Raw genomic sequence first — 56787 nt, 5'->3', positions numbered from 1 at the left:
CATCCAGCCGCCCTATGCCGACACCGGGGGCATTGGGGGCACCCTGGCGGCCAACGCCCTCTCGCTGGCGGCCATGCGGGCCACCCTCGAGCACGTCCTGACCGAAGCCGCCTACGCCCGCATGATCGCCCTGGGGGAGCAGCTCGAGGCCGAGGTACGCGGGGTGATGGAACACTACCGCCTGCCCTGGCACGTTACCCGCGTGGGCTGCCGGGTAGAGTACCTCTTCCGCCCCAACCCCGCCCGCAACGGCTCCGAGGCCCTGGCCGGCCAGGACCCCGACCTCGACCCCTTCATCCACCTGTTCATGCTGAACCGGGGCATTCTGCTCACCCCCTTCCACAACATGACCCTCATCTCGCCCGAGACCACGCCCGAGCAGGTGCGGCGGCATACCGAGGTGTTCGAGGAAGCGGTGCAGGCGCTGCTGGGCTAGGACAATCCGCAAACGCCCATCAGCAAGGTTCGCCCTGACTTCACCTGAACACTTTGCACACGGTTGGAGCGGTAGGTTGAGTACAGGGGTTCGGGGGCAGGTGTCGCACACTGTTCTGTTCAGGAAAAGGTTTTCTTGAAGTCGGAATGGCTCAACCTGCGTGAAGAGCGCTCTAAGCCTGCCCTTCACGTGGCTGCATCCAGCCACCTTTTCACCGCGCTCACGATGGCTCCGGCCTGTGCCTGGGCAGTTTGGGCCTCTCGCCGGGTGTAAGCCTCGGCGGGCGTTAGGTTGGCCAGCGCATCCGGGTAACGGGTGGGGATGTAGAGCTTATCGAGGGCCAGGGCTTCTTCTAGCAGGGGGGCGAACACCTCTCTAGCCGTGTCTGGCATCTCCCAAACCAGCCGGCCCAGGGAGTGTCCCCAGGGGTCTGCGTCCAGGGCCAGCCAAACGGCCTTCAGGGCTTTCTCCCCCGCTTGTTGGGCGAAGAAAGCCGCCTGGGCATACTTGCCCGCAACTTCCAGGGCACGGGATGCCTCGAGGTCGTCGTCGGCCTGGCGAAGCCAGCGTCGGGCCTCAAGCTGCTGTTTTTCCACGCTCATACAGGAGTTGGGCCTCCCTCAGCACGCCCCGCAGGAAGGGCAGGTTGCGGCGTTCCTCGAATTCCGCAGGGGTCAGCACCACCGGCTCTACCACCCAGGGCAGTTCCCGCAATGCCCACAGCACCTGACCAATGCGATCCAGGGGCGGCAGCGCCGTCTCCCACAGCACCAGCAGATCGAGATCGGAGCGCTTTGTAGCGGTGCCTCGAGCATGGGAGCCAAACAAATACACCCGCTCGACACCCAGGGGGGCCAGGCTTTCCACGACCGCCGCGCGCCATTCCACTAAAGGCATTGTACATAAGACACACCCCTCCCGTACCACAGCACGAATAGAAAGAACCTGTCCACAACGCAATAAACAGCAAGCCAGGGTTTTGTTGTACGGCAGGGTATCGCTATGCCCTCTCGAGGGGTGCAGCTCGAGGAAGCGGTACGGGCGCTGCTGAACTGATTCGATGTTCAGCCTATGGCCTCCAACGATAGGCTGTTTCCGACACGACCCGTACCTAGATGTATACTGTATACATATTATGCCAGACAGTGCAGCCGAGGCCGTCATCTGTGGAGCCGGTATCGCCGGGGTCGCGGCGGCCTATTACCTGGCGAAAGGGGGCTTGAAGAACATCGTTGTGGTGGAGCAGGGCGACCCCCTTTCGCTCACCTCCGACAAGTCCACCGAGGCCTACCGCAACTGGTGGCCGGGGCCGGACGGCCACATGATCGCCTTCATGAACCGCAGCATCGAGCTGCTCGAGGCCATTGCCCAGGAGTCTGCCAACCGCATCCACCTGAACCGCCGGGGTTATCTCTACGCTACCGCCGATGCAAGCAAAATTCCCATGCTGGCCGAGGCCGCCCTGGACACCGCCCAAAAGGGCGCGGGGGCCCTGCGGGTTCACAGCCAAAGCCAAAGTTCCTACCAGCCCTCCCCTGCTCAGGGCTTCGACCCTGGGCTCGAGGGGGCCGACCTGATTACCAACCTAGCCCTCATCCGGCAGCACTTCCCTTACCTGACCCCAGGCACCCGCGCGGTGTTACACGTCCGGCGGGCGGGCTGGCTCTCGGCCCAGCAGTTGGGGATGTACCTGCTGGAACAAGCCCGCGAACACGGGGTTCGGCTGGTGCGGGGTGAGGTGGTGGGGGTAGAGACGATGGGCGGCGCGGTTCAATCGGTGGAGGTCAGGCGCGATGATGGTTCCACCGAAACCCTGGAAACCCCGATCTTCATTAACGCCGCCGGGCCCATGCAAAAACAGGTAGGCCGGATGCTGGGGGTGGAGCTGCCCGTCTTTGCCGAGCGGCACCTCAAGATGAGCTTCAGCGAGACCCTGGGCGTGGTACCGCGCGAGGCCCCCATGCTGATCTGGATGGACGAGGTCGAGCTGCCCTGGAGCCTCGAGGAGCGCCTCCTGTTGGCCGAAGACGAGTCCGCCCGCTGGCTCTTGCAGAAGTTCCCGGCGGGGGTGCATGGCCGGCCCGACGGGCTTGGGGATAGCACCACCCTGATTGTGCTGTACAACCGCCATACTGAACCCGCTGAACCCACCTTCCCCATTCCCCCAGACCCCCACTACGCCGACATCGCCCTGCGCGGCCTGTCGGTGATGATGCCGGGCCTGCAGCGGTACTTCGAGAAAGCCCCCAGGCCCTGGATAGACGGGGGCTATTACCTCAAAACCCAGGAAAACCGCCCCCTCATCGGCCCGCTGCCAGTGCGGGGCGCTTACCTGGTGGGGGCCTTGTCGGGCTTTGGCGTCATGGCCGCTTGCGCCGCAGGGGAGCTGCTGGCAGCCCACGTGACCGGCACCGCGCTGCCCGGCTATGCCTCGGCCTTTTTGCTCTCGCGTTACCAGAACCCGGCCTACCAGGCCCTGCTACAAAACTGGGGCGATACCGCGCAGCTTTAGAGCGCTCTTTACAAAAACCGAGCCAACCGGGATTCAAAATCCGTTGTCCCGGACAGAACAGTGGCCGTCTGGAAACTCAAAACCCAAGCACCCGTGGGCCGGATCCGGCCCGCGCTGGGGTGCGTAACCTGCGCCCTGGCCCAGACGCATTCTCGTTTTCGCGGGCGGCCAGGTCTGTGAAAAGCGCTGTGTGTGACTTTTAGCCCTCAGTCATCGGCTTTAGACTATCGTCTATTGACCATCCACTCTATTACACAGTCGTATAAATACCGGTACAAAGTGTCCATTGCGGCACGAACTATGCAGTACGCTCTAGAGCAGTAACCTTTTCGTTCCTCCCCTACCGTGTGGGGGAGGTTAGGTGGGGTTGCTGAGCAGCGACTTTGCGTAACCTGGTGGTTGGGGGCCTCACCCAATACCCTCCCCCACCCTCCCTACGTGGTAGGGAGGGGGCTCTATGTCAATCCCTCCCGGAAACCCGGAGGTGTACGGACATCTCTACGACGATGTACTATTCAGGCTTCCGGCTATCGGAGTACAGCCCTAAAAGGTCTGCACTTGGACAATTTCATTGTTGGGAGTAACGCCTTAGCAACATCTCCACTGCCTGCACATAGCCAGGTTGGAGGCCAGAGATCTCAGCTTGCGCTCCTGGAACGGCAAGTTCTGCAGGGGCGGTGGCCTGGAGCGCTTCCCTGAGCCCTTCGTATACCCCAGCCCCTACCAGGGCCAGGATTCCGGCCCCCCGCGCCGCCCCCTCATCGCCCGTTACTCGCACCACCGGCATCCCCAGCGCCCCGCTCAGAAGCGAAAGCCACAGGTCGGAGGCTGCGCCCCCACCGGTGGCCAGCAGCCGCTGGGCCTCTGCCAGGGGGCGCATCACCTGGTAGACCTCGCCCAGGCTCAAGGCCACCCCCTCCAGCACCGAACGCACCAGATGGCCCCGCTTGTGGGCCAGGGAGAGGCCTAAGAAAGCCCCCCGCAGGTAAGGATTTAGATAAGGGCTGCGCTCCCCGGCCAGGAAGGGCAGAAAGTAAAGCCCTTCGCTGCCCAGAGGAACCTGCTCGGCTTCCTTCAAGAGAGCCTCCAGGCCCACCTCAGGGAACAGGCCCCGCAGCCACTCCAGGCTGCCCGCCGCGCTCAGGGTCACCCCCAGCAAGTGGTAGCCCCCGTCGGCGTGGGCGAAGAGGTGGACGCGTCCCTGAGGCTCGGGGGTGGGTTCTTCCAGGGGAAGAAAGATGACCCCGCTGGTGCCCAACGAGACACTGCCCACCCCCTTTCGGTAGCGCGAGACCCCCAGCCCCAGGGCCGCCGCGGCGTTGTCTCCGGCCCCGGCCACCACCGGCAGGCCCGCCGGCAGGCCGGTCGCCTGGGCCCAGGCTGGGCTCAGGGTACCCACCACCCGCTCGCTGGGCCCGAGCTCGGGGAAAAGCCCTTCGGAAAGCCCCAGACTTTGCAGAATTTCGGGATCCCAGCGCCGGGTCGCCAGGTTCAGGGCCCCCACCCCGGAGGCGTCGGAGTACTCACTGGCCCAGGCCCCGGTCAGGGCGTGGGCCAGGTAATCCTTGGGCAGGAGCACCTTATAGACCCGTCGGAAGAGTTCGGGATGCTGGTTTCGGAGCCAGAGCAGCTTGGGTAGCTGGAAGCCGGTGACCGCCGGGTTGCCGGTGCGCCGGATCAGCTCCTCGCAGGGGATGGCCGCTTCTATCTCCGCTACCTCGCGGGCGGTGCGCTGGTCGTTCCAGAGGGGGGCTGGCGCTAAAGGTGCGCCGGCCTTATCCAGGAAGACCGCCCCGTGCATCTGCCCCGAGAGCCCCAGCCCCACCATCTCGGCCTGGCCCAGTTGCCCGCGCAAGGCCTTCAGGGCCTCCTGGGCGGCCCTGGCCCAGTCCAGCGGGTCTTGCTCGGTCCAGCCGGGGCGGGGGGTGTGCAGGGGGTAGACGGCCCGGGCTTCGGCCACCTTCTGGCCTTGCTCGTCCAGGGCCACCGCCTTGAGCCCGCTGGTGCCCAGATCCAGGCCCAGGACCAGCCTCATCCCCGCACCCCCAGGAGGTGCTCCACCGCGAGCTGGTCGAGGGCCTCGAGGGCGTAGCCGCGGGTGCGCCGGGCCTCGGGCAGGGTGAGCCCCTTGAGCTTCTCGGCCTTCTCCCGGCTGTAGCTGCCCAGGAGGGCCAGAGGCTCGGGGTCGGCCTGGTAGTACTCGTCCAGCAACGACCGCACCTCAGGATCGGCCCGGAAGGCCTGGGCCTTCTCCTTCAGGATCAGGTAGGTGCGCATGCAGCCCCTGGCGAAGGCCCAGACCCCGGCCTCGTCCTCGGTGCGCAGGGCATGGGCGTCGAAGTGGCGGGGGCCTGCGTAGCCGCTGTGCTCCAGCAGGTCTACCAGGAAGAAGGAGGCCTTCAAGTTCTCTGCGCCAAAGCGCAGATCCTGGTCGAAGCGACTCATGCGCTGGTCGTTGAGGTCGATGTGGAAGAGCTTGCCTGCGTCTAAGGCCTGGGCCACCGCGTGCACGAAGTTGAGCCCGGCCATGGTCTCGTGGGCGAACTCGGGGTTGAGGCCGAAGAGCTGGGGCTGTTCAAGGGTGTGGATGAGGGCCAGCATGCTCCCCACGGTGGGTAGGTAGATGTCGCCGCGGGGCTCGTTGGGCTTGGGCTCCAGGGCAAAGCGGTAGCCGTAGCCCTGATCCTCCGAGTAGGCGGCCAGAAAGTTCAGGGCCTCGCGGAACCAAGCCCAGGCTTTCTGCGCCTTGCCGGTCGCGTCCACCTCGGCCCCCTCCCGACCCGGCCAGACCACGTAGATCTGGGCCCCCAGCTCGGCCCCCAGATCGAGGGTCTCCAGGCTTTTCTTCAGGGCGTAGGCTCGCACCCAGGGGTCGGGGCTGGTCAGGGCGCCGTCTTTGAAGGCCGGGTCGGAGAAGAGGTTGGCGGTGACCATGGGCACCTTCAGGCCGGTTTCCTCCAGCGCCTTCTTGAAGCGGCGCAGGATGGTGGCTCGCTCGGCGGGCGGGGTGCCGCGGGGGATCAGGTCTTCGTCGTGCAGGTTGACCCCGTAGGCCCCCAGCTCGGCCAGCTTGTAGACCACGTAGTCGGGCTCGAGGCGGGCCCGCACCGCCTCGCCGAAGGGGTCGCGCCCCACGTTGCCCACCGTCCAGAGGCCAAAGGTAAACTTGTGCTCGGGTCTGGGTTCGTACATTAGCTCACCTCTTCGTAGGCCATTTGCTCCATAAAAAAGTCTGCTGCCAGCGCCCCCACCCCCAAAAGCGCCGCCTCCCGGCCCAGCGGCGAGAGCGCCACCTGCTCGGGGGCGTGCACCGAGAGGGCGTAGCGGGGGAGTTTGGCCTGCACCAACCGCAGGAGGGTCGCGCCGGTGGCCTCGACCAGCGGGCCCCCCAGCACCACGCGCTCGGGGTCGAGGGTGGCCAGCACCACCGCCGAAAGCTGGGCCAGCCGTTCGGCCATCTCATCCAGCCGGGCCTGGGTGGGGGCTTCCTGCCAGCGGCGAAAGCTGAGAAAGGCCTCGGCGCAGCCGCGCTTGCCGCAGCGGCAGGGGGGGCCCTGGGGGTCTAAGGGGATGTGCCCCACCTCCCCAGCGTGGAAGCGGGCCCCGTGGTAGACGCTCCGGTTCACCACCACCCCGCCCCCAACCCCCACCCCCAGGCTCAGGTAAACGCAGTGCTCCAGGGCCAGGCCCCCCAGGGCATAAAGGCCGTAGGCCGCAGCGTTGGCCTCGTTTTCCACCACCGCCAGGGTCTTGTTCAGCCCCAGCCCCGTAAGCGCCGCACGGAAGCGCTCCAGCAAGGGCAAATCGGCCCAGCCCAGGTTGGGGGCCAGGGTCAGGTGGCCCTGGGCGGGCTCCAGAAGCCCCGGGATGGAAAGGCCCGCAGCCAGCACCCGCACCCCCGAAAGGTGGGGCGCGGTAGCCGCCTTCAGCTGCTTTAGCGCTGCCGAGAGGCTGGCGGGAGCCGGGGGCAGCACGGCTCGAGCCCGCACCTCCCCCCGCAGGTTTAGGAGGGCCACCGCCATCCGGTCAAGGTCAATCTCCCAGGCCAGCACCCCGTGCCGCTCACCCTCGAGGTCGAGGGCTACCGAAGGACGGCCCTGGCCTGTGGGGGGCAGGGGACTTTCGGTGAGCAACCCCTCGGAGAGAAGCTCAGCCACCGCCTCGGTGACGGCAGAAGGCGAGAGATCCAGCTTGCGGGCCAGCCTGAGCCGGGAAATGCCCGCCTCGGCCCGGATGGCCTGGAGGATGCGCGCACGGTGCCAGCGCCGCAGCTGCCGGGTGCCGCCAAGGGAGTTAGATCTCATCGCTTTGGACATAGGGCTTTTGGGAGCGGGGCATTTATTTCTAGTTACGAAATAATAAGAGATTGCCCTATCTGTAGTCAATTGGCTTCAGGCGGTTTTTCGGCTTTGATGAAGGCTACTCCAAAGCCACCCACTCTTGTTGTTGGTTGCTCTGCACCACCGCCTCGATTACCCTCTGAGCGGCTAGACCATCCTCCAGGCTGGGCGAGGGCTGCCGGTGGGTGCGCACGCCTTCGAGAAAGCGTCGAGCCAGCTCGAGGAACTGAAAGTAGCCCCAAGGGCTTTCGGGGTTGCGCCCCCGGAGCAGGCCGGGATCCGGCGCGACCTCCTGATAGAAGCCGGGGCGGCGGGCCAGAAGAAGCTGAAAGCTGTTGCCCCGACCCCACAGGGCCGGCGAAAGTTTAAGGGCCCCCTTGCTGCCCTGGATTTCCAGCTCGAGCCGCTGGTCTGCGCCGATGTGTACCCTCGAGAGCGAAAAAGCCCCGCTAGCCTCACCCAGCCGGGCCAGCACCGCCCCTTCGTCGAAATTGGTGACCGGGTCAGGGCGCTTTAGGTGAATGTGGGCCTGGGCCATCACCTGGGTAAACTCGAGGCCGGTCACCATACGCACCAGGTCGAACAGGTGCGCTCCCAGGTCGGCCAGCACACCCCCGGCTCCGCCGATCTCTGCTTTGGCCCGCCAGGTGGTGGGGCCTTGCGGGTCGCCCATGAAGCCCCCGTGGAAGTAGCCACGCACGTACAGGATTTCGCCCACTTCGCCCGACTGCACCAGCCCCTGCGCGGTCTCGGCGGCCAGGTCACCCCGGCTGGTGAAGGCGGTCAGGCCGATGCGCCGATGGGCCCTGGCAGCGTCCACAATGGCCTGCCCCTCCTGCACGGTGCGGGCCAGCGGCTTGTCCATGAACAGGTGCTTGCCCGCCTGTAAGGCCCGGATGCCCAGGGGGGCGTGGGTGTCGTCGGTGGTGGAGATGGCCACGCCGTCGCAGGCTGCTAGCAGGTCTTCGTAGCTCTCAAAGGCTCGGACGCCAAACTGCTCGGCCAGTTTTTGGGCATGGGCTGGGGTGCGGCTATAGATGCCGGCAATTTCGGCCCCTGCGTCTTTGAAGGCAGGAAGGTGGGCAAAACCGGCCCACCAGCCTGCCCCCACGATACCGATTCGCATAAGGGTACTCCTTTCAGTCAAAACGGGCTACATACTCGGGCTGTAGCAAAAAGGGGAAGAAAATCCCCTGGATGTTGGACAAAGGCAACACGTCCTCGCTGAGTTGGTAGCCAAGCTGCTCCATCACCTGACGGCACTGGTTCACTCGCTCCATCAAAGCGGGGTCGAGGCGGCTCAACTCTCGGCGCAGGTCGGCGTCGGCCAGTACCAGGCCGTCCTCCATGTTCACAACTGTATGACCGTGCCGGGGGACAGGTATGATGTCTTGTTGGAGGGCCATACCGCTCTGGAGGGCTACCCCGGAGCCTTCTGCAAAGGGGCTGCCGAGCCACTCGTCCATGTGAATCAGGTGCCCAGGGTTGAGCGCGAAGTCCCAGGTGCTGTTTTTGGTCTGATGGGCTTTGGCGAACACCTCCCCCGCCAAGACCCCGACCTCTAGGGCGGCGTACCAGGCATGCACCACCTGCAAGTAGTTGGTGGCAAGTGCCAAATACCCATCGGCGTCCTCCCGATAGTCCGCGCGCACCAACCGCCCGGCCCGGCAGGTCAGCCCCCCCACCAGGCCAAAGGCGGCCTGGGCATAAAAGCCCGGCTGAACCCTGTGGTTGCGGGGGCTTTTCAGGCCGCTGGGAATTTGTGGGCCAAAGTTCACCATGGGGTGGCAGGAAAGCTCGAGGCCACAGGACACCAGGTGCTGGGCAGCTTCCCACTCGCTCTGGCCCTCGTACAAACCCCAGACCCAGTTGCGGATGCCTTCGCTGGAGAGGGCCGAGGCGTATTCGGCCCAGCGGATCTGCTCGGGCTCGAGGCGCGCCCGCAGACCTGTGGCCGGATGCATCAGCAGGTCGGCGGCGTTACGGGGAGCCAGGCCGGTTACTGACTCCACCGCCTCGACAATCCAGTGCGGCACGTCCAGGGCCTGCATGGGCTTCCAGCCCACCAGCCCCACCTCTAGCCCTTTGCCCAGCCCGGCCTTGCGCAACAGACCGGGCAGGTCGGTGCTCCGGCTGCGATCCTGGCCCGGCAGGCTGAAATCCTGGTAGAGCTCGAGGTTAGCCTCGAGCTTGCAAACCGCCCGGGCAAAGCTCAGGCACTCATTGCCCACCAGCAAGGTTGGGGTCTGCCCTCCCAGCTGGATCCAGAGGGCTTCTTCAAACCGGGGGGTGAAGTCGGTCAGCCAGCCCAGGTTGGCGGCGTGTTCCCGGTCGGCATAAATCAGGATGGCATCCAGACCGGCCTGTTGCCGCCTGGCCTCCAGGCGCTTGTAGCGCTCTGTAAACACTTTTGGCGGCAGAACCGGAACCTCGTCAGGTACCCGAATAAGCGCCAGCCGGTGCGGTACAAAGGTTACAGTTGGCACGGGCTTGTCTCCTGTTTCCTCAAGGCAGGCCTCTCAAGCCCGGGGCGCAGGCTGGTCGGCCTGCCGAACGTTTTTGGGCATCACCCCACCGATAATCATGCCCAGCACGTCGTCGTGGGTGACATCCTGGGTATAGACCGTGCCCACCACACGCCCGTTTTTCATCACCGTAATGCGATCCGCCAGGTCAAAGACATCGTGCAGGTCGTGGCTAATCAGGAATATCCCCACCCCCTCGGCCTTGAGGGCCTTAATGAGCTGGTGAACTTTCTGGGTTTCCTCCGGCCCCAAAGCTGCCGTTGGCTCGTCCATGATCAGGCAGCGAGCTTTGAAATAGATGGCCCGTCCAATGGCCACGGTCTGGCGCTGACCCCCCGACATCTGGGCTACCGGCAGGCGCAGGGAGGGGATTTTCACCCGCAGGCGATCCAGGGTCTTGCGGGCCTCGAGTTCCATGATGTCCTCGTCCAGCATCACCCCCCGTACCTTCTCCCGCCCCAGAAATACGTTGGCCACCGCGTCCAGGTTGTCGGCCAGGGCCAGGGTCTGGTAGATGGTCTCGATACCCTGGGCCTGGGCATCCTGGGGGGTGCGAATCTGCACCTCCTGCCCGTTTACCCAGATCTGGCCGGAGTCGGCCCGGTAAGCGCCGGAAAGCACCTTGATCAGGGTGGACTTGCCCGCTCCGTTGTGCCCCAGCAGCCCCACCACCTCGCCGGGGTACAGGTTGACCGATACGTTGTCCAGGGCCTGGTTCCCGCCAAAACGAAGGCTAATGCCGCGCATTTCAACCAATGGGGTCATGCTCACCTCCGGTTCCTCAGGTATACGGTGTTCCAGATCACGGCTGCCAGCAGCACCGCGCCCAGCACCACGTTCTGCCATTCGGTAGGCAGACCCATCAGCACCATGCCGCTACGCAAGGAAGACATCAGGAGGGCCCCCAGGGCCGCGCCCACGATGGTGCCGCTCCCCCCCGCCAGGGCCGTTCCCCCAATCACCGCTGCCGCGATCACGTCGAGCTCGAGAAGGTTCCCCATGCTGTTGGTCACGAAGTTTAAGCGGGCGGCCTGCACCGCCCCGGCCAGGGCGGCCAGCATCCCCATCAGGGCAAACACCGCTACCAGCATGCGCTTGACGTTGATACCGGCCAGCAAAGCGGCTTCGGGGTTTCCCCCAATGGCAAACACGTAGCGGCCAAAACGGGTATTGAGCGCCACCCAGTTCAACACAAACAGCACTATCAAGGTGATCAGCACCGGCACCGGCATGCCCCGGGGCACATTGGTACCCGGATAGGGAAAGGCATTCATCACCAGCACGAAGGCCAGGGTCAGGGCCAGTAGAGCCCCAATGACCACCACCTCGGCCCACATCGGACGCACGGGCAGGCCGTTTTTGATACGCCGGTTGCGGTTGGTAAGGGCCTGGTAGACGATGTAAGCCATCACCGCAAAGCCCACCACCCAGGTCCAGAACTCCCCTATCGAGCCGTTGAGGCCGCCGCCCAGCACCTTGAAGTTGTCGTTGAGGGGGCCAATGGTGCGCCCACTGGCCACGATAAAGGTGGCGTTGCGGAAAATTAGCAGGCCCGCTAAGGTAACCACAAAAGCCGGCACGCCCCAGTAGGCCACCCAGTACCCCTGAAAGGCCCCTATCAAGGCCCCGAGCAGTAAGCCAGCCAGCAGCGCCAGAAGCCAGTTCCCACCCCAGCCCAGGGGCGGAACCGTCTGAATCAGGGCCATAATCATGCCGCTGAAACCCAGGACTGAACCGACCGAAAGGTCAATCTGGCGGGTCACGATCACCATCACCATGCCGCCCACCATGATGCCCACCACGGCTGTCTGAACCGAAAGGTTCCAGAGGTTTTGCGGGCTTAGGAACTGCCCCGGCTGGCCCATGGTAAGAATCTGGAATACCGTCCAAACCACAGCCAGTACCACCAGCATGGTCAGGATACGTCCATCCACTCCCAGGCTGCTGACCAGGCTGGTGTGGGTCTTCGAAGCACTTTGCATCTGCATGCGCCGATCCTCCACCTGCTTTTGATCGTTGAATGGGATTATATCGCTATTGGAGCCCACAAAAAGGGTGGGCGGAGCCCACCCTATTCATCCGACCAAAGATCTAGCGGCAGGCAGCAGGCGCGGTCGAACCACTAACCCCCTGGCAGAGGGCCTGCTTGGTAATCCAGCCCGCCCGCAGCACCACGTCGAGGTTGTTCCGGGTGATGGGGATGGGTTTGAGCAATACCGCGTTCATCCGTACCTTATTGGGACCGTCAGCAAAAACGGTACGGCCCGGGATTTTGTCCATGGAGGTACCCCTGGCCAGCAACACCGCAATCTCGGCGGCCCGGCGACCCAGCTCGCGGGCATCCTTCCACACGCTCACAGTCTGAAGGCCGCGGGCTACGCGGTTGAGCGCAGCCTGGTCGCCGTCCTGACCCGAGACCGGCACCTTACCGGCCAGGCCCACCGCGGCCAGCGCAGCCACCACACCCCCGGCGGTGCCGTCGTTGGAGGCCACCACTGCGTCTACCTTGTTACCGTTGGCGGTCAGGATCTGCTCCATGTTGCGCTGGGCCACCTCGGGCTTCCAACCCTCGGTGTACTGCTTGCCCACTACCTTGATATCGCCCCGCTTGATGGCCGCATCGAGCACCTCGAGCTGGCCTTTATGCAGGAAGTCGGCGTTGGGGTCGGTGTTGGATCCCAGGATAAAGGCATAATTGCCTTTGGGACGAGCCTTGAACACCTCCCGGGCCTGCATCCGGCCCACTTCCACGTTGTCGAAGGTGATGTAAAAGGCGTAATCGTTCTCGATCAGGCGGTCATAGGCGATCACCGGAATACCCGCCGCTTTGGCCTTGTCAATTGCGGGCAAGATGGCGTCTTTGTCCCAGGCCAGGATAATCAGAGCTTTTGCGCCACGGGCAATCAGGGCGTCAATATCGTTAAGTTGCTTTTCCGAGGAGCTTTGCGCGTCGGCGCTGATGTAGGTTGCGCCCATGCGACCAAGCTGTTCGCGGATGGCCCGCTCGTCTATCTTCCAGCGCTCTTCCTGAAAGTTGGCCCAGCTCACACCCACAATAAGCGGCTGAGCAAAACTGGCTGCCAAAAGCACAAAGAGCAAAAACACCAACATCTTGGTGAGTGACTTCATGTCCTCCTCCTCTTCAGGTTGAGCCGAGACGACCAGAGGGCGTGCTTGAGAAGGCCTTGGTTTTTTCGACTCAAGAAAAAACTATCACTGCCTTGCTAAGCTGTCAACTACACCCTCCGGCGGAGGACACGCTGTGTTTTTCGATGCCGCGCCTACACCCTTGACCCCTTGACCAATCCTTTCTCCCTTCGGTTTGGAATATTGGAGCAATAGGGTTAGGTGGGAACCGCTCCGGCTGCCCTGTAGCTGAGAAAATCGAAGTCGGCGGGTAACCGGCTACCTGATAGATCCTGAGCGCAGAGGCCAATGAAGGTGCCGGTGAAGCCCAACCCTCGGCAGTAGTCGTCGGAGAGCTTGTAGGTCGGGAATTGCAGCGGGATGGGTTGCCAGTCCTGGCCATTGGCCGAGTAGGCAAAGCCGAAGGTTTCACACTCGAAGCGTACCCGCAGGTAAACCCGGTGCAGGCCTTCGATGGGAATCTCCCAGGTCAGGGGCTCGTCGTAGTGGCCATTGTCGCAGGTGAGGATATTGAGGGTCTTGCCAAGCTGCTCGTCCCGGCTTACCCGCAGGTAGACCCAGTTGCCGGTGTCGTAGAAGCAGACCAGCCCGGCCATCTGCTGGAAGTTCTGGGGCTCGAACTCGAGGGCGGTCTCGGCCTCGGCGTAGAAGTCCTGCAATCGGCGGGCCACCAAGCTCTGGCGGTGGCGCGAGCTGAGCGATTCACGGCCGTAAAGCCGCAGGTAGCCGGGGCGCTCGCTCAGGGAGAGCCAGGAGGGGTCTGGTGGATGTCGCAGGGTCTGGAAGTGCAGGCTCAGGGTGGGGGCGTCGAAGTCGTCGCGCTCGGGTTCTGGGGGCCAGGGGTGGGGGGGCAGGGCCGGGGCTTCTACCTCGAGGGCCGGGGCGTTGCCGCCCTGCCAGAGCCGGGGCCAGCCGTCGGGGGTCCAGCGAATCTTTTGCAGAGCGGTCTCGCGGCCTAAGGGGCAGTGCCGCCGGGGGGCCTGGGGGGGCTCGAGGGGCCGGCCCACCAGGTGGGCCATGTACCAATCCCCCCCAGGGGTTTCCACCAGCGAGGCGTGCCCAGCTTTCTGCAAGGGCAGCTCGGGGCGGCCCCGGGCGGTGAGGGTAGGGTAGCAGGGGTCTACCTCGTAAGGCCCTTCAATCCGGCGGGCCCTTGCTACCGTCACGGCGTGCTCGTAGACCGTGCCCCCTTCGGCCACCGCCAGGTAATACCAGCCATCTTTCTTGTACAGGTGGGGCCCTTCGGTTACGCCCAGGGGGGTGCCCCGGAAGATGTGGTGCACCGGGCCCACCAGCTTCTTCTGCACCGGGTCGTACTCCTGCAAGAGGATACCGGCGAAGGGGTTCTTGCCCTTGCGGTGATCCCACTGCATGTTGAGGAGCCACTTGCGCCCATCGGTGTCGTGAAAAAGGGAGGGGTCGAAACCCGAGGCGTTGAGGTAGACCGGTTCCGACCAGGGCCCCTCGATGTGCTCTGCCGTGACCAGGTAGTTGTGGGCGTCCTTGAAAGCCTCGCCGTTGCCCCAGGTTTTTACATCGGTGTAAACCAGGTAGAATCGCTCCCCATCGTGGCTCAGGCAGGGAGCCCAGATGCCCCCCGAGTCGGGGTTACCCAGCAGGTTGAGCTGCGAGGTGCAGGTCAGGGCGTAGCCAATGGGCCGCCAGTGCACCAGGTCGCGCGAGTGCGAGAGCCGCACCCCCGGCCACCACTCGAAGGTGGAGGTGGCAATGTAATAGTCCTCCCCCACCCGCAGGATCGAGGGGTCGGGATGGAAGCCTCTGAGCACCGGGTTCACGATCTTCATGGCCGGGCCACCGCCTCCCGCAAAAAGCGCCGGAACCAGCGCCCGCTGGCCTTGAGGCGGCGGGTCTGGGTGGCAAAGTCCACATAAACCAGGCCAAAGCGCTTGCTATAGCCTTCGGCCCACTCAAAGTTGTCCAGCAGGCTCCACACAAAATAGCCCTTCAAGGGCGCCCCTTCTTGTAGGGCAGCAAGACTCTGGGTGAGGTGGCGCTCGAGGTACCGGGTACGCCCTGGGTCATGCACCTCTCCATCTGCGCCTATTGCATCGGGGTAGGCTGCGCCGTTCTCGGTGATGTAGATGGCTCTGGGGCGGTACTCTCGGCTCAGGCGGCGCAACAGCTCCAGAAGACCTTCGGGATACACTTCCCAGTTCATGGCGGTGTGCTCTTGGCCTGCGGTTACGGTCTCGAAGCGGTAGGGGCCTAGAGGGCTGTTCCGTACCACCGCGCGGGTGTAGTAGTTGATGCCCAAGAAGTCGGTAGGCGTGGCGATAATCTCCAGATCGCCTACCTCCACCGGAGGGGTGACCTTGCCGTAAAGCTCGAGCAGGTCGAGGGGATACCCGAAGCCAAAAAGTGGATCCAGGTACCAGCGGTTCTGAAAACCGTCAAAGCGCTGGGCAGCGGCCACGTCGGCGGGGTCGGGCGAGGCCGGGTGGCCAGGGGCCAGGTTCAGGGTGATGCCTACATGGGCCCCAGGGGCGTTGCGGCGGATGAGGGGCACGGCCAGGCCGTGGGCCAGAAGCAGGTGATGTGAAGCCCGCACTGCCAGGCTCAAGTCCCGCTTGCCCGGGGCGTGTACCCCGGTCAGGTAGCCCAGATGTGCCGAGCACCAGGGCTCGTTCAGGGTAATCCAGTGCCGTACCCGGTCGCCCAGGTGGCGGGAGAGGAGGTCGGCATACTCAGCAAAGGCGTAGGCGGTCTCCCGCGCGGGCCAGCCGCCCTGGTCTTCCAGGGCCTGGGGCAAGTCCCAGTGGTAGAGGGTCAGCCAGGGGGTGATGCCCTGGGTCAGCAGGGCGTCTACCAGCCGGTCGTAAAAGTCCAGGCCCTTGGGGTTCGGAGCCCCCCGGCCCTCGGGTAAAATGCGGGGCCAGGCTACCGAAAAGCGGTAGGCGTTCACCCCCAACTCCTTCATCAGGGCAATGTCCTCCCGGTAGCGGTGGTAGTGTTCGCAGGCAAGGTCGCCGGTCTCACCGCCCGGGGTTTTGCCGGGGGTGCGGCTGAAGGTGTCCCAGATGCTTGGGCCACGCCCGTCTTCCTGGACAGCCCCCTCGATCTGGTAAGCCGAGGTGGCGGTACCCCAGGTGAAGTCAGGGGGAAAGTCGCTTCGTTTCATGCAGGTCTCCTCAAGGCTGTTGCAACGTGCGTTGTAGGGCAAAGTAGGCGGGCTTGGGCTGGTAGTCGGCATCAAAGATGAGGGGTTCGCTGGCGGCCCGCCAGGAGTAAGCATCGCTGACCCCCCAAAGGGTGAAGACCTTACAGCGAGGCTGACGCAGGCATACCTGCAGAACCTCTTGGTAGATCTGGGCCTGCTTTCGCAAGCGCTCGGCCCTGGAGCCGGGCCCACTCAACCGCACGTCCATCTCGGTAATGTGAATCTCGAGGCCCAGCCTAGCGAAGCGCTCGAGGTTCTCCGCCATCCGTGCGGCTTCGGGCGAGAAGTTCAGGTCTAGATGCGCCTGAAAGCCCACCCCGTCCAGCGGTACGCCTTTTTCCTTGAGCGACTTGAGCAGGGCGTAAATGGCGTCCGACTTCGGCCCAAGCCCTTCGGCCCCGTAGTCGTTGTAGAAAAGTTTGGCCTTTGGATCGGCGGCGCGGGCGTAGCGGAAGGCTTTTTCCAGATAATCGGGCAAAACGTCAAACGGGGTTGTGCGGGGCCTGGCATCGTCCCCGATCACCTCGTTGGCCACGTCCCAGTAGGCAATCTTCCCCCGGTAGCGCCCCACCACGGTCTGGATGTGCTGGTGCAGGATGGCCTCCATCTCGGCCGGGGTGAATCGGTCGTATATCCAGCGAGGAAGCTGCTGATGCCATACCAGGGTGTGACCCCGGATGGCCATTTGGTTTTTTTGGGCAAAGTCCACCAGCAGGTCGGCAGCGCCAAAGTTAAACTGGCCGCGGGCGGTTTGCAGAGCACCCCACTTCATAACGTTTTCCGCTACCAGCAGGTTGAACTCCCGGGCCAGCACCCGGGCATACTCGGGGTCTTGCAACAGCAGGTTGGGTTCGACCGCGGCCCCAATCTGAAGGCCGCGCTTCTCGGCCAGGGTGCGCAGGGGTGGGCCGGACTGGGCCAGGGCCAGAAGGCCCAACCCCAAGAGCAGCACGCTCCATAGGTGAAGTGGCATTAACCCTCCTTGGAAAATAGATGGTTTGGGGAACCTCGGGCTTCCTTCCGCAGAAAACCAGGTATTTTGGAGCAGAACAAGCCGGTTCAGTTCTTGACCGCCCCCGAGGTCAGCCCCTCCATGAGCTGTCGCGCAGCCAGGGCAAAGACCAGGAGCAGCGGAGCCACCAGGAGAGCGGTGCCGGCCATAATGGCTCCCCACTCCACATCGGTAGCGCCTTGCAGGGTACGCAACACCACCGGCAAGGTTTTGGTTTCCTGGGTGCGCATAATCACGTTCACATCGGCGAACTTGTTCCAGGCACCAATGAAAGTAACCAAGCCCAGCGTGCCCAGGGCGGGCCGGATCAGGGGCAGCACGATGCGCCAGTAAATCTGGAACTCGCTGCACCCATCTATCCGGGCGGCGTCTACCAGCTCCTTGGGGATGGCCGAGACGATGTACTGCCGCATCATGAAGATGCCAACTGCCCCAGCCATGGCCGGAACCCAGAGCGCTTTGGGCGTGTTGATCCAGCCGATTTGGTAGATGAGTAGATAAAAGGGAATCAGGTTAAGGATGGCCGGTATCAGCAAGGTAGCCAGCACCACCCCAAAAAGCTGTTCTCGCCAGCGGAAGTTATACATGGCAAAGCCAAAACCGGCCAAACTGCAAAAAAACAGGGTGGTGATGGTGATCATGAAGGCCAGGTAAAAGGTGTTCCAGTAGGCCCGCCAGAAAGGGATCTTCTGAAGCAAAATCTGGTAATTGCTCCAGAAATGTTCCCCAAACCATATGGGGGGTGGGAAGCCGAAAATCTCCGAGCGTTGGTGGGTAGCAAAAACAAACATGAAGTAGAAGGGTGCAATGGTCAGCAGACCCCCAAAAATCAAGAGCGCATAGCCCCCCATTCGCAATAAAAGGCTACTTGCGGAGGTTTTTTTAGGCTTAACCATATCAATCAACCCCCCTAGCTCCCCGCCCAAAAATCAAATTGTTCAAGTAAGTTAGGACGCCAATCAAGATAAAAAGTATCCAGGCAATTGAGGCCGCCGTACCCATCTCGAGCCACTCAAAGGCTGTGCGGTACATGTACATGGTTACGGTCTGCCCTCCAGGGGTAGCGGTGCTGGCGCCTCCATTCAGAAGCACAAAAGGCTGCTCAAAAAGCTGCATATTGCCGATGATGGTGAGGCTTACCGCGAAGAACATCATGGGGCGCAGTAGAGGTAGGGTGATGTAACGAAACTGCTGCCACCGGCTGGCCCCATCCACCGCTGCGGCCTCGTACAGGTCTTTAGGGATGGCCTGGATAGCCGAGAGGTAGAGCAGGGTGTTCCAGCCGGTAAACTGCCAGACCACCACCAAGGCCAGGGCATACTTGATGTTGGCGCTGGTAAACCAGTTGATATTCTGGTCGGGTAAAAGTGCACCCAGCAAAGGCCAGGTGTTGAGGTGAGCGATGACCAGATTGATTACCCCATTGTGGGTGGCGAATAGGGTGTTGAAGATCAGAGCAATCGCCACCGAGGAGGTGATGTAAGGCAAAAAATAGACGGCCGTTACGAAGGTCTTGAATCGGCTCAAGACCATGTGAATTACGAAGGCTAATGGGATGGCAATCAGGTGCTGGGGCACTCCGGAGAACACCCCCAACCAGACCGTGTTCCACAGCGAGCGCCAGAACATGGGGTCTGTAAAGGTAAAGGTGTAATTCTCGAGGCCCACAAACTTCCAGCGACCCCATCCATCGCTGGGCGTCCAGGCCTGGAAAGACATATACAGCGAGAACAGGCTGGGATAAAGTCCAAATACCAGAAACAGGATAAAGAAAGGGCTAATGAAGATGTACGGTGCGTAGCGCCGTTGGAAATTGCTCCAGCGCATCCCTACGCCGGGGCTCCCCCTAATCTCAAGTCGGCTGACGGTCTTTCGCACAGCTACTCCTTTCTGGTGGCCTTTATTCAAGTTAATTTTTTAGACCCCTTTCAAGCAGGCCACAGAAAGGGGGAGAAGGCATAGAGCCTTCTCCCCAGACTTGGCTAGCGCATCCGACGTTCAATGAGCCGCTTGGCCTCGGCCAGTGCCGCCGGGATGTCTTTGCCTTCGTCAAGAACCTGCGAAAGCGCCGTCCCCAAAATTTCGTAGGCTACCCGGTCATACTTGTTGGCCCTGAGGGGCTTAACCCGACGGGCCGCATCGCGCCAGAGCAGGCGAGCCTGCTGACCGCCCAAGAACTCAACCGGTTGGTTAAACGAGGCATCATTCTGAGCCGAGAGCAAGGCGGGGAAAGCGCCGATGGCCTTGAAGCCGGCAATCTGCGCCTCTTCGCTGGTCGTTACAAACTTAATGAACTCCCAGGCCAGAGCTTTGTTTTTAGAGGCCGTGGGAATTCCGTAAAAGCTACCCCCCCAAGATGCGTACATTCCCTCCGGAAGCTGCTGTACCCGCCATAGCCCTTTGGTTTCAGGGGCCATCCAGTTTTGCAAATGGCCCTGCAACCAGGCTCCAGAAAACTGCGTAGCAACCGTGCCTTTTTTGAAGGCATCGTACCATTCGTTGGTCCAGGCGCCAATACGTGCGTCGAGTCCGGCGGCTCGAATGTTCTTGGCCAGCTCAAAGGCTCGAACAAAACGCGGGCTGTCTACAATTACCTTACCTTGTTCATCAAAGTAAGGGCTGGTGTTGGCAGGAGTGGTCGCGAAGATATTGATCCAGGCCACATCAGCCGCATCGGCAATTAGAAAGGCTCCCGTGGTGGACTTGATTTTGCGGCCTGCGGCAATATAACCGGGCCAGGTCATCATGTTTTTGGGGTCTACCCCTGCCTTTTGCAGCACATCATTGCGATAGAAAAATGTACCAGGACCAATATCCACCGGCATACCGATAAAACGTCCGTCTGCGGCCGTAGCCTGGGCAATGGTATACGGGGTGAAGAGGCGTTTGAACTGTCCGGCATTGTAAGGAGCTTTATTCAAATCCTCAAAGCCTTGCCCCTCAGCAAAACGACCCACAAACCCGATTTCGATTGCCGCTACATCGGGCAGGCCCTGCCCGGTTGCCAGTGCGGTGGTGAGGGCGTTGTGGTGATCGGCATACTGCTGGATGACGAGCTTAACCTCGACATTGGGATACTTTTTGTTGAAAAGGGGAATCTGAGACTTTAGCGAGTCATCCAAATTGGGAAAAACCGCTACCGTAAGAGTAGTTTTCTGGGCGAGGCTCAGCCCCGCAACCACTAGCAACGCCAAAAGGATTAGGGTTCGCTTCATGAGTTCCTCCATCGGGTATAGGGCTTCCCGCCCCAAGGGTGCTTCAAACTTTTTTGAAAGCGCTTTCATTATTTTGTTGCCTCTTTTATACCTCCTTCCCAGAACAGCCCTTTTATAGCGAATGGTGCGGTATACGCACCCCCGGAGAACGTAAGAGTGCAGTGGACTCCCGTACTATCAGGCGGGTTGTGAGGGCCTTGGGTGTGTAAGAATTTCCCTCGAGCAAAGCCAGCACCAGCCGCGCCGCTTCCCAACCCATCTCCAGGCCGGGCTGGCGCACAGTTGTGAGGGGTGGAGTAAAGTAGCTGGAGCTAGGCAGGTCATCAAAACCCACCAGTGAAACATCGTGCGGAACTCGAACGCCCCGACGGTAAAGGGCCACATTGGCCCCGTAGGCCATCTGATCGTTAGCGGCAAAAATAGCTGTAAATAAAGAACCTCTAGCCAGCAAGGACTCCACGGCCAGCAGACCGGAAGGCTCGAGGTAATCGCCCTCCACTACCAGGCTCGGGTCAAAGGAAATACCCGCTTGTAGCAGGGCCTCTCGATAGCCATTCAAGCGTTCTATTGCGTCTGGGTGTGATTGCGGGCCGGCAATGTGTGCAATACGGCGGTGTCCCAGCTCAATTAGATGTTGAACACCCTCAAAAGCCCCTTGGAAATTATCAATACCTAAGCATGGTAGGCCGTCAATCCTGCGCCCAACCACAACCACCGGCATGCTCTTGACCAGCTCCAGAAGCAACTCTTCCGGTACGCTGCCATCCATTACAATCAAGGCATCCACCTGCCGGCCAACCAACACTTTGAGGGCGGCCTCCTCCTGATCGGCTCGCCAGTGCCCACTGGCAAAAATGGGGTGGTAACGGGTTTTTTCCAGGGCTTGCTCCACCCCCTTGAGCATCTCTCCGTAGTAAGGGCTGCTGATCTCTTGCGTAACCACCCCAATGGTTAGTGAGCGCCCCTGGGCCAACCCCCTGGCAAGGATATTGGGGTGGTATTGTAGGCGTTCAATTGCTTTCAGCACAGCTTCGCGCTTCTTTGGCTTGACCCGCGCGGTTCCATTAATCACCCGCGATACCGTGCTAGGCGAAACCCCCGCCTCACGGGCAACATCGCTAAGGGTCACAGCTTCTTTCAAGTTGCCTCCAAAACTGCAGCGTTAGCTAAAGTAAAGCAAATTTTGAAAGCGCTGTCAAGATTTCTAGAAAGAATGATATTCCATCCCCCAAAAGCCCTTCCGTTAAGCAGATAGAGCGCTCTACAAAAAAATCGAGCCATCCGGAACTGAGAATCCTTTGTCCCGGACAGAACAGTGGCCGCCTGGAAACTCAAAACCCAAGCACCCGTGGGCCGGATCCGGCCCACGCTGGGGTGCGTAACCTGCGCCCCGGCCCAGACGCATTCTCGTTTTCGCGGGCGGCTACGTCTGTGAAGGGCGCTGTAAGCCGGGTTGGTTCGTCACCGTTAGGCCACAAACCCAACCCAATTTGGTATGCGAATACCCGTGTGAATTTCGCTTTAAGCCTTCGGTGTTGGGCTTTTAGCCCTCTAGTGCTTAACCATGATGTGCCGCGCCACGGTATAGTCCTCGAGCGCGTACATACTCATGTCCTTGCCGTAGCCGGACTGCTTGACCCCCCCGTGGGGCATCTCGTTGACCAGCATGAAGTGAGTGTTGATCCAGGTACAGCCGTACTGCAAGCGGCTGGCAATCCGCATGGCCTTGCCCACATCCTGCGTCCAGACCGAGCTGGCCAGGCCGTAGTCGGAGTCGTTGGCCCAGGCGATGGCCTCTTCCACATCGCTAAAGCGGGTTACGCTCACCACCGGCCCAAACACCTCCCGCCGCACGATTTCGTCGGATTGCAGGGCACCCGCCACCACAGTGGGCTCGTAGAAGAAGCCCTTACCCTCCATGGGGTGGCCCCCCACCGTTACCTCGATGTGCTTCTGCATGCGGGCTCGCTCGACAAAGCTGGCCACCCGGGCCCGCTGCCGCTCGGTAATCAGGGGCCCCATCTCCACCCCTTCCTCGTTTTGCGCCCCCACCTTGATGGACTTGACCGCGTCCGATAGCTCGGCCACAAACTTGTCGTAGATTTTCTTGCCCGCATACACCCGGCAGGCTGCGGTGCAGTCCTGCCCGGCGTTGTAGTAGCCAAAAATTTTGATGCCCTGCACGGCGGCCTCGAGGTCGGCGTCGTCCATCACGATGACCGGGGCCTTGCCGCCGAGCTCGAGGTGGGTGCGCTTCAGGCTTTGCGAAGCGGCCTCGAGCACCCGCTTCCCGGTGGCCACATCGCCGGTCAGGGAAATCATCCGCACCCCCGGCTGGTGAATCAGCGTAGAGCCCACCGTCTCGCCCACCCCGGTCACCACATTCACCACCCCCGGCGGGAAAATCTCCGCCAGCAGTTCGGCCAGCTTGAGGGTGGTCAGGGGCGTCTGCTCACTGGGCTTGAGTACCACCGTGTTGCCTGCAGCCAGCGCCGGGGCCAGCTTCCAGGCCGCCATCATCAGGGGGTAGTTCCAGGGCGCAATGCTCGCTACCACGCCAATAGGATCCCGCCGAATCATGCTGGTATGACCGGCCAGATACTCACCCGCCAGCGCGCCGGTCATGGAACGGGCCGCCCCCGCAAAGAAACGGTAGCAGTCCGAAATAGCCGGGATTTCGTCGTTTAGCGCTGCCGTGTAAGGCTTGCCGCAGTTGAGCGACTCCAGTCGGGCAAACTCCTCGGCGTGCTCGTCAATCTTGTCGGCCAGTTTCAAAAGCATCAGCGAACGGTCTTTCGGCGTGGTTTGCGACCACGCATCAAAGGCTTTTTCAGCCGCATTCACGGCTTGCTTAACCTGTTCCACCGAAGCCTCGGGGAGCTTCAGGAGTACCTCGCCCGTGGCCGGGTTGAGGATGTCCAGAGGGGTGCTCTCCCCGGCCACAAACTGCCCATCAATCAGCATCTTGGTCTGTCCAATCAGTGTTTTGGTTGCCATAATCACTTTCCTTTCTTCCATTTTGGTCACACGTGTGCTTTGTCGCTAAGTTGGTTGCTCTCAACTCGGTTGATCTAGCCCCCAGCCAGCCTTCAGCCGGTTTTGCCTCCCCCGTGCAGGTCGTCGGTATCACGGGTCAGCCACTGGGCCAGCACAATCGGCAAAAAGGTGATGAGCATAACGAACACCGCCACCACATTGGTAATGGGGCGCTCGCGGGGCCGAAACAGCTCATTCAAAAACCAGATGGGCAGGGTCTTCTGGTCGGCGGCGGTAAAGGTGGTCACGATCACCTCGTCAAAGGACAGGGCAAATGAAAGCATCCCGCCCGCCAGCAAAGCTGTGGCAATGCTGGGCAACACCACAAAGCGCCAGGTGGCAAACCAGTCCGCGCCCAGATCCATGGAGGCTTCAATCTGGGAATAGCCCGTGCGTCGGAGCCGTGCGACCACGTTGTTGTACACCGTCACGATGCAGAAGGTGGCATGGCCAATGACTATCGTCCAGAAGCTCGGTTCCAGGGCCAGCCGCTTGAAGGTGGTGAGCAAGGCAATGCCGGTCAGGATGCCGGGCAGGGCAATGGGCAGGATGAGCAGCACGGTGATGAAGTCCTTCCCCAAAAACTGGAAGCGGTACATGGCTGCAGCCACCATCGTTCCCAGCACCAGGGCAATCCCGGTGGCCATAGCCGCTACCTGCAGCGATAGCCAGAGCGCCGCCCACATATCCTGTCGCTGGAAGGCTTCGCCAAACCAGCGCAGGGTCAGGCCGGGGGGCGGAAACTGGTAGGTGCGGTCTTCGGTGGTCAGGGCGTACAGAACGATGATAGCGATGGGAAAATGCAGGAAGAGCATTCCCAGGTAGAACGCGATACGCAGGCCCAGTGAAGGCTTACCCGGCATTGGCTCCCCTCCACCACACGTCCATGGGTTTGAGCCCGGTAATCCAGCCCGCTGTGTAGACAGCCCGCGCACTCTGACCAAAGGCCTTTAACTTCAAACCTTCACAACGCATTGAACGCCCCCAATCGCCGCACAATGAGCAGGTAAATGGCAATAATCACCACCGGCACTACCGAGAAAGCCGCGGCCAGGGGCAGGTTGCCTGCGGTGCCCTGCTGCACATAGACCATCTGCCCAATGAAAAAACCGGGCTGGCCCACCACCTGGGGGATGATGTAGTCGCCCAGTGTGAGCGAGAAGGTAAAAATGGAACCTGCTGCTACACCGGGGATTGCCAGGGGCCAGATCACCTTGCGAAAAGTCTGGCCTGGCCTGGCGCCCAGGTCGGACGAGGCTTGGATGAGCGATTTGGGGACGCGCTCGAGGGCCGCGATAATCGGCAAAATCATGTAGGGAAGCCAGATATAGGTAAAAACCAGAAACATACCCAGGTAGCTGTTGGAGAGGCTGGGGCCACCAACCACCGGTACACTCAGGATGCCTTGCAAAAGCCAGCCCAACCCCAGCAGATTGAAAAACCAGCTCACCACCCCTTCGCCCGCCAAAATTAAGCGCCAGGCATAGACCTTGACCAGGTAGCTGGACCACAGCGGCAACAGCACCATCAGATACCAGAAGGTTCTGGCATGGCCTTTGGTATAGAAGGCTATGTAATAGGCAATCGGGAAGCCAATGGCGATGCAGGCCAGCGTGACCACCAGGGCCATCAGGGTAGTACGCACCACGATATCCACGTTGGCCGAAGAGCTAAAGAGCTGCTGAAAAGCCGAGAGCGAAAAGCGATACTCCACCTGGCCGGTAAAGTCGTTGAGGGAGTAGAAGCTGTAGAGCATCAGGTTGAAGAGCGACCCCAGATAGATGATGCCCAGCCAGAGCAGGGGTGGTATCAGCAACAACGACAACAGCAGCAACGGACGCACATACAGCACGTCGGAAAGGCGGCGGCGCAGGGTCATGCGCCCCTCCCGCTCGCCCAGGTGGACAACCGCATGGCGCTGCTCACACCGCCTCCCGCAAAGGCCGCAGCGAACCGCTTTCCCAGCTCAAGGTAACGGCGCTGCCAATCTGCAAGCCCTGTTCTTCGGACGGCGTGACCGCCGTCAGGCGCTCCTCCCCTACCTGGACTTCGTAGCGGGTCTGGGCACCCAGGTAGTGAATATCCAGCAGGGTGCCGCTCAAACAGTTGGGGCCGTTCTGGCTCCCCGGCTGAATGGCGATGCGCTCCGGGCGCAGTGCATACCGGCCCCCTTCGAGCCCCAGCAGGCGGCCCTCGAGGACATTGGCGCTGCCCACAAAGCGGGCCACAAACTCGGTCTGGGGGTACTCGTAAAGCCGCTTGGGGGTGTCGAGCTGCTCTATACGGCCTTGGTTGAACACCGCCACCCGGTCGGACATGGAAAGGGCCTCGCCCTGGTCGTGGGTGACGTAGATGAAGGTAATGCCCAACTGGCGTTGCAGGGCCTTCAGCTCGATTTGCATCTCCTCGCGCAGCTTCAAGTCCAGCGCACCCAGGGGCTCGTCTAGCAACAGTAGCCTGGGCCGGTTGATGAGGGCGCGGGCTAGAGCCACCCGCTGCCGCTGACCGCCTGAAAGCTGCCCTGGCCGCCGATCCCCCAACCCTGCCAGCTTGACCAGTTCCAGCATCTCCTCGGCCCGCCGGTGGCGCTCTGGCCGGGGCACCCCCCGCACCATGAGCGCATATGCTACGTTGTCGCGCACGTTCATGTGCGGAAAGAGCGCATAGTCCTGAAAGACCGTGTTCACATCGCGAGCATAGGGCGGCAGCCGGGAGGCATCCTGCCCAAACAGCACAATCTGCCCCGAGGTAGGCTGCTCAAACCCACCAATCAGGCGCAGACAGGTGGTCTTGCCCGAACCCGACGGCCCTAGCATGGAGAAAAATTCGCCGGGGAGGATTTCCAAATCCACCCCGTCCACGGCCTTTACCGGGCCAAAGTAGCAGGACACCTCGCGGAGTACCACAGCAGCCTGCACAGACGTTTTCGGCTCTTTGAGCATTTGCACCATCGTAGTGGGATCGTCACCAATTTGCCGAGGGCCTTGGGTTGGGAATCTGGGGCCCTGGCCCCTGGGTTTCCTCCAGGAGCCCCTCACCCCCGGCTAGAAAGTTTTGATGCTCAGGTAGCCCCCTAGCCGAGGGTTGCGAACCGTCGGCATAGCATCCTTCACCAAATTTTGTCGTGCCATCAGCTACCAGCTATTCGCCACACGCAAATTCTCAGCGCCCTCCCTGAATAGCGATGTAATCGCTCACCCAACGGCTGTAGGGCACACACTGGTTGTTCTGGGTGCGGCACTGGGCGGTCGGCGTGCGCCAGAAGAAAATCTTGTCGAAGTCGTTGAAGCCCTGGTTCTTACAGCCGTCTGCCGGCAGCAAAGAGCCGGGGGTGTTGCAGGCTGCGGGCACCACCGGGTTGGAACCAAACCAGCCGGCAATGTCGGCCTGCACCTTGTTGGTAAGTTGCCAGTTAAGCCAGCGGTAGGCACAGTTGGAGTTTTTGGAGTTGGCCGCCAGCATGGTGGTATCGGCCCAGCCGGTAGCCCCCTCCTTCGGCACTACCCAGTCGATGGGGCGCTTGTTGGCCTTGAGGGTATTGACCTGGAAAATCCAGGTAGTCGAGGCCACCACGCCTTCGTTGGTGAAGTCCTGCACCTGGGCGTTGGCATCGTTCCAGTAGCGCTGGAGCAGCGTGCGTTGCTGGCGCAGCAGCTTGAGCACCTCCTGGTACTGCCGCTCGTTGAGCTCGTAGGGGTCTTTGATGCCAAGCTCGGGTCGGGTACGCATCAGGTACAGCGCTGCATCGGCCACGTAGATGGGGCCGTAGTAGGCCTGGATACGGCCTTTGTTGCTTTTGCCATCGGGGAGAATCATCTCTTCAAAAACCACCTTCCAGCTATCCGGGGGGGTCTTGAAGACGTTGGTGTTGTAGGCTAGCACGTTCACGCCAAACTGGTAGGGCACCCCGTAGCGCACCCCATTGACCACATACCAGGGCGAGTTGAGCAGGCGGCGGTCGAGGTTGCGGGTGTTGGGAATCAGGTTCCAGTTGATGGGAGCTACCACATTGCCCGCAATCAGGCGCTGGGTGGCATCGCCCGAGGCGGTGACGAGGTCGTAACCGCCCTGGTTCATCAGGCGCACGGCTTCGTCGGAGCTGCTGAAAACCTTGACCGTCACCTTGCAGCCGGTTTCCTTTTCAAACCCCGTGACCCAGTCCGCGCTCTTGTCGGTTGAGCCGTTTTCCACGTACCCCGGCCAGGCCAGGATGTTGAGCTGACCTTCGCTGGGCCCCAGCGACTGCTTTGCCCGGCTGGCCGGAAGCTGGGCCACCGCCAGACCTGCCACGGCTGCCAGACCCACCACTGCCAAGAACCACCGTGTTCTCATACACCCTCCTCGTATACGACAGCCCCTAGGCTTTGCCATACCCACGCAACCACTCGAGCTGTCGAACTGCTCTATACGATATAGACCTAGGTTGGCGGCAAACAAGCAACCTGTCTATATAGGAGGCATCGGCAAAAAAGATAGCTCCGGGCTAAGTGCACAGTCGTATAAATACCCGTACAAAGTGTCCATTGCGGCACGGACTATGCAGTACGCTCTTGCAAAAGCCGTAGCAGAAACCTTTTCGTTCCTCCCCTACCGTGTGGGGGAGGTTAGGTGGGGTTGCTGAGCAGCGACTTTGCGTAACCTGGTGGTTGAGGGCCTCACCCAATACCCTCCCCCACCCTCCCTACGTGGTAGGGAGGGGGCTCTATGTCAATCCCTCCCGGAAACCCGGAGGTGTACGGACATCTCTACGACGATGTACTAAGTTGCGCCCGTATAAGGTCTAGAGATGAATCCAGGCTGCGCGAGAAAATCATGCTCCAGGCGCAATACCCGCATGGTTTTCGATCATGCCATTATCCAAAACATAGGCGGGAGGTACTTAGTCTGGAGTACTCAGCAGCTCGGCATAGTTCATGCCGTACTCCTGCACCCGGCTGTGTTCACCGACCACCACCAAAAACTGCCGGGCCGCCTCACTGAGCGCACTTCCCCGGCGCCAGGCTACGCCAATCTCCAGCCGGGGCAGATCTTCTTGCAAAGGCCGCGACTCCAGCCGGTCTCCCTCGAGGCTCCAGGGCCTGTACATCAGGTTGGGCAGCACCGCCACCCCGATACCCAGGGCTACCAGGCTCCGCACGGCCTCGATGGAGTCGGTGCGTACAGCCACCGGAGGGGAACCGCTCAGGCGGTAGATCTGCTGGCTGACCTCCTCGAGCTCATCGTTCTTGAGCGACAAAAAACGCTCCGTCTGCAAGTCCTGAAGCGCCACCCTTTCGCGCTGAACCAGCGGATGGTTGGATGCCAGCCAGACCCGCCAGGGGGCCCGCAGCAAGGTGCGGGTTTCGATGGCCTGCTTGTCCACCACCGAAACATTCATCACCGCCACGTCGAGTTCGCCATTAATCAGCAGGTGCTCGATGTAACCCCGCCGGTCTTCCACCACCACGACCTGAATACCCGGAAACACCCGCTCGAATCGATCCAGCAAATAGGGCAGGTAGTAGGCCGTCACCAGGCTGGTCACCCCCAGGTTTAGCTGCCCGGTAGTGGCATCGGGGCGTTCGCGGATGGCCTGCTCGGCGTTGCGGAGTGCGGCTAGCACCTCGTGGGCGTGGCGCAGAAACTGGTGTCCCGCATGGGTCAGAGTCATGCCCCTGGCGTGTCGGGTAAACAGCTCGGCGCCCAGGGTATCTTCCAGCTTCTTGATGGCCTCTGTGACCACCGACTGGGTCACGTTCAGCGAGGTCAGGGCTTTGGAAATCGAGCCCGACTCGGCCACCGCAATGAAGTAGACCAACTGCTTGAGCGAGATTTGCACCGAAGACTCCTATCGGCAGAACCGATATAAATAGTCTAGTGGCTCCGCCCGACCCTGAACAGCGCTACGCTTGCGGCAGCGTGAGCAAGGTATGCTTGATGGACGAGGTGTAGCTATGGTCAAAGACTTCGATTTTCCCCGCAGTGCCTATGTGGGCGGCACATGGCATCAGACCCCCAAAACTTTTGCGGTTAAAAGCCCCTATAGCGGCGAACTGCTGGCCCAGGTCGCCGACTGTGGCGAGGCCGAGGCCCGTATGGCCGCCGACGCTGCGGTAGCAGCCTTCAAGGAGTGGAAAAAGCTCACCGGTTTCGAGCGCGGTAAAATCCTGCGCAAATGGAACGACCTGCTTATTGCTCACCAGGAAGAGCTGGGGCGCCTGACCGCCTTGGAGATGGGCAAGCCCATCACCGAGGCCAAAGGAGAAGTTCTGTATGCGGCCAGCTTCGTGGAATGGTGCGCCGAGGAAGCCCCCAGGGTAAATGGGGAGCTGATTCATTCGCGTTTCCCCCACAAGCGCCAGATGGCCGTCTACGAGCCGGTAGGGCCGGTGTATGCCGTGACCCCCTGGAACTTCCCCACCAGCATGATAACCCGCAAGGCCGCCCCCGCGCTGGCCGCAGGCTGCACCATCATCGTCAAACCTGCCGAGCAAACCCCCCTGTGCGCTTTGTACCTGGCCAAGCTCTGGGAGGAAGCCGGAGGCCCCGCCGGCACCCTGCAAGTGCTGCCCGCTGCCGACCCGGTGCCGGTCTCCAGGGTCTTGATGGAGGACATGCGCATCCGCAAAATCACCTTTACCGGCTCCACGCCCGTCGGCAAAATCCTCTATCGTCAGGGGGCCGACACCATGAAGCGGGTTTCCCTCGAGCTCGGCGGCAACGCTCCCTTCATCGTGTTTGAGGATGCCGATATCGAAAAGGCCGTGCAGTTCACCCTGCTCTCCAAGTACCGCAACGCCGGGCAGACCTGCGTCACCACCAACCGCATTTACGTGCACAGGAAGCTCGAGGCCGACTACGCCGGTGCGCTGGCCGAAGCCGTGAGCCAGCTCAAGGTGGGCGACCCCCTGGATGCCAGCACCAATGTAGGGCCCCTGGTCGAGCAACAGGGCCTGGATAAAGTAATTGCGCACGTGGAGGATGCCCTCTCAAAAGGGGCAAAGGTAGCCACCGGGGGCAAGCCCCTGGGAGGGCTGCTGTACGCACCCACCGTCCTCACCGGCATTCAGCCCGGTATGAAAATTCTGGAAGAAGAAACCTTTGGGCCGGTCGCCCCCTTGATGCCCTTTGAGGACGAAGAACAGGCCATCGCCTGGGCCAACAACACCGACTATGGCCTGGCCGCCTACATCTGGACTAAGGATCTGAGCCGCGCCTTCCGCGTAGCCGAAGCCCTGGAGTATGGCATCGTGGGCGTCAACGACCCTGTCCCCAGTGCGATGGGCTCCAACCTGCCCTTTGGCGGCTACAAAAACTCGGGTCTGGGCCGCGAGGGGGGGCACTGGGGCATGGAGGAGTTCCTCGAGACCAAGCTCATCTCGTTTCTACTGCCATAAATAGAGCCCGCTCAAACAGCAGGGGCGACCAACCGCCCTTCGGATGGTCGCCTTTGTATCGTTAGAATAGGTACATGAACATCGTTGGCCTTCGTGGTGCGCCCAAAGAGACCCTTGCCGAGTTGAAGGAAGCCCTGAAGGGTGTTGATTTTCCTGTAGCCACAGCGACCTACATCACCGACTGGCAGGATCAGCGGGCCCAGGCCCGTTACGCCATTTATGTTCACGAGGGCAAGCACCGGGTGCTGAGCCTGGACGCTTTTGGCCCCCGCTTTGGATCAGAGGGAGATGATGCCCTGAGAGATCTCACCCTCTGGCTCCTGGAGCGAGGAATCAGCAGCTTCAAAGAGGCCGTGGTGGCCCCTTCGGAGTACGCCGCTTTGTTTGAACAATCCAGTGAGGAGATCAGCAGGCTCCTCGCGGCCACCGCCAACCCCACCGACCCCATGCTTTATGTCAAGCGCGGCTTCACCAGCCGCATGTGACGCCTACCCTCAAACGTTGAAACCAAACATGCGCATCTGCCGTTTGCCGTCTTCGGTCATCCTGGCGGGCGTCCAGGGTGGTGTCCATACAAAATCCACATTGACCGCGTTTACGCCCTCGAGGCGCATCACCGCAATTTCGGCATCGGCCTTGACGATGTCCTGGGCAGGGCAGCCGATAGAGGTCAGGGTCATGGTAATGTCCACCACCCCCCCTTCCTTAACCTCGGCATCGTAGACCAGGCCCAGATCCACCACATTCACGGGAATCTCGGGGTCTCGCACCACCTTGAGGGCTTCCAGTACCTGCTCTTTGGTTGGCAGACTCGTCTCGCTCATAGGCTTCATGTTAACCTGGGGTTCTTAGCAGCATCCTGCATTAGATTGCAAAAAGCCGTGGCCTGCGGCGGGGCTTTTTGCCCCACAAGCCACAGGCCACCCACCACCGGCTCTACATAAACCGCTTGCGACGGCGGTAGCTCTTGACGTCCTTGAAGCTCTTGCGCCCTCCCGACTTGGCCACCCCCAGGTAAAACTCCTTTACGTCGGGGTTGGACTCGAGGTATTCCCTGGTGCCTTCCAGGGCAATCCGCCCGGACTCCATGATGTAGCCATAGTGGGCCACCGAGAGGGCTACCCGGGCGTTCTGCTCCACCACCAGCACCGTTACGCCTTCCTCGGCGTTAATCTGGGCCACAATATCGAAAATTTCCCGCACCAGCAGGGGGGCCAGCCCCAGGCTGGGTTCGTCCAGCAGCAAAAGCCGGGGGTTGGCCAGGAGAGCCCGCCCAATGGCCAGCATCTGCTGTTCGCCCCCCGAGCAGTAGCCCGCCAGGCGGGTCTTGATGGCTGCCAGCTTGGGGAAGTAGTGGTAGATGCGCTCGAGGTCTTCCCTTACCTTGGCTCCATCCCGTCGGGTAACCGAGCCCACCCGCAGGTTTTCCTCCACGGTCAGGTGCTTGAAGACCCGCCGCCCCTCCGGCACCTGCACAATGCCCTTGAGCACAATCTGCTCCGGCGGCTTGTTGGCAATGTTTTCGCCCCGGTAGTGAATTGCGCCCGACACCACCTTGCCGTCCTCCGGCACCAGCAGGCCCGAAATAGCCCGCAGGGTGGTGGTCTTCCCGGCGCCGTTCGGGCCCAGCAAGGCGGTGATGTGCCCCTCCGGCACCTTGAGTGAAACCCCCCTCAACACCTGGATGATGTCCTTGTACACCACCTCGATGTTGTTAACTTCCAACAGAATCGGGCCCAGGTCTTCAGGATGCATATCACCTCGCTGCTAATAGCAAATAGCCGATAGCTAGGTGGTCTGGGTCAGTACGTCATACCGAACGTAGCAGAGCGAAGTGAGGAATCTGATGCGCTTCAGTCCACTGCATTCACTACCCCTGAACGGTACCAGAATCCTCGTCGCACCACATGGGCCTCGGAATGACGGTGAGAGAAGTGACGTATCCCGATGACTTTGTTACCAGACCCCCAAGGGCAAAAATTCCTTCACAGTGAGCTATCGGCTTTGGGCTATGAGCGCTCTATTACGGATTCCGAACCTGGCGGAACAGTGCGGAGGTAAAGGGGTCGGTTACCGGCACAAATTTACCCCCTCTGGCTTCCAGCACCCGCAAGCCCTCGGCCCCGGTCTGCTCGGAACGGGTAAAGTCGATCTCGATGCCCGCCTTGGTCGAAACCGCAAAACCCGGCTTGAAGGCGTTCGGGCCGTTCATGCCGATCAGGGCCTGGTAAACGGTTTCGTTATCAATGCGACCATTGAAGCGCTGGGCAGCCCGCTTCATGGCTTCCACCGCAATGGCTGCCGCCAGCATACCGGCGGTATAGTTGGTGGAGTTCAGGATGTCCGCACTGCGGTTGTACCTGGCCGCGAGTTGCTTTTGCAGGGCAATGCCAGGGGTGTTCTCATCCAGGGTGTAGTAGCTGCTCGCCCACAGGAAGCCTTCGGCGGCATCGCCCGCCAGACGAATCAGGTCAGAACCACCGGTATACACCGCCCCCATCTGCTTAATTTTCTTGTCCAGCCCCAGACGCTTGGCGTCTTTGAGGATGTTAGCTACCGGGCCGGCCACGTTCTGGTGGATAATGTACTGCACCCCTGCCGCATCCAGCGCGCGCAACAACGCGGTATTGTCCAGGTTACCCCCACCCACTTCCCGCACATCCACAATGCTCTGGCCAAGCCGCTGGGCCGCCCGGCGGGCATGATCCACCACCGCCCGCCCAAAGGGGCTGGGGTTCACCACCAGGGCAATTTTGGCGTTCTTGTCGGTGCGGTTGATGTACTCCATCAGCGCTACCACCTGCTCGGAGTAGCTGCTCACCGGCAAAAACATGTACTGGTTGTTGGGCGGGTCAATCAGACCGATGTGTGCCGAGGCCGGGAGGGTCGGCATTTTGACCTCGTTTATGAGCGGCTTAAGCTGCAGCATGGCGCCGGTGGAATAGCCCAGGTACATCGCAGGCTTGGCCCGGTCCAGGGCTTCTTCAAAGATGCGCTGGGTGTTGGGGTTCTGGTACTGGTCGTCCCGCACGGTGCAGTTCAGGGTAACGCCCGGAATCAACTTCTGCTCGTTGGCGTATTTGCAGTAATCCTCAATGCCGGCCCCATACGGCCCCCCCACGTCCGAGGTGGGCCCGGTCACGGCCCCCGACCACAGCAGGTTCACCGTACGCCCCTGGGCCATCGCCAGTCCCAGCATGGCCACCATCCCTAAAACAATCGCTCGCTTCATGGCTCCTCCTGTTCGTTCAAAAAGCTTCTCTTTCTGATTGCAACGCGCATCACGCGATGTTGCCTGGGTTGCTGATTGCTGATGGCTAATAGCCTATAGTTTGGATGATCTGTTGGCTATCTACCTAATACTTAAACGGCCACGTTCGGAAATAACTTCGCAAGAGCCGCCACCAGTTGTATAGCCCCCTGGGCTCGAAGACCAGGAACAGCACAATTACCAGGCCAAAGGAAAGGGGCAACAAGGCCGAGGCCACATCCACGCCCGCCGGGGTAATGCTCTGAATGAAGGCATTGGACTTCATCCACTCCGAGAGCCGTTCCATGTAGAGCCGCAAAAACTCGATAAAGGCCGGGCCCAGCAGGCTACCCACCACCGTGCCCAGCCCACCCACAATGGCCATGGCCAAAAGCGCCACCGAGCGGCCCAGGGTGAACTCCTCCACCACCACGGCCCGCTGCATATAGGCCAGCAAACCACCGGCAATGCCCCCATAAAAAGCACCCAGGGCAAAAGCGAAGAGCTTGGTACGTCCCGGATCCATCCCCATTGCATCGGCGGCGCGGTCGTTGTCACGGACGGCAATGAGGGCGCGGCCATATTTGCCCCGCAACAGGTTACGCCAGGCCATCACCATCAGCACCAGCACGAACAAAATGACGTAGTACCAGAAGTAGTTGTGGTTGCGGAAGCCGATTTCCAGGCCCAGGAAGTTGCGCATCTCCACCGGAATCGCAGCCCCCTGGGCCAGCGCCGGGCTGCGCCCTACCACCCATACAAAAATCTCCTGGAAGGCCAGCGTGGCCAGGGCCAGGTAGAGGTGCTTGACCCGGAGGCTGGGAATCCCCACGATAAAGCCGATAATGGCCGCCGTGAGGCCCCCCAGGGGAATAGTCAGCCAGAAGGGCAGGTTGGGCGCGCTCAGGGCCACGGTATAGGCCCCGACTCCCATGAATGCGGCTTGGCCCACGCTAATGAGCCCAGCATAGCCGGTGGTGATGTTGAGCCCCAAAACCGCAATGGCGTAAATCAGGATGAAGTTAAGCACCAGCACCTGCGAGCGCTCTAAAAACATCGGCAGGATGCACAGGGCCACCAGCAGCAACACCACCGAGAGAATCTCGCGGTAGTTGGCAAAGATGGTGGTGTCTTGCACATAGGACGTGCGGTAGTTGCCGGTCTGGGCCCAGGGGTTACGCATGGGCACCTCCGGCGGGCTGAGAGCTGAAGGCTAAGGGCTGCAAACCAGAACCGACCTTTCCTTTAGCCTTCGGCTTTCGGCTTTCAGCTTTCAGCAATAGTCCAGTGTTCAGCGTCATACCCGCTCGATCTCCTCGGTGCCAAACAACCCGTGTGGCTTGAACCACAGCATGACCAAGAGCACCACAAAAGGCATCACGTACTGCGAGCCACCCCCCACCAGACCAATCTGGCTGAACAGGCCATCCAGGTAAGCCGTGGAAAAAGATTGCAGGATGCCGATAATGATACCTCCGACCACCGCCCCTGGCACGGAGTCCAGCCCACCCAGAATTACCGCCGGGAAGACCGCCAGCCCAATGGCAATCAGGCCGTCCTGGTTCAGCCCCGAGACCGCCCCCACCACGATGCCGGCAGCTGCTGCCGTCAGGCCCGCCACGGCCCAGGCCAACGCAAACACCCGCTGCACCGAGACCCCCACACTCATAGAGGCCATCTGGTCGTCGGCCACGGCCCGCATGGAAACCCCCAGCACTGAGCGCTGGAAGAACCAGCCAAACAGCAGCAGGAAGACGGCGGTAAAGCCAATCGCCAGGAGCTGCGGGTACGAAACGCTGATGCCCCCCAGGTTAAGGCCCCCCTGCGGCAAAAACTGCGGAAAGGTAAAATTGCCCGAGCCAAAGGGGGTCAGGTACATCAGGCCATCTAACACACTGGCCAGCCCGATGGTCACCATGATCACCGAGATAATCGGCTGCCCCACCATCCTGCGTAAAAAAATTCGCTCTACCAGAAAGCCCAGCCCGGCCGTGAGCAGCATGGCCAGCAGGGCCGCCAGCAAGACCGGCAGCTTGACCCATACCGCCAGCGCATAGGCCAGAAAAGCCCCGATGGCGATAAACTGCCCGTTGGAAAAATTGATCACCCGGCTGGATTTGTAGACCAGCACAAACCCCAGCGCGGCCAGGGCATAGATACAGCCCACTGCAATCCCGGAGATGAGGTTCTGCACAAAGTCAATCAAGGCTCACCCTCCTACACCTACAAGTTCCCTGCTACCCTCGGCCTCGAGCACACTGACCTCGGTAGAAACCTTCTGCACCGTGCCGTCCTGGTATTTGAACTCGGTCTCTACCTGCACCTTGCTGGTTTGGCTGTAGAGCGCGTCCACAAGCGGTTGGTAGCGCTGCATAATGAATTTGCGACGAACCTTACCGGTGCGGGTCAGCTCATCATCGTCGGCATCGAGCAGCTTGTACAGGAGCACGAAGCGCTTGATCCGCAGGTGTTCGGGGAGTCCGTCGTTGACTGCCTTGACCTCCTTGCGAATCAGGTCGGCCACCTGGGGTTTTTGCGAGAGGTCAATATAGGTGGTGTAGGCAATCCGGTTGTCCTCGGCCCATTTGCCCACGGTCTGCGGGTCTACATTGATAAAGGCCGTCAGGTAGGGCTTCTGGTCGCCAAACACCACGGCCTCTTTGATGTAGGGGCTAAACTTGAGTTTGTTCTCGATAAACTGGGGGCTGAACATCTGCTGGGTGCTGGTGTGCATCACATCCGAGACCCGGTCAATCACCACCAGGTGTCCCTCGGGTGTCAGGTAGCCGGCGTCGCCCGTATGCAGCCAACCATCCGCGAAGGTCTCGGCGGTGGCCTCGGGGTTCTGCCAGTAGCCCGCCACCACAGCATCCGAGCGACAGAGGATTTCGCCCCGTTCGCTAATTTTGACCTCGCCACCGGGAATCGGCACCCCTACCGTATCGGCCCGCACGTCGCCGTCGCGGTGTACAAAGGCAATCCCGATAATCTCGGTCTGGCCGTAGATTTGCTTGAGGTTGACCCCAATGGCGTGATAGAAGCGGAAGACATCCGGCCCCAGCGCCGCCCCACCGGTATAGGCCCGACGCAGACGCAAAAAGCCCAGCTGGTCGCGCAGTGGCTTGAACATAATCTGGTCGGCGAACCAGTAGGCGAGCCGCAGACCCAGCGGCATGGGCTTGCCATGCATGCGGTAGTCGGCCGCACGATAACCAATTTTCAGCATCTGGTTGTACACCCAGCGGTTGAAGGCATAGGTCTCGGAGATGCGCACCCAAATCTGGCTCTGGGTGCCTTCCCAAACCCTGGGGGGACTGAACATCACATGGGGCCCGATCTCCTTGAGGTCGCTCATGGCGGTTTCCACCGACTCGGGCATGTTGACGGCAAAACCCCCTGCCAGGGCCATCCCCACCGACATCATCTGTTCGCCAATCCAGGCGAAGGGCAGGAAGGAGAGGTAGTCGTCGGTGGGCTCGAGGGGGTCTATTTCCTGCAGGGCCACCCCCATGTGCAGCAGATTCCGGTGGCGCAGCATAGCGGCCTTGGGCCTGCCGGTGGTGCCGGAGGTCAGCGACAGGTGGCAGACATCCTCAGCGTGCCCCTGGGCGATGCGCTCTTCTACCGCCTGCGGATGCTGGCGCAGATACTCCTCGCCAAGCCGCTCCACCTCCTCGAAGCCGATAATCCAGGGGTCGTCGCGGTAGGCCCGCATACCCTTGGGGTCTTCGTAGATAACCTTGCGAACGCTGGGAATTTCGCTGCGGATCTCCAGAAGTTTGTCCACCTGCTCCTGGTCTTCGGCGACTACAAAAGCGGCCCCGGTATAGGAGAGCACGTAGGCAATCTCGGGGGGCAGCGAGGACTGGTAGACCCCCACCGATATACCTCCAAGGGACTGCGCGGCCAGCTCTGCATAGAGCCACTCAGGAATGTTGTCCGCAATCACTGCAAGGCGCTCGCCCTTTTCGAAGCCCAACGCCAGAAGACCTGCGGCGAAGTGGGTTACGTGCCGGTAGTAGTCGGCGTAGGTAATCTCGTTCCAGATGCCATAGTCTTTTTCGCGGATGGCCACCCGGCGCGGGGTTTCTCTGGCCCGCATCTGGAGAACCTGCGGGAGGGTGTATTTTTTGAGTTCGTAGCCGGAGGGCATCATGGGCAACCTCCCCAAAGAGGCCACACGTCACAGGTCGCAGGTTCCATGCCAGAGGTATTTTTAGCTCCGAGACCGAAGGCCTGAAACCATCTAGGCTGCATGATCCACCCCCACATAGGCTTCCTGCACTCGAGGGTTCTGGCTAACCTCCTCGGGCAAGCCGGAGGCGATTACCTGGCCAAAGTCGAGCACGTACACCCGGTCGGAGATGTCCATCACCACCCCCAGGTCGTGCTCGATGAGGATAATCGTGGTGCCGCGTTCGGCCCGAATATCCAGGATGAAGCGCACCATGTCTTCCTTTTCTTCCAGGGTCATACCGGCCATGGGCTCATCGAGGAGCAGCAGTTTGGGCGAGAGGGCCAGCGCCCGGGCGACCTCGACCCGTTTGCGCACACCGTAGGGCAGGTTACCCACCAGGGTTTTGCGGTAGGGCTCGAGCTCCATGAAGTCTATAATCTCCTCGCAGAAGCGGCGGTTCTCCACCCCCACCCGCATGGCCCGCCCGTAGATCAGGATGTTATCCAGCAGGTTGTAGTGCCCGAAGGTGTGGCGGGCCATCAGGAGGTTTTCCAGCACCGACATCCCCGTGAAGAGTTCGATGTTCTGGAAGGCGCGGGCAATTCCGTACTGGGTGACCTGGTGCGGCGAGGCGTGGGTCAGGTCGTGGCCCTCGAAGGTAATCCGGCCCGAACTGGGGTGATAGAAGCCTGATATACAGTTCAACAAACTGGTCTTGCCAGCGCCGTTGGGGCCAATCACCGAGACCAGTTCGCCATTAGCTACCTCGAGGGAAACCTCACTGAGCGCTTTCACGCCACCAAAGCTGAGCGTCACCTTTTCTACCTTAAGCTGCACCGGGCCTCCTTTAGTTATGGTCTGCCTCAAGCTTATCTGAAAAGCAATGTCGTTGCTTGCGTCAGTCCTGGATACTAACAAACGAGCGTTTGGTTGGGGCTGAGTATAGCGAGGCACTCCTCACATGTCAACGTTTTGCGGCAATATTTGCAAAAAAACGTCATATTGCAGGTATTGTGGAAAAGTCCGTTTTTTGTTAAGGCCCCTGAGGATCCCCAGGCTGGCTTGAGGATTGGGTTGTCTGTAGCAGTGAGGGTAGAGCTTCGCGGGGTTTTCCATCTCCACTGCGGCTTCACCGGAACCCTCCTTCACACGGCCAACCGCACCCCGCTTCCCGCCTCTGTACAGTTGTGCTACACTTTTAGGGTTGCCTGGCTCGACCCGGCAGAATTGTTCTGGCAAAACAGGGGGTCTCATAACCCTGGCCAGTTTTGGAGGAAGCAATGAAACGCACTTGGCAACCCAATAAGCGCAAGCGGGCCAAAACCCACGGTTTCCGGGCCCGCATGAAGACCGCCGGAGGCCGCAAGGTGCTGGCTCGCCGCCGCGCCAAAGGCCGCGTCAAGTTGACCGTAAGCAGCGAGCCCCAACTCAGCCGCTAGATCTGGAAGGGTCGCGCAGCTCCCCACGTCTGGGGAGTTTTTTTACCCCAGGGAATGAGGGGAAAGGGATCAGGGGTTAGAAAAACCATCCCTTCTTCTCTAGCCCCTCGAGCATCCCCATGCCGTTCTCTTCGCTCAAAGGAGAAAAAGCCTTTCAGCGCATCCGCGCAGGGCGAGCGGGGCGTGGGCGATACCTGACGGTGCGCTGGTTTCCCCTGCGCCCTACCGCCCACAATCCGGTGCGGGTGGGCATTGTGGTATCCAACAAGGTTTCCAAAAAGGCCACCTTGCGAAACAAGATTCGCCGCCGCCTGCGCGAAATTTTACGCAAAATGCACCTTCCCCCCTGCGAGATGGTGGTGGTGGCCCAGCCCGAAGCAGCGAGTGCGTCCTACTGGGACTTGCTCAAGGACTTAACCCATGCCCTGAAAAAGAGCGGGCTGGTACAATGACACGGGTTGGTTTGCCCTATTGTGGAAACCTAGGTTGGTCTGCGATGTTGAATCGATTGCTGATGGGCAGCGTACGGTTCTACCGGCGCTACATTTCACCCCTGAAACCCCCCACCTGCCGCTTTTATCCCACCTGCAGCCACTATGCCCTGGAGGCCCTGGAACGCCACGGGCCTTTTTGGGGTCTGTACCTGAGCACCAAACGCATTCTGAAGTGCCACCCCCTGCACCCCGGCGGGCTGGATTACGTACCCCAAGAACGCCCCAGGGTCCGCTGGAACCCCCTGGACTCGCTGAAATAAAAGGAGCTACTGGATGAAACGCTGGTTCTGGACAAGTTTGGCTTTGTTCGCCCTCACCCCCGCCTTTGCGCTCACGCCCGAGTGGCGCGATGTGGACGTCAACAAAGATGGCAAGCCCGAAAAGGTGGCCGTCACCAACCTGGCCGATATCGCCTTCAACGAGCAAGGGCAGATTGTGGGTTGGTACATCAAAATGACCCGCGCCACCGACTTTAAGGGCAACTACGACCGCGCCCCCAACCTGGTTCGAGCGGGCCAGACCCTGCCCGGAACCCTCTCCGATTTCTCCCCTACCAGCCAAGAGTTCAGCCGCCAGGAGCCCAACAATCCCGATGCTGACTTTATAGCCCGCTATAGCGACGGCGAAACTACGCTTATCTACACCGTGCATCCGCGCTTCCTAACGATAGATGTAGACATTCAAAGCCCCACCCCCCGCAAGCTTGTCTGGACGGGCATTGGCGGCACCGATAACCCCATTACCAAGTGGCTGGGCCAGGGCAACAACCAGCCCCTCAACGCAGGCCAGGGGCCGGCGGTGTATGTGGGCTGGCAGACCCAGAAAGGTGCGGGCTTTGCCATGTTCCTGAAGCCCCAAAACCCCACCCCCATCAGCCTGACCCAGCTCAATGGGGCAGGCATTGCCGAGGTACAGGCTCCGGCAGGGGGCCTGAAGCTGAAGGTGTACGGCGGGGCCAACGAGCTGGTGCGCCTCAGTGTAGAGGGCTTCTATCAGCTACCGGGGGTGTTCCAGCCCAACATCTGGGGCCAGGTTTCGCTGGGGCTGTTGTGGCTGCTCGAGGAAGCCCACAAGCTGGCCGGGGGAAGCTGGGTGCTGGCGATTGTGCTTATTACTATTCTAATCAGGCTTTTGTTCTGGCCTTTGATGCATCAGCAATATAAAAGCATGGCTGAAATGCAAAAAATTCAGCCCCTGATGAAGAAAATCCAGGAAAAATACAAAGACAACAAGGAGAAGCAGCAAGAGGAGATGATGAAGCTCTACCAGGAGCACAAAATCAACCCCCTGGGCGGCTGCTTTCCCTTGCTCTTGCAAATGCCCATACTATTTTTGATGTATAAGCTGATGTCGGGATATGAGTTCGGCCAAGGATTTCTCTGGGTTCCCGACCTAGCTCTCCCCGATCCCTTATATATTCTTCCCATTTTTTACATACTTGTTATTTTCACGTCCACAGTAATCACTGCTGCTGGGAACAAGGATGCAATTCGACAAGGCATTATCATTAATCTTGTTTTTGCCTTTATCCTTTTTAGTTTTCCGGCTGGTGTGAATTTGTACTACACCCTATTTACGCTATTGGGTGTGGGTCAGCAATATCTCATTAACAAGCAACTTGGAATTGGGAAAGTTCAAACAGTTGGTTGATTGAGCCGAGCCAATAGGATTGCAGCGATAGAACAAACAGGGCTGCAAGATGTCAATCTTGCAGCCCTGTTCCGTAATATTCTGGAGAGGAGGTGATTTGCATGGAGTTCCTTATTGACCTAATTGGCTTTTTGATCACTTGCCGTGCCAATGGTTTGTTCTAAATCGAGTCTCGAAACGCTTACATCAAAGCACCCCTCTGGGGTGCTTTGATGTTCCCTGGTAAGCTATAATCGGACGATTACCTATGGATGACAAAAAGCGAGGACTTGATGATCTGTTATCCGACCTGGGGATTGGGGAGAACGAAACCGCCCCGGAGGTCGTGCTGAAGGAGGGAGAGACCGCCCCCATCGTGACCCCGGCCACCCCGGCGCAAGACCCCAAGACCGCCCTCGAGCACTTCATGGTGGGGCTTTTGCTACGTCTCGACCCGGCCTACTCGGTGGACATTGTGCAGGAGGGCGAGGTTTTTCGGGTAGAGATTCTGGGGGGCGACTCCGGGCGGGTGATTGGGCGCGAGGGCAAAACCCTGCAAAGCCTCGAGTTCATCGCCAATGTGGCCATGGCCAAGCAGTTTGGCTCGACCTACCGGGTGGTGCTGGATGCCGCCGGTTATCGGCGTCGGAATGAGGAGCGCATCCGCCGCATGGCCTCCGATGCGGTGTTGCAGGTGGAGGTGAGCGGCCAGCCCATCGAGCTGCCGCCCATGCGCCCCAGCGAACGGCGCCTGATTCACGTGATGCTCAAACAACACCCTAAGGTGACCACCACCTCGGTGGGCGAGGGGGAAGAGCGGCATGTGATTGTCATGCCTCGGGATGCCAACCAGCCCGCGGTTTCTGAAGAGGATGACGCAGGCGAGTAAAAGCTATCTGGAACTTCTGCGGGAGTTCCAGCGGCGGCTCGAGGCTGCTAGAAAACCCGCTGCTGAGTCGCGCTGGATTGTGGGCCACGCTGCAGGCTTGGACGACAAACAGTTGGCAACCAGGCTGATGCAGGCGGTTCCGCCGGATGTAGAGGAGGCCGCCTGGGCCATGCTGAATTTGCGGCTTACAGGCTACCCCCTGCAACTCTTGTTGGGCGAGACCGAGTTTTATGGTCTGAAGCTCAAAGTGGAGCGCGGGATCCTGATCCCCCGGCCCGAGACCGAAGGGCTGGTGGAGCAAGCCCTGAGCTACGTTCGGGCTGAGGCCGAAACCCGCGTACTGGACATCGGTACGGGCAGCGGGGCCATTGCCCTGGCCGTAAAGGCACTGCGACCCCAAGCCAGGGTATGGGCCACCGACGTCAATCCCAAGGCCCTCGAGCTGGCCCGGCGGAATGCCCAGGAACTAAGGCTCGAGGTCACCTTCCTGGAGGCCCCCTTTACTGCCGACCTGAGCGAGCTGGATCTGATTATCTCCAACCCGCCCTACCTGCCCGAGAGCTACCGCGAGGAGGCCCCACCCGAACTGGCCTACGAAGACCCCTCTGCCCTTTATGCTGGCCTCGAGGGGCTCGACGTAGCCCGCGAACTGCTCCCCCAGGCCTGGAAGGCCCTCAAACCCGGCGGCTGGCTGTGGCTGGAGCTGGCCCCCGAGAACGTCTATACCCTGCTGGCGGAAGCTACCGCGCAGGGCTGGCGTCAGGCCAGGGTATTCCGCGACCTGGCCCAGCAGCCCCGCTACCTGGGCTGCCAGAAGCCCTCCCCTGGCCCCTCCGAACCCGAAGACGAGGAGGCGGGCTTGCTGGTCTGGGATGGCAAATAGGCCGTTAGGGTTGCCCCAACCGCTATAGAATCTGCCTTATGGACCTGCGTGCGTACCTGCATACCGCCCTCGACGCGGCCTATCTGGCCAAAAGCATCCACCAGTACTACCAGGAAAAAGGTTTTACCCAGAGCACCAAGTCCACCCCCACCGACGTGGTGACCCAGGCCGACCACGAGTCCGAGGCGGCTATCCGAGAACTGATTGCCTCGCGCCACCCCGATCATGTGGTGCTGGGCGAGGAGCAGGGCCAGGACAAGGAAGGGGCCTTTCGCTGGATTGTAGACCCCCTGGACGGCACCGTAAACTATGCCCACGGTTTTCCCTTTTATGCGGTGAGCATTGGCCTTGAAGCCCACGGCGAGGTGGTGCTGGGGGTGATCCTCGACACCGCCCGCAATGAGCTTTTTACCGCCGTTAAGGGCCAGGGCGCTTCTCTGAATGGCCGTCCCATCCGGGTCTCTACACGGGACACCCTGCTGGGCAGTCTGCTGGCTACCGGCTTTCCCTACGACGTCAACAAAGACTCTGAGAACCTGACCTATTTCCAGCGGGCGCTGGGGCAGGGGCTGATGGTTCGCAGGCCCGGTGCGGCGGCCCTCGACCTGGCATATGTGGCGGCGGGCCGCCTGGATGGCTTCTGGGAGGTGAAGCTGAACCCCTGGGATGTGGCAGCCGGCTGGTTGCTGGTGACCGAAGCGGGGGGTCGGGTCTCGGGCTTTGCCGGAGAGGATTACCGGCTCGGCAACCGCTACTTAGTTGCCTCGAACGGCCTGATTCACGACCGGCTGCTCCAGACTATCCTGGGAAAATGAGCTCAAACCCGCCCCCCAATCCAGCCGCAGACCCGGAGGTCTTTCTCGATAAAAGCAAGCGGGCCTGCGGGATGGAGTTGCCCCGCGCGATGTGGGAATGGGAAGTGGGAGGTAGGTAGTGGGTTTCTAACGCCTACCCCCTACCTCCTACGGTATGGAAAGTGTTTTGGCAAGGATTTTTTGCTCGTCCCCAAATCAAAGCGTAAGACAATGGGCTTCAGGACAGGTTCTATGCCATGTTTGTTACGACCTTCCGCCCGATATCGCGCCGGTACAGTGCGTGCTCGAACTTCACCGCCGCCACCCCGGCGTAGGCCCGCTCGAGGGCTTTCTTCAAGTCTTCACCCAGCCCCACCACGCTGAGCACCCGGCCCCCGTGGGTTTGCAGGCCGTCCGGGCCCCGGCGGGTTCCGGCCTGGAAGTAGAGCACCTGCTCGGGGGGCTGCCGCGGGAGGGATAGGGGCAGGCCCTTGTGGGGGTCGTCGGGGTAGCCCGGCGCGGCCATGACCACGCAGGCCGAGGCCAGGGGATGCCAGGTAAGCTCGAGTTCGTGCAACCGTCCCTCCACCACCGCCAGGGCCAGCTCGACCAGGTCGGTCTTCAAGAGGGGCAGAATGGCCTGACACTCGGGGTCGCCAAAACGGGCGTTGAACTCCAGCACCTTGGGCCCCTCGTCGGTGAGCATTAGCCCCGCATAAATCACACCCTTATAGACAATCCCCTCGGCCCGCAGCCCCTCCACCAGCGGCTGTAGCACCCGCTCCACAATTTCGGTCAGGACGCCCGGCGCCAGCGGATAGGGGCAGATGGCGCCCATCCCCCCGGTCATGGGGCCGGTGTCGCCGTCCAGCAGGCGTTTGTGGTCCTGGGAGGGCAGCAGTGGTTTGATGGTTACGCCATCGGTTACGGCCAGCACAGTTACTTCGGGGCCGCTCAGAAACTCCTCAATTACAATCTCGGCCTGTTCAGGCCCCGAGAGGATATTAGCCGCCGCCTGCTTGGCCTGTTGTAAGGTGGTGGCCACCGTCACCCCCTTGCCCGCTGCCAGCCCCGAGTCCTTGACCACAATGGGGGCGCCGGTGGTTTCCAGATAGGAAAGGGCATCCAGCACATCGTGGAAGGTTCTGTGCCTGGCAGTCGGAATCCCAAACCGCGCCATGAGGTCTTTGGCGAACGCCTTAGAACCCTCAATCATGGCCGCTTTTTGCACCGGGCCAAAAATCTTGAGCCCTCTGGCCAAAAAAGCATCGGCAATCCCCTCCACCAGGGGCGCTTCGGGCCCCACCAGGGTCAGCTCGATACCCTCCTGATCGGCCCACTCGGCCAGTTGCTCCACATTGCCGTCCCAGGGAATGCACTCGGCCAGCTCGGCCATGCCGGGGTTGCCCGGCGCGGCAAAGAGCGCCGTTACCAGGGGTGACTGGGCCACCTTCCAGCACATCGCATGTTCGCGTCCACCCGAACCTACTACCAAAACCTTCACGGAGCCAAGAATAACAGGGGCAGGGGAACTGGGGATAGGGGTCTGAACCAGGGCAACCCCCCGGTTCCCATTCATCCTGACCGGTTTCGCTCGCTTTTATGGCTTCCCACGGGTATGACCCAACACACCCGCTTTCCCTTCTGTGTCCGGCTTCTTCACACCTTTCCCTGCAACACCCTCCGCACCGCCTCGGGATAGGCCAGGTGTTCCTGCTCGAGAATACGGGCGGCCAGGGTTTCCTCGGTGTCGCCCGGCAGCACCGGCACGCGTCGCTGCAACACGATGGGGCCGGTGTCCATGCCGGCATCCACAAAATGCACCGTACAGCCCGACTCAGACACCCCGGCCTCCAAAGCCTGGCGCTGAGCGTGTAGCCCTGGGAACTGCGGCAAGAGCGAGGGATGAATGTTGAGGATGCGCCCCTGCCAGGCCTGCACGAACGCAGGTGACAGCAGGCGCATAAAGCCCGCCAGCAGAATCAGGTCTATGCGGTGGTCGTGCAGGAGTTGGCCTGCTACCTGCTCAAACTGCTCGCGCCCGGTCTTGTAGGCCACCCCCTGGTCGCGGCTCCTGGGCCAGGGCACGTATTCGGCCTCGACTTCGGCCTCTACCGCTTTTTGCAGGGCCAGGGCCTCGCGCTTATCGGAGATGACCAGCACAATGCGCCCGAGCGGGTTGTCGTGAGGAAACGCCTTCAGCAAAGCCTCGAGGTTGCTCCCCCGCCCCGAAGCCATCACTGCGATTCGGGCCGGACGCGGCAACGGAAAATAGCTCATCCAACCACCCTCCAGTTGCGCTCTACAGCCAGTTGGCGCAGCCGGGCCTCGGGGTAGACCACTACCGGCTCTTCGGCCAGCTCGAGCATGGGCAGGTCGGGCAGGCTATCGCCGTAGGCCGCAAAAAGGGCCTCGCCCCGCAAGAATGCACGAAGCTGCTCGGCCTTGCGGGCCCCCGAGCGCACCGGCCCCCGCAGTCGCCCGGTAAAGACCCCGCCTTCAATCTCGAGGGGCGTGCCCAGGGCTACCACCCCCTCCCCCATTCGCCTCGCAAACGCCTCCAGGATGGGCTGGAAGGTAGCTGAACACAGCACCAGCCGCCGCCCCTGCTGCTGAATCTTCTGAAGTTCGTCGAGCACTTGGAGCCGCCGCCTGGGCCAGAGTTCGTTGGTCACTACCCACTCGCTTACCGCGTTTAGCTCTTCCTGGCTGAGCCCGGCCAACAGCCCGGCGGCCCCTTCCATGAAGCGATCCTGAAAGGCGCGTTTGTCCCCCAGGCCCAGCCGCGCCGCCACTGCCCCCGGCAGATGCCGATAGAAGAACATGCGGTACTGCCCGGCCCGCCCGTGCGCCTGCATCCAGGCAGCCATACCCCGCCAGGTTTCGCCAGTAGTGAGGGTGCCTTCCAGATCTGCGGCGATGGTGTTCATAAACTCCTGTTCACAAGCAAGGTTACTGTTTCAACAGCCACAGGATGCGGTCAAACGAAAAGATGTAGTGAACAACCACTACAGTGCCAAAAATCCAAGCCAATGTTACAGCCTGTACGCTGTAGAGCGACCATGTAGCCAGAGCAAACAAACCCAGTTCAAAAATCAGGCGAAGAATTCCAGGCACCGCAACAGGTGCCGCTCCTGGGTCACCCGGTACACGAAAGGTAGCCCAGAGAACAGCAGCAACCACAGGAATTCCAAAGGCCAGAAGGGGTCGCAGCCAACCTTCGCTCTTTTGCCAACCCCAAACACCCAAGGCCAGCAAAGCTGCCATCTCGAGCAAAAAACGCAGCGCCAGATTGATAGGATGCGAACCCATAGTGTCTTTAACGCCGCTCAGCTCGAGCTTTGAGCACCTGCAACGAACCCTCGAGCGATTTTTCCAGAAAGTTCCGGTCGAAAATCTTCATGGTTTGGGCCAACCAGCCAGTAAGCGATTCCTCGGTGGCAACACGTACCCCCTCACCCTGGGGCTCAAGCGTCCAAATGTGGACTGCCCTCATTCCTACGGAGTTGCCTGTCCAACCTATGCATCGTCCTTGCTCCAGTGCTTGAACAGTTGACACGATACCCAGCCCCTTGGCTTTCCATCGAAAGACCGCTCCAACAGCAAGCTCCCCCTCGAGTCTGGCCGACGATACATCGGGTTGCCACTGGGGCCAGCGCTCGATATCGGTGAGCAGAGCCCACACTGTTTCGAGCGGTGCACCGATGACAATTTCCTTGCGTGCTTTTAGTGGAGCGCTGTTATCAATATTCATGCTTCCTCTGCTCAACTACACTAACGCAATTCTCCCCACATTGTGTAACAGGGTTCGGTCCTCGAGCCCCACTATCCAGCAAATCAGGATATGAAGGAAACCACGGGTTTCTGGCCCGTGAACTCATATGTAGTCATCACCACGCCGGTACTCGAGACCACACTGCTCACCAGCTTATAGCTCCCCGGCGGCGTCCCCTCGCCAAAAAGCCGCTTACCCCGGCCCAGCACCACCGGAAAGGTCTGCAAAATCAGCCGATCCAGCAGGCCCGCCGCCAGCAGTTGGGGGTAGAGCGTCGAACTCCCCTGCACCAGCAGGTCGGGGCCATTGCTGGCCTTGAGCTCTCGCACCGCCTCCAGGCTGCTCAAACGCTGGCTGTTGTACCAGGGTGGGCTCAGGTCGCGGCTCGAGAGCACCCACTTGGCCGTGGGGTTGAACCGCGCCGCAATGGGGTTGTCCGGGGGCACCTGGGGCCAGTAGGCCGCAAAAATGTCGTAGGTTCTGCGCCCCAGCAACAGCTCGTAGGGCGGCCCCAGCAGGTAGCCCCGCACCATCTCGCGGGTGATATCGTCGGAATGCACCCAAATCCAGCCCCCCAGCCCAAACCCACCACTCGAATCTTCCTCTGGCCCGCCGGGGGCTTGCATCACCCCGTCCAGCGACAGGAAAACGGCTCCGATTATGGTTCGCATCCGTATGCCTTGCCCTGGTAAGTAGAGCGGTGTTGACATAGAGGCCTCCCACGAATACCTGTCCCAGCCGGATTCGGCTGTGACAGGTAAAACACTTGCCGGGAGAGGTAAGTGTTTGTGGGAACCGCTATCAGATGCGAATAGTGGTTGTGTATCTTCCTAAGCAGCAAACCTGCACCATTCCTGGCCCTTGCCACGGCATATCTGGGTATTTTGTCGGGGTTCACATTCCTAGTATGCAGATCCAGTCCTCACTTTCGTAAAAAGAGGTGCAGGCAGTTGCCAACCCCACAAGCATCGTCGAAATTGCCTCCCTGTGCTCCGAAATCTCCTTCTCCATGTCCATTCCGTAAGACAAGTCGAGGTGTAACAACCTCGAGGCTTCATCAGGCCTTACCACGCCGAGTGCGCTGGCTACTCCTTTCCACTCATCAACGATTCTTTGGCCTACCTCCCTTGGAACTTCATTCACCGCAAAGTGGTTGTAAGTGGGAAGGTGTTTCGCTATGATTCCTTCCGCCATTCCGAAGGCATCCTCCCAGACGAAAATAAAACTATCTTGCCAGTGCTTACCGGTGTAGCGTCCGGGGCCAATCTCCATGTAGCCGGTGGACTCGAGCTCGGATGTCCTGCGTCGAATAAGGTAGTCCATTAACACCTCTGGAGTAACCTCTTTATACCAAATCTGCTCAGAAGTGACCCAAAAGCGATATACAAGTCCCTCGGACGCGCCCCCTGGCGCGGCAAGTGAGGGGCGCGTTTAGCGCCGCTCACGCGCAGAGTTGGTATTAGGTTGGCTCACTTGAGCCAGCAGCCCTTGGTTTTGATGGTACCGCAACTCGGACTGGCTTGGCGATAGTGGTCTGGTAACGAAATGAGCATGCTGGCTGTGCCACCAGACCACTAACCCTAGGCCATCACCTCTTCCGGATGATGCTTGTTCCAGTAGCGCACCAGCCCATCCACGCTCATCCAGGAGGGGTCGGCAAACTCGTATTCCTGCACCTCTTCGTCGGAGAGGCCCGCAGCCCGCAGGTTAGCAGCCACGTAGGCTTCAAATTCGGGCACAATCTGCTCGCGGGTTTTGCCGGCCTTGAGGCGCTCTTTCATCCAGTCGGCCCACTCCAGCAGTTTGGCCTCGAGGGCGCTCAGGTGAGGCCCCACGTCCTCGGTCTCGCCAAAGTGGGTCAGGTAGAGCTTGCGAGGGTTCAGGGCGCGGATTTTGGCGAGGGAAGCCAGCCATGTTTCGATGTGAATCTCCGGCGGGGGGCAGGGCGGCAGTACCGGGCCTCGTCCGATCTTCACCCCCGTCACGTCGCCCCCAATCAGCTCATCGCCAATCAAAAAAGCGTGGTGGTGGTAGGCGTGGCCGGGGGTCTCGAGGGCCTGTATGGTCGCCTCGCCGACCTGCACGGTGTCGCCATCCTGCAAAATTTCAATCTGGCCCTCCGGCACGTAGCCCATCTGGCCCCAGAGGGCTTCCATCTGGTCGCCGTAGATGCGCGTGGCCGAGGCCCAGAGCTTGCTGGGGTCTACCAGGTGGGGCGCCCCCTTGGGGTGAACGTAGATGGTAGCCCCCCGCTCGGCCATACGCCAGGCCGCGCCCGCGTGGTCGAGGTGGATGTGGGTCACGAACACATGCCGAACATCGGAGGCCGCGTAGCCCAGCGTATTAAGGCCATCCAGCAGCACCGAGAAGCGCGACTCCGGCCCGGTCTCAAACAGTACCGGCCCCGCCTGGGTTTCCAGCAAAAACGAGGCAATCACCCTGGGAGCCCGGTCGTGCAGGTCAAGGATGTGGATCACAAGCCTATTCTACGCAAGCCCCACATATACCCGCAAAGTTGCGGCGTCAAGGTCGAACATCGGCCCTATCGGCGTTGGGCTTTCAGCCTTCCGCGTTGGGCTAACCCCAAATCCCCGCGAACCCGTCCAGAATCCGGGCGATGTGCCGCGCGGCGTTGTGGAAGTCCTGGAGGCGGATGTTTTCGTTGGGGGCATGGGTACGGTTAGCAATGCCAAAACCCACGCCGGCATCAATCACCGGGATGCCCAGGGGCCTGGCAAAGGCATACACGGGCGAGCTGCCGCCGGTCATGGGGATGAGCTGGTAGGGTTTCTGGTAGACCTCCTCGCCCGCCCTAGCCGCCAGCCGCACCAGGGGGTGGTCGGCCTCCGATTTGGCGGGGAACATGTAGTCGGTATAGGTGATGCGGACATCGGTAAAGCCCTCGGCGTCGAGGTGGGCACGCAGCTTTTTCAGGATGTCGGTGGGGTCCTGGTCGGGCACCAGGCGGAAGTCCAGCTTGGCCGAGGCTTTGGCCGGAATGACGGTCTTGTTGCCGGGGCCCTGGTAGCCGGTGGTAATGCCCTGGATGTTGCAGGTGGGGTTGAAAACGGCCTTTTTGAGCTCGAAGCCGGTGAGCCCCCCCACAAACCCGCGCAGGCCGAAGGTCTCACGCAGGTAGGGTTCGTTGTCGGGCAGGCGGCGGAACAGTTCCAGATCGAGTTCCGAGATGGGCTTTACATCGTCGTAGAAGCCGGGAATCAGAATGTGTTCGTTTTCGTCCTTGAGTGAGGCCAGCACCCGCACCATCCGCCAGGCCGCACTCGGCAGGATGTGGGCGCTGCCGGAGTGGGCATCGCGCGAGAGGGTCTGGACTTCCAGCTCCACCGCCAGAATCCCCCGCCGCCCAAGCGAGGTGCCGGGCCGCTCCTCGAAGTCTATGCCGCCTTCCTCCCAGATGGCTCCATCACATTTGAGCAAGTCCAGGTGGTCTTGCACGAACCGGGCAATGCCGGGGCTGCCGACCTCCTCGTTGCCCTCCACCACAAACAGCACCCCACAGGGCAGCTCGCCTCCATGCGCGGCCCGCACCGCATCCACCGCCGCCACGCGGGCCATGAACTCGCCTTTGTCGTCCTTAGCGCCCCGGGCATAGAGCTTGCCCTCGCGGATTTGCGGCTCGAAAGGGGGCGAGTCCCAGAGCTCCAGGGGCTCAGGGGGCTGCACATCGTAGTGGTTGTAGAAGAGCAGGGTGCGCTCGGATCGGCCCCTGGCCCGGCCCACAATGACCGGGTTGCCGTAGCCCTCGATCTTCCAGGTCTGGAAGCCATGTTGCTGCAAGGTCTGCTCCACCAGGCTGGCACAGACTTCCACGCCCTCGCCCGTGGCCGACACGCTCGGCTGGGCGCAGAGCCGGATGGTTTCCTGCAGGTAGGCCTCGAGGTTTTCTTGCAAGAAGCGGTCTATGGCGCTGGACATGGCTAGAATATACGTCGCAGCAGCGCGAAATGCGAACACAGTGAAAGTCGCTTTTTAGGCGACGGTAGACCCTCGGTGCCTTGCCATCCACTGCCCTCCCCTAATCGAGCAGACGTGGGTCAAGCCAGAGTTCTTGGGGTTCGCCAAACCGTACCTCAGACATGGCCGGATGTCTGGGGTTGAGCAACAAGTTGAACTCGCTGGGAACCACTGCCGAAGGCACTTTGAGCGCCAGCGAACGCAAGCTCTGCGCCCACTCGCTGCCAAGTTGCTGGGTGGATGCTGGATACGGTTCGGGCAGTTGCTGCCAGTCCGGTGGCAACTGCTGCAAAGTTTCGATGTGCCCATCAGGAACCTCGATTTCGATGGATACAAAAGCAGTCAGATAAGCCCGTTCGTTGACGTGTACCAATATTTCCAGGATGCCGGTGGCCAGGCTGCCCGCCACATACACCACCGGCACCCCACTCTGGTTCCAGCGGCCTGGGCTACGGGCTGCTCCCTCGCCAGTGAAGGCTGCATGGGCATACTTGCGCGAGGTGATCCTCCAGGCTTTCATGTAACCAGGCCATCTTCCAAGCGTCCCAGCAGATGCTCGACCGCCCTGAAGCCAGGCTCGGTGTCGAGGTAGCGTAGCGGACTGGCGTTGTGTAAAAACACCTTGGGGCTGCTCATCCAGCTTGCTGCCAGTTTGGTAGAGCCGAAGAGTTCCTCCGCCCGCCGGAGCAGATAAATCACTTTGTACAGACGATTGGACTGCTCCCGGTTCAAGCGCCCCAAACCCTTATAGCGGTGGGCGCTGCTGCGTGGGATACCCGCCGCTTCCAGGATGTCCTGCTGGTTAAGGCCGTATCGCTGGGCAATTTCGCCAATCAGCCGGGCCGGCAAACCCTCCCGCACACTGGCTACGTCGTGGGGAGAAAAATCGAAGCGAAGCTCGAGGGTGGTTCCCATATAGAACATAATAACGTTCTATTTGGGAACAGTCAAAATCGAACCATGACCCAGCAAACCCTCACTGCGAGGCGGCCTGGGCTTTGTATTCTTTGAACTGCTCGCGCAGCCTGGACTTCAGGAACTTTCCGGTGCTGGTGCGGGGAATTTCGTCCACAAACACATAGGCATCGGGCAGCCACCACTTGGCGAACCGGGGCTCGAGGAAGGCCCGCAGCTCTTCGGGAGTGGCGCTGGCCCCCTCCTTCAACACAATGGCGGCCAGGGGGCGTTCATCCCACTTGGGGTCGGGGATAGCGATGACGGCGGCCTCCTTCACCGCCGGGTGGGCCATCAGGGCGTTCTCGAGGTCAATCGAGCTAATCCACTCGCCCCCGGACTTGATCAGGTCTTTGGTGCGGTCGGCGATGCGGATGTAGCCCTCGGGGTCAATGGCCACCACGTCGCCCGTGCGGAACCAGCCGTCCGGGGTCCACTTGTCCGACTCTTCCTCGAGGTTGTAGTAGCTTTGCGCCACCCAGGGTCCGCGCACCTGCAACTCGCCCAGCGACTGCCCATCCCAGGGCACCACCCCCTGCTCGCCCACCGCCCGGATCTCCACCAGGGGGGTGGGCACGCCCTGCTTGGCCCGGTAGCGGTACTCCACTTCGGCATCCCCTCGCAAGTGGCGTTTGAGGCGGCTGGTGGTACCCAGGGGGCTCATCTCGGTCATGCCCCAGGCGTGCAGCACCTTCAAACCAAAGCGGTCGAAGGCCCGAATCATGGCTTCGGGGGCTGCCGAGCCGCCCACCACCATCTCCATGGGCTCCAGCTTCCAGCGCCCCGGCTCCTTTTGCAGCGCCTGCAAGACCCCCAGCCAGATGGTCGGCACGCCGGCGGTTTTGGTGACTTTCTCCGATTCGTACAGATCCAGCAAACTCTCGGCGTCCAGGTGCGGCCCCGGCATCACCAGCTTGCTGCCTGTCATCACCCCGGTAAAGGGCAGCCCCCAGGCCAGCACATGAAACATGGGCACCACCGGCAGCAGCACATCGGTACTGGCCAGGTTCAGCGCATCCGGCAGGGCCGAACCCAGGCTATGCAACACAATCGAGCGGTGCGAGTACACCACCCCCTTGGGCTTTCCGGTGGTACCGGAGGTGTAGCACATCCCGGCAGCCTCGCGCTCGTCGAGGCTGGGGTAGGCAAAACCGGGGTCGCCGGAGGCCAGGAAGTCCTCGTAGCTTTCCAGGCCCTCGGGCACCGGCTGGCCCGAGAGGGGCACCACCAGCACCCGCTCGAGCTTTACCTGCGCCTTGATGGCCTCGTAGAGCTTGAGGAGCACATCGTCCACAATCAGGATTTTGTCCTGGGCGTGGTTGATGATGTAGGCAATATCGGAGGGGTGCAGCCGCAGGTTAAGGGGGTGCAAGACCCCCCCGGCCACCGGGACGCCAAAGTAGGCCTCGAGGTGCGCGTAGGTATTCCAGGAGAGGGTGGCCACCCGATCCCCCTTCTGCAAGCCCGCCTTCTGCAATGCCGAGGCCAGTTGACGCGAGCGCCGGTAAAAATCGCCGTAGGTGTAGCGGTGGAGCGATTTATCGGGCAGCCGGGTCACGATCTCTTCCCTGGGGAACAGACTGCCGGCCCGCTCGAGGAGGTGAACCAGGGTTAGCGGAAAATCCATCATGGTGGACTGCATAGGCTTCTCCTTTGCTTTGACTTTGATGGTACGGCCTGGGTCGTAAGAAAAGTATATCGCGCCCTTCACAGACGTGGCCGCCCATCCAGGCGGCCACTGTTCTGTTCAGGACAAAGCTATCTTGATGTTCGGATAGCTCGAAAATTGTGAAGAGCGCTCAAAAATACTTGCACAGTACGTTGGTCACGGCACCCAACCCGGCATCCATCCGGGTGCTGTGTTTTGAACCGCACCCCTGAGTAGATGGGCTGAGGGATTTGACCCACTCAACACGACGCAGCAAAAGCCCTCCTCGAGGGCTCGAGGAGGGCTTTCAAGGCCAATGCTATCCGCTATGAGCCATCAGCTATCGGCCTAGAAGACAAAAAACGCCGGCACGTACTCGTAGGCGTTGCCCGCCCGGCGCACGTTGCCCACCCCCGGCCAGGCAAAGTGGTAGCCCACCACCGTTATGCGGTCTGCAGCAGCGGCCTGCCACAGCCGCGCCCGGGTGGCCACGGCCTGCTGGGGGTTGGCATCGAAGCCCAGGTAGTGGTCGGGGAAGCGGAAGGAGAGGATGTGATGCCCCCCGGCGTCGCCCAGGTGCCAGAGGGTCTGGTTGCCCGAGCTAATCTGCACGGCCAGGTGGCCCACGGTGTGACCGGCAGTATCCACCGCGGTCAGGCCAGGGGCAATCTGGGCTCCTGGGCGAATCAGGGTAAAGCGGTCGCGCAGAGCCACCAGGTTGGCCGGGGGGGTGGCCTGGGAGAGCCAGAACTGCATCTCGGTTTCGCCGATCAGGTGCCGGGCATTGGGAAAGGTAGGCTGACCGCCCGTGACCAGACCGCCGATATGGTCGCCGTGACCGTGGGTGATGAAGACGGTGTTGATGTCGGCGGGGCGGATGCCTGCATTGGCCATGTTGGCCAGTAGTTGGCCGGCCTGGCCTCGCCCGGTATCAATCAGGATTTTGGCCTGGCCGGTATCTACTACCATGGGGTTGAAGTTATTGATAAAGCGGGTAGGATCCAGGAAGTTTTCCCGCAGGGCAGCCTCGAACTCGGCTTGCTTGCCGGGGGTAGCACCCCAGTTGGGGAAGGCGTTGCCGGGAGGGGTCTGACCATCGCTCAGTACCGTCAGGGTATAGTCCCCCAGCTTGAAGCGATAGAAGCCCGCCCCGTTGGTAGCGGGAGCAGCTTGGGCCATAGCAGGTAGTGTACCGGCTGCAGCAACTGCTCCGGTGGCACCCATCAGCTTGAGGGCTTCTCGACGAGACACTTTACCCATAACAACCTCCTTAGGATTCTCTCACTTTGCTTGACGAAATAAAGTACAAGAAAAACCGTAGTGCAGATGGGCCAGCCAAACATGGTTGCACTTCACATTCCCACTGAACGGTTAGGAGCGTTGGGGTCGAGTGGTGTGAACACAGCACAGTTTTTGGGCCATCCCTGGCGGTTCTGGGAATGTCCAGAACCGTACCTATCGCGCAAGGAGGGGGCTCGAGGGCATTCATACCGGTATGGGTATGAATGTCTATAACATTCTCGCAGGAATCCTGAAAGTCTTTTCGTCTATCCAGTTCACCCTACCCATTCGGCAGTGGGGTATCCCTGCGACCTGTGTATTCAGCCAGCCAGGGGCCGGTATCGAGCAGCACAATATACTCTTCTGCCCAGGGTCGTTATTCGGAGCGGGCGGCACGCCGGGCCGCCCCCGCCTGTATGTGGGCGATGCGAAGGGGTTCCGGCAGGCGGGTTTTCCCCTTCAACGAACGCACCAGGGCCAGGCTTTCTTCCATCCCGACCCGGTGACCCGGCGAGACAAAGAGCGGCTGCACCCCCGTGCGGCTGCGGTAAACCCAGCCGATCTGCACACTGCCATTCATCAGCCTTACCGCCGAACCGGCTTCCGGGGGCAGGTCGCCTTCCGGTCGGCCAAACAGCAGGGTCTTGGCCACCCCAATGGCCGGTAGATCCAGGTGCACCCCCAGGTGGGCCGCAATCCCCAACCCTCTGGGGTGGGCAATCCCCTGTCCATCCACCAGCAACACTTCGGGCGGGCGGGATAGCCCGGCCAGTGCGGCCAGATAGAGCGGGGCTTCACGGAAGGACAAAAAACCGGGCACGT

General features: G+C 61.1%; 55 protein-coding genes (2 of these 55 running past the window's edge). 11 read left to right on the top strand and 44 right to left on the bottom strand.

The window, feature by feature from the left end; genetic code table 11:
• On the top strand, positions 1-436 hold the 3' end of the coding sequence (locus J3L12_RS02900; protein WP_208013540.1) for an aspartate aminotransferase family protein. It extends 923 nt beyond the left edge of the window; the window shows 436 of its 1359 coding nt (coding positions 924-1359); the start codon falls outside the window, past its left edge; the stop codon is at positions 434-436.
• A gap of 185 nt (positions 437-621) precedes the next feature.
• Here J3L12_RS02900 and J3L12_RS02895 read toward each other — a convergent pair whose 3' ends face one another.
• A complete protein-coding gene (locus J3L12_RS02895) occupies positions 622-1038 on the bottom strand; it encodes a HEPN domain-containing protein (RefSeq protein ID WP_208013539.1) in 417 nt (138 codons plus the stop codon).
• A complete protein-coding gene (locus tag J3L12_RS02890) occupies positions 1013-1324 on the bottom strand; it encodes a nucleotidyltransferase domain-containing protein (protein ID WP_347708820.1) in 312 nt (103 codons plus the stop codon). Before J3L12_RS02890 ends, J3L12_RS02895 begins: the two co-directional genes overlap by 26 nt.
• 247 nt (positions 1325-1571) lie before the next feature.
• Here J3L12_RS02890 and J3L12_RS02885 point away from each other — a divergent pair, with 247 nt between their 5' ends.
• Positions 1572-2948, top strand: a complete 1377-nt coding sequence (locus J3L12_RS02885) for an FAD-dependent oxidoreductase (RefSeq protein WP_208013537.1) — start codon at positions 1572-1574, stop codon at positions 2946-2948.
• Between the two features lie 568 nt (positions 2949-3516).
• On the opposite strand, the gene xylB is transcribed toward J3L12_RS02885, so the two are convergent.
• The 21 genes from xylB to J3L12_RS02780 all read right to left on the bottom strand — a co-directional run bounded on the left by xylB (position 3517) and on the right by J3L12_RS02780 (position 29219).
• Entirely contained in the window at positions 3517-4983 is a 1467-nt protein-coding gene (gene xylB / locus J3L12_RS02880) for a xylulokinase (protein ID WP_208013536.1), read from the bottom strand.
• The gene (xylA, locus tag J3L12_RS02875) at positions 4980-6140 is read right to left on the bottom strand and encodes a xylose isomerase (RefSeq protein WP_208013535.1); all 1161 of its coding nucleotides are present in this window, start codon (positions 6138-6140) and stop codon (positions 4980-4982) included. Before xylA ends, xylB begins: the two co-directional genes overlap by 4 nt.
• Positions 6140-7264 carry an ROK family transcriptional regulator gene (locus J3L12_RS02870; RefSeq protein ID WP_208013534.1) on the bottom strand — a complete coding sequence of 375 codons (1125 nt, stop codon included), beginning with the start codon at positions 7262-7264 and terminating at the stop codon, positions 6140-6142. Before J3L12_RS02870 ends, xylA begins: the two co-directional genes overlap by 1 nt.
• Positions 7265-7367: 103 nt before the next feature.
• Positions 7368-8414 carry a Gfo/Idh/MocA family oxidoreductase gene (locus J3L12_RS02865; RefSeq protein WP_208013533.1) on the bottom strand — a complete coding sequence of 349 codons (1047 nt, stop codon included), beginning with the start codon at positions 8412-8414 and terminating at the stop codon, positions 7368-7370.
• Positions 8415-8427: 13 nt separating this feature from the next.
• Positions 8428-9774 carry a hypothetical protein gene (locus J3L12_RS02860; protein ID WP_208013532.1) on the bottom strand — a complete coding sequence of 449 codons (1347 nt, stop codon included), beginning with the start codon at positions 9772-9774 and terminating at the stop codon, positions 8428-8430.
• A 33-nt stretch (positions 9775-9807) separates the two neighbouring features.
• Complete coding sequence (locus J3L12_RS02855) at positions 9808-10578, bottom strand: ATP-binding cassette domain-containing protein (RefSeq protein WP_208013531.1); 771 nt, start codon at positions 10576-10578, stop codon at positions 9808-9810.
• A 2-nt stretch (positions 10579-10580) separates the two neighbouring features.
• Positions 10581-11801: a sugar ABC transporter permease gene (locus J3L12_RS02850; RefSeq protein ID WP_208013530.1), complete on the bottom strand. Its 1221-nt coding sequence runs from the start codon at positions 11799-11801 to the stop codon at positions 10581-10583.
• A gap of 103 nt (positions 11802-11904) precedes the next feature.
• A complete protein-coding gene (gene xylF / locus J3L12_RS02845; protein WP_208013529.1) occupies positions 11905-12942 on the bottom strand; it encodes a D-xylose ABC transporter substrate-binding protein in 1038 nt (345 codons plus the stop codon).
• 215 nt (positions 12943-13157) lie between these two features.
• Positions 13158-14765: a glycoside hydrolase family 43 protein gene (locus tag J3L12_RS02840; RefSeq protein WP_208013528.1), complete on the bottom strand. Its 1608-nt coding sequence runs from the start codon at positions 14763-14765 to the stop codon at positions 13158-13160.
• Positions 14762-16099: a GH1 family beta-glucosidase gene (locus tag J3L12_RS02835; protein WP_208013527.1), complete on the bottom strand. Its 1338-nt coding sequence runs from the start codon at positions 16097-16099 to the stop codon at positions 14762-14764. The genes J3L12_RS02840 and J3L12_RS02835 overlap by 4 nt, the downstream gene beginning before the upstream one ends.
• Before the next feature lie 10 nt (positions 16100-16109).
• Positions 16110-17111: an endo-1,4-beta-xylanase gene (locus J3L12_RS02830; protein WP_208013526.1), complete on the bottom strand. Its 1002-nt coding sequence runs from the start codon at positions 17109-17111 to the stop codon at positions 16110-16112.
• An 86-nt stretch (positions 17112-17197) separates the two neighbouring features.
• Positions 17198-18046 (bottom strand): carbohydrate ABC transporter permease, encoded by an 849-nt coding sequence (locus J3L12_RS02825; RefSeq protein WP_208013525.1) that lies wholly within the window; start codon positions 18044-18046, stop codon positions 17198-17200.
• 1 nt (position 18047) lies between these two features.
• The gene (locus tag J3L12_RS02820; protein ID WP_347708819.1) at positions 18048-19028 is read right to left on the bottom strand and encodes a sugar ABC transporter permease; all 981 of its coding nucleotides are present in this window, start codon (positions 19026-19028) and stop codon (positions 18048-18050) included.
• A 104-nt stretch (positions 19029-19132) separates the two neighbouring features.
• Positions 19133-20365 (bottom strand): extracellular solute-binding protein, encoded by a 1233-nt coding sequence (locus J3L12_RS02815; RefSeq protein WP_208013524.1) that lies wholly within the window; start codon positions 20363-20365, stop codon positions 19133-19135.
• A gap of 112 nt (positions 20366-20477) precedes the next feature.
• Complete coding sequence (locus tag J3L12_RS02810) at positions 20478-21506, bottom strand: substrate-binding domain-containing protein (protein WP_208013523.1); 1029 nt, start codon at positions 21504-21506, stop codon at positions 20478-20480.
• A gap of 410 nt (positions 21507-21916) precedes the next feature.
• The gene (locus J3L12_RS02805; protein ID WP_243454873.1) at positions 21917-23329 is read right to left on the bottom strand and encodes a gamma-aminobutyraldehyde dehydrogenase; all 1413 of its coding nucleotides are present in this window, start codon (positions 23327-23329) and stop codon (positions 21917-21919) included.
• A 125-nt stretch (positions 23330-23454) separates the two neighbouring features.
• Positions 23455-24264, bottom strand: coding sequence for an ABC transporter permease (locus J3L12_RS02800; protein WP_208013521.1), 810 nt, complete (start codon positions 24262-24264; stop codon positions 23455-23457).
• 101 nt (positions 24265-24365) lie between these two features.
• The gene (locus tag J3L12_RS02795; protein ID WP_208013520.1) at positions 24366-25280 is read right to left on the bottom strand and encodes an ABC transporter permease; all 915 of its coding nucleotides are present in this window, start codon (positions 25278-25280) and stop codon (positions 24366-24368) included.
• Positions 25281-25323: 43 nt separating this feature from the next.
• Positions 25324-26343: an ABC transporter ATP-binding protein gene (locus J3L12_RS02790; RefSeq protein WP_243454859.1), complete on the bottom strand. Its 1020-nt coding sequence runs from the start codon at positions 26341-26343 to the stop codon at positions 25324-25326.
• Between the two features lie 220 nt (positions 26344-26563).
• Positions 26564-27733, bottom strand: a complete 1170-nt coding sequence (locus tag J3L12_RS02785; protein ID WP_208013518.1) for an ABC transporter substrate-binding protein — start codon at positions 27731-27733, stop codon at positions 26564-26566.
• Between the two features lie 547 nt (positions 27734-28280).
• Positions 28281-29219, bottom strand: a complete 939-nt coding sequence (locus J3L12_RS02780) for a LysR family transcriptional regulator (RefSeq protein ID WP_208013517.1) — start codon at positions 29217-29219, stop codon at positions 28281-28283.
• A gap of 115 nt (positions 29220-29334) precedes the next feature.
• Between J3L12_RS02780 and J3L12_RS02775 the strand changes: the two genes are divergently transcribed.
• Both J3L12_RS02775 and J3L12_RS02770 read left to right on the top strand, forming a co-directional pair.
• Complete coding sequence (locus J3L12_RS02775) at positions 29335-30777, top strand: NAD-dependent succinate-semialdehyde dehydrogenase (protein WP_208013516.1); 1443 nt, start codon at positions 29335-29337, stop codon at positions 30775-30777.
• 74 nt (positions 30778-30851) lie between these two features.
• On the top strand, positions 30852-31262 hold the full coding sequence (locus J3L12_RS02770; protein ID WP_208013515.1) for a DUF3197 domain-containing protein: 411 nt from the start codon (positions 30852-30854) through the stop codon (positions 31260-31262).
• Between the two features lie 9 nt (positions 31263-31271).
• Here J3L12_RS02770 and J3L12_RS02765 read toward each other — a convergent pair whose 3' ends face one another.
• The 7 genes from J3L12_RS02765 to J3L12_RS02735 all read right to left on the bottom strand — a co-directional run bounded on the left by J3L12_RS02765 (position 31272) and on the right by J3L12_RS02735 (position 39041).
• Positions 31272-31601, bottom strand: coding sequence for a metal-sulfur cluster assembly factor (locus J3L12_RS02765; protein WP_208013514.1), 330 nt, complete (start codon positions 31599-31601; stop codon positions 31272-31274).
• A 112-nt stretch (positions 31602-31713) separates the two neighbouring features.
• On the bottom strand, positions 31714-32532 hold the full coding sequence (locus tag J3L12_RS02760; RefSeq protein WP_208013513.1) for an ABC transporter ATP-binding protein: 819 nt from the start codon (positions 32530-32532) through the stop codon (positions 31714-31716).
• Between the two features lie 268 nt (positions 32533-32800).
• Positions 32801-34009: an ABC transporter substrate-binding protein gene (locus J3L12_RS02755; RefSeq protein WP_208013512.1), complete on the bottom strand. Its 1209-nt coding sequence runs from the start codon at positions 34007-34009 to the stop codon at positions 32801-32803.
• Between the two features lie 124 nt (positions 34010-34133).
• Positions 34134-35210, bottom strand: a complete 1077-nt coding sequence (locus J3L12_RS02750; protein ID WP_208013511.1) for a branched-chain amino acid ABC transporter permease — start codon at positions 35208-35210, stop codon at positions 34134-34136.
• Between the two features lie 114 nt (positions 35211-35324).
• Entirely contained in the window at positions 35325-36233 is a 909-nt protein-coding gene (locus J3L12_RS02745; RefSeq protein ID WP_208013510.1) for a branched-chain amino acid ABC transporter permease, read from the bottom strand.
• Positions 36234-36236: 3 nt separating this feature from the next.
• Positions 36237-38183 carry a long-chain fatty acid--CoA ligase gene (locus J3L12_RS02740; RefSeq protein ID WP_208013509.1) on the bottom strand — a complete coding sequence of 649 codons (1947 nt, stop codon included), beginning with the start codon at positions 38181-38183 and terminating at the stop codon, positions 36237-36239.
• 90 nt (positions 38184-38273) lie between these two features.
• Positions 38274-39041 (bottom strand): ABC transporter ATP-binding protein, encoded by a 768-nt coding sequence (locus J3L12_RS02735; RefSeq protein WP_208013508.1) that lies wholly within the window; start codon positions 39039-39041, stop codon positions 38274-38276.
• Between the two features lie 443 nt (positions 39042-39484).
• Between J3L12_RS02735 and rpmH the strand changes: the two genes are divergently transcribed.
• The 7 genes from rpmH (at position 39485) to J3L12_RS02700 (ending at position 44353) form a co-directional block, all read left to right on the top strand.
• Positions 39485-39643, top strand: coding sequence for a 50S ribosomal protein L34 (gene rpmH, locus J3L12_RS02730; protein ID WP_208013507.1), 159 nt, complete (start codon positions 39485-39487; stop codon positions 39641-39643).
• 119 nt (positions 39644-39762) lie between these two features.
• Positions 39763-40095, top strand: coding sequence for a ribonuclease P protein component (gene rnpA / locus J3L12_RS02725; RefSeq protein WP_208013506.1), 333 nt, complete (start codon positions 39763-39765; stop codon positions 40093-40095).
• A gap of 47 nt (positions 40096-40142) precedes the next feature.
• Positions 40143-40397, top strand: coding sequence for a membrane protein insertion efficiency factor YidD (yidD, locus tag J3L12_RS02720; protein WP_208013581.1), 255 nt, complete (start codon positions 40143-40145; stop codon positions 40395-40397).
• Between the two features lie 13 nt (positions 40398-40410).
• Positions 40411-41787: a YidC/Oxa1 family membrane protein insertase gene (locus J3L12_RS02715; RefSeq protein WP_208013505.1), complete on the top strand. Its 1377-nt coding sequence runs from the start codon at positions 40411-40413 to the stop codon at positions 41785-41787.
• Positions 41788-42034: 247 nt separating this feature from the next.
• Positions 42035-42655 carry a R3H domain-containing nucleic acid-binding protein gene (locus J3L12_RS02710; RefSeq protein ID WP_208013504.1) on the top strand — a complete coding sequence of 207 codons (621 nt, stop codon included), beginning with the start codon at positions 42035-42037 and terminating at the stop codon, positions 42653-42655.
• Positions 42639-43538, top strand: coding sequence for a peptide chain release factor N(5)-glutamine methyltransferase (gene prmC, locus J3L12_RS02705; RefSeq protein ID WP_208013503.1), 900 nt, complete (start codon positions 42639-42641; stop codon positions 43536-43538). Before J3L12_RS02710 ends, prmC begins: the two co-directional genes overlap by 17 nt.
• Before the next feature lie 38 nt (positions 43539-43576).
• The gene (locus J3L12_RS02700; RefSeq protein WP_208013502.1) at positions 43577-44353 is read left to right on the top strand and encodes an inositol monophosphatase family protein; all 777 of its coding nucleotides are present in this window, start codon (positions 43577-43579) and stop codon (positions 44351-44353) included.
• 229 nt (positions 44354-44582) lie between these two features.
• Here the strand turns inward: J3L12_RS02700 and purD are convergent, their stop codons facing one another.
• The 14 genes from purD to J3L12_RS02630 all read right to left on the bottom strand — a co-directional run.
• On the bottom strand, positions 44583-45836 hold the full coding sequence (gene purD / locus J3L12_RS02695; RefSeq protein WP_208013501.1) for a phosphoribosylamine--glycine ligase: 1254 nt from the start codon (positions 45834-45836) through the stop codon (positions 44583-44585).
• Positions 45837-45991: 155 nt separating this feature from the next.
• A complete protein-coding gene (purN, locus tag J3L12_RS02690; protein ID WP_208013500.1) occupies positions 45992-46612 on the bottom strand; it encodes a phosphoribosylglycinamide formyltransferase in 621 nt (206 codons plus the stop codon).
• Positions 46609-47262, bottom strand: a complete 654-nt coding sequence (locus J3L12_RS02685) for an HAD-IB family phosphatase (RefSeq protein ID WP_208013499.1) — start codon at positions 47260-47262, stop codon at positions 46609-46611. Before J3L12_RS02685 ends, purN begins: the two co-directional genes overlap by 4 nt.
• A 22-nt stretch (positions 47263-47284) precedes the next feature.
• Positions 47285-47644, bottom strand: coding sequence for a YrdB family protein (locus J3L12_RS02680; RefSeq protein WP_208013498.1), 360 nt, complete (start codon positions 47642-47644; stop codon positions 47285-47287).
• Positions 47645-47651: 7 nt separating this feature from the next.
• Entirely contained in the window at positions 47652-48086 is a 435-nt protein-coding gene (locus J3L12_RS02675) for an SRPBCC family protein (RefSeq protein ID WP_208013497.1), read from the bottom strand.
• A gap of 83 nt (positions 48087-48169) precedes the next feature.
• Positions 48170-48778 (bottom strand): dihydrofolate reductase family protein, encoded by a 609-nt coding sequence (locus tag J3L12_RS02670; protein ID WP_208013496.1) that lies wholly within the window; start codon positions 48776-48778, stop codon positions 48170-48172.
• Positions 48779-49001: 223 nt separating this feature from the next.
• Entirely contained in the window at positions 49002-49430 is a 429-nt protein-coding gene (locus J3L12_RS02665) for a hypothetical protein (protein ID WP_208013495.1), read from the bottom strand.
• A 257-nt stretch (positions 49431-49687) separates the two neighbouring features.
• Positions 49688-50584 carry an MBL fold metallo-hydrolase gene (locus tag J3L12_RS02660; RefSeq protein WP_208013494.1) on the bottom strand — a complete coding sequence of 299 codons (897 nt, stop codon included), beginning with the start codon at positions 50582-50584 and terminating at the stop codon, positions 49688-49690.
• Positions 50585-50684: 100 nt separating this feature from the next.
• On the bottom strand, positions 50685-52082 hold the full coding sequence (locus tag J3L12_RS02655; RefSeq protein WP_347708818.1) for a M20/M25/M40 family metallo-hydrolase: 1398 nt from the start codon (positions 52080-52082) through the stop codon (positions 50685-50687).
• A 61-nt stretch (positions 52083-52143) separates the two neighbouring features.
• The gene (locus J3L12_RS02650) at positions 52144-52602 is read right to left on the bottom strand and encodes an RES family NAD+ phosphorylase (protein WP_208013493.1); all 459 of its coding nucleotides are present in this window, start codon (positions 52600-52602) and stop codon (positions 52144-52146) included.
• Entirely contained in the window at positions 52599-53006 is a 408-nt protein-coding gene (locus tag J3L12_RS02645; RefSeq protein WP_243454858.1) for an antitoxin Xre/MbcA/ParS toxin-binding domain-containing protein, read from the bottom strand. The genes J3L12_RS02650 and J3L12_RS02645 overlap by 4 nt, the downstream gene beginning before the upstream one ends.
• 52 nt (positions 53007-53058) lie before the next feature.
• A complete protein-coding gene (locus J3L12_RS02640; protein WP_208013492.1) occupies positions 53059-54678 on the bottom strand; it encodes a long-chain fatty acid--CoA ligase in 1620 nt (539 codons plus the stop codon).
• 354 nt (positions 54679-55032) lie between these two features.
• Positions 55033-55944 (bottom strand): MBL fold metallo-hydrolase, encoded by a 912-nt coding sequence (locus J3L12_RS02635; RefSeq protein WP_208013491.1) that lies wholly within the window; start codon positions 55942-55944, stop codon positions 55033-55035.
• Between the two features lie 397 nt (positions 55945-56341).
• On the bottom strand, positions 56342-56787 hold the 3' portion of the coding sequence (locus J3L12_RS02630) for an endonuclease V (protein ID WP_208013490.1). 253 nt of this gene lie beyond the right edge of the window; only the last 446 of its 699 coding nucleotides appear in the window; its start codon lies off the right edge, out of view; its stop codon occupies positions 56342-56344.

This window comes from Meiothermus sp. CFH 77666 (genome assembly GCF_017497985.1).
Classification (GTDB): Bacteria; Deinococcota; Deinococci; order Deinococcales; family Thermaceae; genus Meiothermus.
This window is presented reverse-complemented; position numbering and strand designations above follow the sequence as displayed.

Bases quoted from the DNA above. Each gene is read 5' to 3' on its own strand.
- J3L12_RS02895 (WP_208013539.1), bottom strand. From the start codon at position 1,038: ATGAGCGTGGAAAAACAGCAGCTTGAGGCCCGACGCTGGCTTCGCCAG.
- J3L12_RS02885 (WP_208013537.1), top strand. From the start codon at position 1,572: ATGCCAGACAGTGCAGCCGAGGCCGTCATCTGTGGAGCCGGTATCGCC.
- xylB (WP_208013536.1), bottom strand. From the start codon at position 4,983: ATGAGGCTGGTCCTGGGCCTGGATCTGGGCACCAGCGGGCTCAAGGCG.
- xylA (WP_208013535.1), bottom strand. From the start codon at position 6,140: ATGTACGAACCCAGACCCGAGCACAAGTTTACCTTTGGCCTCTGGACG.
- J3L12_RS02870 (WP_208013534.1), bottom strand. From the start codon at position 7,264: ATGTCCAAAGCGATGAGATCTAACTCCCTTGGCGGCACCCGGCAGCTG.
- J3L12_RS02865 (WP_208013533.1), bottom strand. From the start codon at position 8,414: ATGCGAATCGGTATCGTGGGGGCAGGCTGGTGGGCCGGTTTTGCCCAC.
- J3L12_RS02855 (WP_208013531.1), bottom strand. From the start codon at position 10,578: ATGACCCCATTGGTTGAAATGCGCGGCATTAGCCTTCGTTTTGGCGGG.
- J3L12_RS02850 (WP_208013530.1), bottom strand. From the start codon at position 11,801: ATGCAGATGCAAAGTGCTTCGAAGACCCACACCAGCCTGGTCAGCAGC.
- xylF (WP_208013529.1), bottom strand. From the start codon at position 12,942: ATGAAGTCACTCACCAAGATGTTGGTGTTTTTGCTCTTTGTGCTTTTG.
- J3L12_RS02840 (WP_208013528.1), bottom strand. From the start codon at position 14,765: ATGAAGATCGTGAACCCGGTGCTCAGAGGCTTCCATCCCGACCCCTCG.
- J3L12_RS02835 (WP_208013527.1), bottom strand. From the start codon at position 16,099: ATGAAACGAAGCGACTTTCCCCCTGACTTCACCTGGGGTACCGCCACC.
- J3L12_RS02830 (WP_208013526.1), bottom strand. From the start codon at position 17,111: ATGCCACTTCACCTATGGAGCGTGCTGCTCTTGGGGTTGGGCCTTCTG.
- J3L12_RS02825 (WP_208013525.1), bottom strand. From the start codon at position 18,046: ATGGTTAAGCCTAAAAAAACCTCCGCAAGTAGCCTTTTATTGCGAATG.
- J3L12_RS02815 (WP_208013524.1), bottom strand. From the start codon at position 20,365: ATGAAGCGAACCCTAATCCTTTTGGCGTTGCTAGTGGTTGCGGGGCTG.
- J3L12_RS02805 (WP_243454873.1), bottom strand. From the start codon at position 23,329: ATGCTGATTGATGGGCAGTTTGTGGCCGGGGAGAGCACCCCTCTGGAC.
- J3L12_RS02800 (WP_208013521.1), bottom strand. From the start codon at position 24,264: ATGCCGGGTAAGCCTTCACTGGGCCTGCGTATCGCGTTCTACCTGGGA.
- J3L12_RS02795 (WP_208013520.1), bottom strand. From the start codon at position 25,280: ATGACCCTGCGCCGCCGCCTTTCCGACGTGCTGTATGTGCGTCCGTTG.
- J3L12_RS02790 (WP_243454859.1), bottom strand. From the start codon at position 26,343: ATGCTCAAAGAGCCGAAAACGTCTGTGCAGGCTGCTGTGGTACTCCGC.
- J3L12_RS02785 (WP_208013518.1), bottom strand. From the start codon at position 27,733: ATGAGAACACGGTGGTTCTTGGCAGTGGTGGGTCTGGCAGCCGTGGCA.
- J3L12_RS02775 (WP_208013516.1), top strand. From the start codon at position 29,335: ATGGTCAAAGACTTCGATTTTCCCCGCAGTGCCTATGTGGGCGGCACA.
- J3L12_RS02770 (WP_208013515.1), top strand. From the start codon at position 30,852: ATGAACATCGTTGGCCTTCGTGGTGCGCCCAAAGAGACCCTTGCCGAG.
- J3L12_RS02765 (WP_208013514.1), bottom strand. From the start codon at position 31,601: ATGAGCGAGACGAGTCTGCCAACCAAAGAGCAGGTACTGGAAGCCCTC.
- J3L12_RS02760 (WP_208013513.1), bottom strand. From the start codon at position 32,532: ATGCATCCTGAAGACCTGGGCCCGATTCTGTTGGAAGTTAACAACATC.
- J3L12_RS02755 (WP_208013512.1), bottom strand. From the start codon at position 34,009: ATGAAGCGAGCGATTGTTTTAGGGATGGTGGCCATGCTGGGACTGGCG.
- J3L12_RS02750 (WP_208013511.1), bottom strand. From the start codon at position 35,210: ATGCGTAACCCCTGGGCCCAGACCGGCAACTACCGCACGTCCTATGTG.
- J3L12_RS02740 (WP_208013509.1), bottom strand. From the start codon at position 38,183: ATGATGCCCTCCGGCTACGAACTCAAAAAATACACCCTCCCGCAGGTT.
- rpmH (WP_208013507.1), top strand. From the start codon at position 39,485: ATGAAACGCACTTGGCAACCCAATAAGCGCAAGCGGGCCAAAACCCAC.
- rnpA (WP_208013506.1), top strand. From the start codon at position 39,763: ATGCCGTTCTCTTCGCTCAAAGGAGAAAAAGCCTTTCAGCGCATCCGC.
- J3L12_RS02715 (WP_208013505.1), top strand. From the start codon at position 40,411: ATGAAACGCTGGTTCTGGACAAGTTTGGCTTTGTTCGCCCTCACCCCC.
- J3L12_RS02710 (WP_208013504.1), top strand. From the start codon at position 42,035: ATGGATGACAAAAAGCGAGGACTTGATGATCTGTTATCCGACCTGGGG.
- prmC (WP_208013503.1), top strand. From the start codon at position 42,639: ATGACGCAGGCGAGTAAAAGCTATCTGGAACTTCTGCGGGAGTTCCAG.
- J3L12_RS02700 (WP_208013502.1), top strand. From the start codon at position 43,577: ATGGACCTGCGTGCGTACCTGCATACCGCCCTCGACGCGGCCTATCTG.
- purN (WP_208013500.1), bottom strand. From the start codon at position 46,612: ATGAGCTATTTTCCGTTGCCGCGTCCGGCCCGAATCGCAGTGATGGCT.
- J3L12_RS02685 (WP_208013499.1), bottom strand. From the start codon at position 47,262: ATGAACACCATCGCCGCAGATCTGGAAGGCACCCTCACTACTGGCGAA.
- J3L12_RS02680 (WP_208013498.1), bottom strand. From the start codon at position 47,644: ATGGGTTCGCATCCTATCAATCTGGCGCTGCGTTTTTTGCTCGAGATG.
- J3L12_RS02675 (WP_208013497.1), bottom strand. From the start codon at position 48,086: ATGAATATTGATAACAGCGCTCCACTAAAAGCACGCAAGGAAATTGTC.
- J3L12_RS02670 (WP_208013496.1), bottom strand. From the start codon at position 48,778: ATGCGAACCATAATCGGAGCCGTTTTCCTGTCGCTGGACGGGGTGATG.
- J3L12_RS02665 (WP_208013495.1), bottom strand. From the start codon at position 49,430: ATGGACTACCTTATTCGACGCAGGACATCCGAGCTCGAGTCCACCGGC.
- J3L12_RS02650 (WP_208013493.1), bottom strand. From the start codon at position 52,602: ATGAAAGCCTGGAGGATCACCTCGCGCAAGTATGCCCATGCAGCCTTC.
- J3L12_RS02645 (WP_243454858.1), bottom strand. From the start codon at position 53,006: ATGTTCTATATGGGAACCACCCTCGAGCTTCGCTTCGATTTTTCTCCC.
- J3L12_RS02640 (WP_208013492.1), bottom strand. From the start codon at position 54,678: ATGCAGTCCACCATGATGGATTTTCCGCTAACCCTGGTTCACCTCCTC.
- J3L12_RS02635 (WP_208013491.1), bottom strand. From the start codon at position 55,944: ATGGGTAAAGTGTCTCGTCGAGAAGCCCTCAAGCTGATGGGTGCCACC.